The organism is Mycobacterium sp. 852002-30065_SCH5024008 (genome assembly GCF_001665645.1).
Taxonomy (GTDB): domain Bacteria; phylum Actinomycetota; class Actinomycetes; order Mycobacteriales; family Mycobacteriaceae; genus Mycobacterium; species Mycobacterium paraffinicum.
The window spans coordinates 1-57671 of the sequence record NZ_LZSZ01000111.1 but is presented as its reverse complement, the minus strand read 5'-3'; the positions used below and the strand labels follow the sequence as shown (position 1 = coordinate 57671).

Below are 57671 nucleotides of genomic sequence, written 5' to 3'. Positions count from 1 at the left end.
CTGCCCGCACCCGGCGCGCCACCAGGGCGGCGACCGCCGCCACCGTGCCCAGCACCCGCAACGGGACCGGGCCCAGCGCAAAGGAAACGTCCGCCCAGAACCGCACCCAGAACGGGTGTTTGACCGCGCTGTCGCGCGCGGCGTCCAACAGTGACCAGTCCATGCGCTGCTGCCAGTGCCAGTCCTGTGAGTAACCCACCCACATAAGCGCGTACACCGCCACAGCGGTCACGGCGATGCAGGCGGCCGGAATGATCCGCAATCGGGTCATGACCCCCACGGATACCAGCTGCGCCGCGCATAGCGGCAGGCGGCCTGACCACGTGGCCGCCGGCGCCGGTCCATACTGGCGTCATGGCCGTATTTGTCCGTAGGTTGTTCGGCATCGGCAAGTTGCCCGACGGCGTATACGCGCAGGTAGAGGCGGAAGGCCTTATCCACCTTGCCGACTACGTCCCGGTGACCCGGCGATTCCGCGGGGCCATCCCCGGCGTGCGATTGCCGCACAGCGTCGCCAGCTACACGGGTTCGCTGGTGTTCAGCTCCGAGCGGGTGCTCGCCACGTTGTCCATGTTGCCCAGGCTGGCCGGCCCGACCGTCGATGTCCGCTGGGACGCGGACAACAGAGGTTCTGCGCAGGTCGAAATATCGTCGACCGGTTTGCAGGTCGACGTCGACGTCAATCGGGTCGACCCGAAGTTCAGCGGCGAACTGTCGCTGCACTACAAGGTCGCCATTCCGGCCGACGTGCTCAGCGCCCTGCCGCGGCGATCGCTGACCTTCGACATGCCGCCCGACTACGTCTTTCGCGCGGTCGGCGTTACCTATAGTCCGTGACGGTCATCCGCGGCCAGGGCGGCTGCCGCAGCACCGCGAGGCTGCCGATCACCGCCGCCAGCAGGCCGGTCATCACTCCGATCAGCGCGATTCGATTCCCGTCCACGGCGGGCGTCCAGGACGCCTCGCCGTTGCGGACGACGAAGACGCCGCGGGGTTTGACGACGGGGATCACGGTGGTGCCGTCCGGTGTCTGATAGGGCTCGCCGTACACGCGGCCGGCGGCGCGGTCGGTGGGCAGCTGGTCGAGTGCGTCCAAGGGCTTCACGACACACTCCTTTCTCGGGTGTTCGCCGGGTCCGTGCTGCGGACTGGGTTCACGCTAACGCGGATTTCCTACGATGACTCCCGTGAGCGAGGAGGGCTTCAGCCCGCAGGAGCGACGGGCCGTCTATCGGGTGATCTCCGAACGGCGGGACATGCGCCGGTTCTCACCGGGCGTGGTGGCCGAGGACGTGCTGGCCCGCCTGCTGCAGGCGGCCCACGCGGCGCCCAGCGTCGGCCTGATGCAGCCGTGGCGTTTCATCCGGATCACCGATGACGGGCTGCGGCGGCGCATCCACGCGCTCGTCGACGAAGAGCGCCCGCTCACCGCCGCGGCCCTGGGCGAGCGGGGCGAGGAGTTTTTGGCGCTGAAAGTCGAAGGCATCCTGGAATGCGCCGAGCTTCTGGTGGTGGCGCTGGGCGACGACCGGGAGCGGCACGTGTTCGGCCGGCGGACGCTACCGCAGATGGACCTCGCGTCGGTGTCGTGCGCGATCCAGAATCTGTGGCTGGCGGCGCGCTCCGAAGGCCTTGGCATGGGCTGGGTTTCGCTGTTCGACCCGCACCGGTTGGCGGCCCTGCTCGAGATGCCCGCCGGGGCGGAGCCGGTGGCCATTCTGTGCCTGGGACCGGTGCCCGAATTCCCCGATCGGCCCGCGTTGGAACTGGACGGCTGGGCCGTCGCCCGCCCACTCTCGGAGTTCGTCTGCGAGAACCGCTGGAGTCGGCGCGCCCAGGGTCCCCCCGAGTAGCTGCGGTATCGTCGCCGGTCGCGGGCAAATTGGAGAGGTGACGCAATTGGCGCCGGGCGAAGCAGCCGACCGACAGGACAACGTGCTAATCGTGCACTGGCACGACCTGGGGCGCTATCTGGGCGTCTACGGCCACCCGGACGTCTCCAGCCCCCGGCTGGACCGCCTTGCCGCCGAGGGCATCCTGTTCACCAGGGCGCACGCCACCGCGCCGCTGTGCTCGCCGTCGCGCGGGTCGCTGTTCACCGGCCGCTACCCGCAGACCAACGGCCTCATCGGGCTGGCGCACCACGGCTGGGAATACCGCACCGGCGTGCGCACCCTGCCCCAGATATTGACCGACGCGGGTTGGTACTCGGCGCTTTTCGGCATGCAGCACGAGACGTCCTACCCGCAGCGGCTGGGCTTCGACGAGTTCGACGTGTCGAACTCGTACTGCGAGTACGTGGTGGGCAAGGCGGGCGAGTGGCTGCGCGAAGGCACCGAAGATCTCGCGGGCCAGCCGTTCCTGTTGACCGCCGGCTTCTTCGAGACGCACCGGCCGTATCCGCGGGACCGCTACGAGCCGGCGGACACCGCGGAGGTCGACCCGCCCGACTACCTACCCGACACCCCCGAGGTGCGCGGCGACCTCGCCAGCTTCTACGGGGCGATCGCGACGGCCGACGCCGCGGTCGGCCGGCTGCTGGACACGCTGGCCGAAACCGGGTTGGACGCCACCACCTGGGTGGTGTTCTTCACCGATCACGGCCCGGCGTTCCCCCGCGCGAAATCCACGCTGTACGACGCGGGAACCGGCATCGGCATGATCATCCGGCCCCCCACCGGCCGGGCCCTGACCCCGCGCGTGTACGACGAACTCTTCAGCGGCGTGGACCTGCTGCCGACGCTGCTGGGCCTGCTGGGCCTCGACGTTCCCGACGATGTCGACGGCGTGTCGCACGCGCGCGCCCTGGTCGCCCCGGACCCGCACACCGTGCCGGTCCGAGACCACGTGTACACGACGAAGACCTATCACGACTCCTTCGATCCCATCCGCGCGATTCGCACCAAGGAATACAGCTACATCGAGAACTACGTGCCCCGGCCGCTGCTCGACCTGCCGTTGGATATCGAGGAGAGCCCGTCCGGCATGGCGGTGGCACCGTTCGTCACCGGCCCGCGCCCGGAGCGCGAACTCTACGATCTGCGCACCGATCCCACCGAGACCACCAACCTGCTGGCTGGTGACGTCGCGGGTGCGGACAAGATCGCGGCGGATTTAGCTGTCCAGCTTCATGATTGGCGCCAGCGCACCGGTGACGTCATCCCGTCGGAGTTCGCCGGCACCCGCATCTCGGCGCGTTATACCGAGACGTATCTGCAGATTCATCGGATGAAGCCGACCTCCCGCTCGGCGATAGCTGCCGAACGGGGCATCGAGAAGGAAGCGAGCGGTTAGCCGGCGGAGCGCCGCGAGCCGCCGACCTCGGCGACGATGAACACCCGCCGGAACGGGAAGATCGTGGTGCCGTCGGGCCGGGGCGGGTAGGCGTCGTTGAGCAGCGGGATGAGTTCCTCGCGGAACCGCTCCCAGTCTTCGGCGCTCAGCCGCTCGCGCACCGGAACCAGCGCCGTCCCGGTGATCCATTCCAGCACCGGATTGTCACCGGACAACTGGTGCAGGTAGGTGGTCTCCCAGACGTCGACCTTGCATCCGGCGTCCAGCAGCAGGTTGGCGTACTGAATCGGCGGTTGCACCACGGCACCGACACGAAACGGTATGTCACGCATCGCTTTTGCGTAGGGCTCACGCCGGGCCAATGTCCGCACCGTGGCGTGTGACGGCGTCTCGAAGTTGCCGGGAATCTGGACGGCGATCCACGAGCCGGCGGGCAGCTCGTCCACCCAGCGGACCAGCAGGTCGGCGTGCTCGGGCACCCAATGCAGGGCGGCGTTGCTGACCACGACGTCGGTATCGGGCTTGGGCTTCCAGTCCCGCAAGTCGCCGACGACGGCCTCGATGCCGCGTTCCTTTGCGGCGGCGACCATCTCCGGCGAGGTATCCATCGCCTCGATCACCGCTTCCGGCCAGCGCCGCGACAGGTACTTGGTCAGGTGGCCGGGCCCGCAACCGAGATCGACGACCCGCCGGGCCCGCTCGGCCCCCACCCGTGACAGCAGGTCGTAGAAGGGCCGGCTGCGATGATCCGCAAAGGCCAGGTAGACATCTGGATCCCACATGTCGGTCCTCCTGATCAACGCGCCGTCACTAGTCGGCAGATAGACCAACCGTATTACCGCATGGCGCCCCGGCGCCGCCCAAGTGGCCCCGGGAGCGGCGCCGGCCGGTTAGCATCGGCGTTCGTGGCGCCCGACACTTCGATTGATCCGCCCATTCCCGTTCCGGACATTCCCGGTGCATTCAAGGGCGCTGACGTACCGCTCGACGTCGGCGGATTGCCCCCGAATTCCGCGTTGTCCCCCCGCCAGCGCATGGTAGTCGAGGGCTCCGCCATCGGCGACCTCGCCCTGCGCACCTGGGTGTCGTCGCTGCTTACCGCGACGGTGGCCCCGGCCGTACTCGCCGCTTCCCTGCGGCACACCGATACCGGCGCCGAGCGCGCGAACCTGAACTTCTATGCCGAGCTGGGCGCGCAGCGCGACCCGATGAAGTCGTTTCCCGCGCCGACCGAACCGCCGCGGGTCACGTCACGACCGGCCAGCCCGCTGACCGAGTGGGTCGCCGGCGGCACGGTGGAAAACATCGCGTTCGAAAGCAGCTTCACGGCCATCAACCCCGCGATGCGCGAGCAGTGGGGCGCGTGGAAGTCCAACAACACCGTGCGCGCGCAGCACTGGCGCCACGACGACGGGCCGCGTCCCACGCTGTGTGTCATCCACGGCTTCATGGGGTCGTCGTATCTGGCCAACGGGCGGTTCTTCGCGCTGCCGTGGTACTACCGGTCCGGTTACGACGTCCTGATGTATACCCTGCCGTTTCACGGCAAGCGCGCCGAAAGGCTTTCGCCGTTCAGCGGTTTCGGCTATTTCGCCGGCGGTCTCAGCGGTTTCGCGGAGTCGATGGCTCAGGCCGTGCACGACTTCCGGTCCATCGTCGATTACCTGCGCGGCACCGGCGTCGACCGTATCGCGCTGACCGGGATATCGCTGGGTGGTTACACCTCGGCGCTGGTGGCCTCGGTCGACGACCGGCTCGAGGCCGTCATCCCGAACTGTCCCGTCGTCACCCCGGCGACTCTGTTCGACGAATGGTTTCCGGCCAACAAACTCGTGCGGCTGGGGCTGCGGTTGTCGCACATCAGCCGCGCGGAGTTATGGGACGGCCTGTCCTACCACTGCCCGCTGACCTATCGGCCGCTGCTGGACAAGGACAGGCGGATGATCATCACCGGGCTCGGCGATCGGATGGCGCCGCCGGATCATGCCGTCAAGCTGTGGGAACATTGGGATCATTGTGCGCTGCACTGGTTTCCGGGCAGCCACGTGCTACACGTCAGCCAGCTGGACTATCTGCGCCGGATGACCGCGTTCCTGCAGACCGTTATGTTCTAACGGGTTCGGTCGACGGTGCCTCGTCCGGCAGCGTCGGCCAGTCCAGCTCCGCCAGCAGGGCCGCTGGGGCATCGGTGTGCCCGTCCAGCCGCCGCGTGGACAACAGATCCAGCGCCTCGAGCGCCAGCCGGTGATTGCCGCGCTGCGGGATCAGCCCGGACACCGGCACGGTCCGCTCCGGTGGCGTGGCGGTCAGGAAGGCACACGCGGCCGCAACGGTGTTGTGGATCCCGTCGCCGGCGATCTCCATCGCCATGCACGTCTCCCGCGCCGGATAAGCCCGGATCGACTCCAGGGTCTCGGCCAACTCACCGTTGACCTTAACCTGGTATGCCGCAAGGTAATCCGATGCGCCGCGCTGTACCGCGGACCACGTCTCGCGGGGGTTGGAGGTGAGCAACCGCGGGACGTCGTCGGGCGCGACGCTGCTGACTTCCCAGCCGAGCTCCCGCAGGTGGTCAGCCAGCCGGCGCGCCGCCACCTGTGCGGTCTCATCCAACGGGATGCGCGCGGAGCGGGCGCGCAGCGCGGCCAGGTTGTCGGTGGCCGATATCGTGAGCCCGATCCACGTCTCGCGCCTGGACGCATCGGATGCGTTGTCGCGACTGGTGATCCGGACCTTGTCCGCGCGGATGCCGTAACGGTCCAGGTAGCGGGCGATCAAGGGCAGCGGCAGTGCATCGGCCGCGTCGCCACCCGGCGCCCCGACCCGCAGCAGCGCGGTTGTCGCGGTGGCAGAAGCGGATTCGGGTGCGGTCACCTCGCCGCGTCCCATGATCGCCAGCCGGCGGCGCAGCAGCGTGGTGAAATACAAACCGCGCCAGCAGCCGAACAGCACGAGCACGACGACCGCGGCGATGCCGAGCAGCCAGTAATCGCGCGGCGACCGCCAGGGGTAGGCCATCACCGCCGGGACGACGGCCAGCAACGCCAGCGTGATTCGGCCGGGTCCGGGGATGGGTGTCCAGCGCTGCAGGCTCACGGGGTGGGGTCCTTTCGTCGGCGGGTGGCGGTGGCGGCGACCGCGCCCGCGACTGCGACAAGCACAGCCAGCGCGGCGGTTCCGGCCAGCGCCACGGTCCGCGGGGTGGTGTCCTTGGGCGCGGGTGCCGGCGGGACGGCGACCGGCTTGACCGGCGCCGCTGGAGCCTGATTGCCTACGGGCAGTTGCCAGGTCAAGGCCGCCACCGGGTCCACGCTGCCGGTACCGACGACGTTGGACGGCGCCCGGGCGCCATTGTGCGCAGTCGCGGTGATGCGATGCACGATCTGTGTGGCGTTGAGGTCGGGGTACTTGCTGCGGACCAGCGCCGCGACGCCGGCCACATAGCCGGCCGCATAGCTGGTGCCGCTCATGGCCACCTCTTGCTGATGCTCATCGGGCAGCCCGTTGGCCAGGCCGCCGCCGTCGGCGTTGCCGACCGACACGATCCGTTCGCCCGGCGCCGCGATGCCCACCCACGGCCCGGCCATGGTGAACTTCGACGGCTGCCCGTCCGGTGTCAGGGAGGCCACCGACAGCACGTACGGCTGCCACACGGACGGGATGGAGATCGAGGTGACACCGGCCCAGTTGCGCGGATCGTCCGGGTGGCTCAGGTCGGTGAGCGGGTTGGACTCGCAGGACGTGCCGCCGGCGACCGATCCGGTCGGACCGGTGTTGCCGGCGGCGGCCACGATCACCGCGTCCTTCTCCACCGCGGCGTAGCGAATCGCAGCGCCGAGGGCGGCCTGGTCGACGGGCCGGTCGGCGGGCAGGCAAGTGAGCGTGGAGATGTCGATCACCCGGGCGCCGAGGTCGGCCGCGTGCACGATCGCGCGGCTCAGGGTGGCGACGTCCGACGACGCCCGCGCCATCAGGGGGTCGCCGCCGGGGGTGCGGGGTGAGTACTTGGCCGACGTCGTCCTGATCGACACCACGCGCGCCGCGGGCGCCACACCGGCAAAACCGTCGTCGCCGGGCTGGCCGGCGATGAGGCCGGCCACGAGGGTGCCGTGGCCGTCGCAGTCGGTCAGGCCGTCGGTCGTCTCGACGAAGTCACCACCCGGATCGACGTTGGGCAGCCGCGGACCCGGCCGCACCCCCGTGTCGAGCACGGCCACCACCTGGCCGTCACCACGCGAGAATTGCCATGCCCCAGACAGATTCAGCGTCGCCTGGCTGGGCGTGACGGCCGCGGGATCGCTGCCGGGGATGACCCCGGAGACGCTGCACGGGCCGCGCTGCTCCATTGGCTGCACGGGGCCGGGGGCCCCGCTCGGCGGCGGGACGCCCGGATCGACCTTCGGCTGATCGATGGCCAACGCCGACGGACACGTCCACAGCACGACCGCCGAAGCCGCCGCGAGACAGGCCGATCCGGACCGAATCATCGATTGAGTATCCAGGTGAAGATGCCGACCAGGTAGGCCATGACGGGGATGAGTGACGCGTCGAGCCCGGCCGCGACGAAGCCCACCAGCCGGCGCACCGGAAGCGAATAGCTCTCCGGCTCGGCGATGCGCGGGTTGAGGGCCACCACTATCCACACCACGGCCAGCACGACGAGCACCAGCGCCGCACCAAGGGCGGCGCCGAAGCGCCCGGTCGCGGTGTAGAGCACCAGCAGGACGCCCCCGGCCAGGTAGGGCTGCGCGAGCAGCCACGCCTTGCACGCGGCCGAATCCCATACCCGGGCGCGCAGGACGGATGTTGCCGCCGTGGCGCCCAAGACGTACCAGCCCACGCCGCTCAGCGCCTCGGGGCGCAGTGCGATCGCCACCGAGCCCAGGACACTGAGCAGCACTGCGGCAGCGATGAATCCGTTCTGATGGGCATCGCTGATCCGCACCCGCCGCGGCAGATCCTCGAGCACCCGCAACGAGGGGGCCGAGGGGGTGGGGTCGCCGGGCGCCGGGATGACCGGCAGCGGGAAGCGCGCCCACAGCGCCGAGAGCTGAGCCGCCTCGACGGTGACCAGCAGCGCCGCGACGATCAGCCCGCAGCCGATGGCGAGCGGCCGCAGGTGCCAGAGCACCCCGGCGCCGGCGGCCAGCAGCACCCCCGCTCCCACCACCGCGGTCGCGGTGAAGAATCCGACGATGCGCTCCCGCTCCGCGCTGGGCACCATCAGGGCGATCAGCGACCATGCGGTCACGCCGGCCGCGGCGAGCATGATGTGCGCAGCTCCGAACCGTCCGGGCACCGCCAATGCCAGCGCGGCACCGATCGGCACCAGCGCGGCGATCGCGCACGCCGTCCCGGTGCGCGGCGAGCGCGCCGCGACCAGCAAGCCGACGATCGCGGTCACCGCCGCGACCGCGCTGACCGCGACCAGCCCGGCCAGCGCGCCGGTGGCGACGCGATAGGTGACCGAGAGTCCGGTGGCCAGGAACGCGACGGCGATCACCGCAGCCAGCGCGCCACGCTGGATATGCGTTGCGCCCCAAGGCTTGCGCCGTGAGTTCGAGAAGATCATGGCGGCGTCGGCGATGTCCTCGACGATGCCGGGAGCCGCCTGCCCGACGGGCACGGGCTGCAGCGCCAGCAGATCACCGTCCACGACCCCGACGGTGTCCAGGCTGGCGTCCAGGCTGAACGGCGCGCCGCCGATCGGGGCGAGACTCAGTTGGGTCGCCGCGCCGAGGTCGGCCGTCCCTCGGGCGGTGTCGTCGGAGTCGCCGTTCGCTGTCGCGGGAACCACCAAACGCTGGACGGCGGGCAGGATTTCCCGCAGCGGCAGCTCGGCGGGCAACGCCATTTCCGTCAGCCTGCTGTCCGCGAGGATTGCCACGCGGACGATCGGCATCACGGCGCCGGACGTCACCGGACCCTCGAAACACGCTGGGGCCATACCTGAAACATCGTTGCTCTCTTCTCTAGTGGAATTTCGTCAATTGGGGGTTATGCGTGTTGTGCAGTGAAATCTCTGGCCAACCGGTGGCCGGAGAACCATTCGGAGTCCGGCAGTAACGCGGTCAGCTGTTCAAGCGCGAGGGCGATCGCGAAGGGTGTGCCGGGGGCGAAGGTCGACACCCACTCGCCGTCGAATGCGCGGGACGGGCTGACCAGGACCCGCCCCGCGGCCGCGTCGACGATGCTCATCCCCACCTCGGTGGTGGCGTGCCGCCCGTCGCGATGGCAGCCGGCGACGATTTCGACGTAGCTGCGCGGCCCGTTGAACACCGACTCCACCACCTGCCGCGCCGGCTGCGGGATACCAAGGTAGTCAACGACTTCGGCCAGGGAGGCACCCGAACGCAGCCGCTCGTCGGCCCGCGCACCGACCCGCGTCGGCATGCTGAACTCGTCGAATCGGGCCGGCGGTTGCTGCGCGAGCCCGACGCCGAGGACCGGAACCAACGCACGCGGGTCGTCGATGTCCATGGCGGTGAACGTGATCAGCTGCGCGCTGCGCAGCGCCACGATCGTCCTGGCGGTCGTTGCAGAGCGCTGCGCCACGATGCCGCGCAGCAGCTCCCCGGTGCCGGTGTCCTTTGCGGGGCCCACGTAGCGCAGGTCGAGCCATCGCTCCGGGAAGCACACCACTCTGATCCAGTCGGCCACCGCCGGGTGGACGACTCCACCCTCCGATACCAGACCCAACTGGGTCAGCTCGGCCTTCTGACGCTCGAGAAACGCGTGGCGTTGCGCGGCATCGCTATAGGGCGAGGTGATCGCGAGTACCCACGGGAAGCTACCCGCCCCAATGGTTTCCGCTATGAACCACGCGTGATCGACCGTAAGTTCGACGGCGTTCGGCTCAGTGTTCATGAAACAAGGATTAACCGCCCCATTTGGCGGCTTCGGCCTGGTCCCGGGCGAGCATGGACATGGTGTTGGATTCGTGGGTGCTGGCCATCGCCTGGTAGGCCCGCACCAGGCTCTCCATGGCCTGGTTCCACTGGGCCTGCCACGCCTGGTAGGTCATACCGGTGTCGCCCTGCCAGGCGTTCGACAGCGTTGCCTGCTCGCTGGCGATGTCCGAACCGAGCCCCTGCAGCGTGCCGGCGTAGCCGGACATGTCGGCGGCGTGGCTCAACATCGCCGGGTAGTTGTACATGATCTGGGACATGACAAGTCCTTTCGCGGTTGGTGGCGTCTGAAGCGGCTGGATCAGAAGGCGGTGTAGCCGGAAGCGGCGGCGGCGTCGGCGGCCACGTAGGTGCCCGCTGCGTCGCCGAGGTTGGCCTGTGCGATGTCCAGCAGGGTGTTGACCCGGGCGGCGGCTTCGACGAAGCGGGCGTGCGCGGCCTGGAACGCGGCCGAAGACTCGCCCTGGTGGAACGCCTGCGCCGACATCGCTTCCTGCTCGGCCTGGCTGATGGTGCTGCGCATCAGGGCCGCCTTGGCGCTGAATGCCGATTGCGCGGCCACCAACTGCGGAATATGAGCGTCCAACATACTCATGTTGATTCCTTTCTGTTCGGTCTCAAGGGGTTTCGCTGACTGACGAGCATGGTGCTGACTGCGTTAGCCCCCTTCCCTCGGCTCGGTCGGATGCCCCGGGTCTCGGTCCGCCTCGTGGTCCCAGGTGCCGGGCATCATCGGTATTCTTGGGCCGCCGCCGAATTCGCCGTCGGTGAGCTTGGTCAATCCGGCCGGGCGGAAGGTGTTCTCCTTGCGCGCGGTTCCCGCGAAGCCCAGCGTTCCGGCCCCCGCGCCCGATGCCACCGCCGCGGCCAGGCGCTCCTCGTCGCCGTAGTCCGGTGGTATGCCGATGTCGGACTCCATATCCAGGTATTCGTCGCCGTGGTCGCGCATTGCGGCGCGCCGGCGCCGCCGCGCACGCGCTTCGGCCCGGCTGGCCGCCGCCGCGCCGGCCGCGGGGATGGTCGCCGCCGGCGCCTTGGCACCTCCGCGACCGCCCACCTTCGGGCCGATGGCGGGGTCCGGGTCGCCGCCGTAGGCGACCAGGTAAGCGAGGGTGCTCGGTGCCGGCGCCGCGGCGGGTGCGGGAGCCGCACCGGAGCCCGCGGCAACCGAACTGGCCGGGGCACCAGCGGGACTCGCGACCGTCGGGGCCAGCGCAACCGCCGGTAGCGACGACGCCGGCCTGGTCGACGTCACGAGCGGTGTCGCGGCGGCGCCGGCCGCCACCGGCGCGATTTCGGCGGGCGCGGAAAGCAAGGAACTCAGGCCGATTCCGAGCAGCAGCGGGATGAGGAAGGGTGCGGTCAGGATCGCACCCCAGGTCGGCCAGCCGACGGCGTTGAAGAACACCTGGTAGGCAACGAAGAAAAGCAGTGGACCGTTGGCGGCCAGAAACGCCGGCAGGTTCGAGAAGAAGTTTTGCAGCATCTGCTGGATGTTCTGGAAGAAGTCCTGCAGGAACTTGGACAACTGCTGGATGAGGTTCTGCCACCAATCCCCGGGCGTGTTCTGCGAGGCGTCGGCCGCGAGACTGTTGGCCTCACCGCCCGGACGCACGATCGACGGCGCCGGGGCGCTGCGCGGCGCGGCGGCGAGCGCCGCCCCCGAGGTGGCCTGATAAGCGCCCATCACGGTGGCGGCCTGGACCCACATCCGCGCATAGTCGGCCTCGTTGAGCGCGATTGGAATCGTATTGACACCAAAGAAGTTCGTCGCCACCAACACCCCGTGCACGGCGTGGTTGGCGGCCAGCTCCCCCAGCGTCGGCATCGCCGTCAGGGCGGCCGTATACGCCGCCGCCGCGATCTCGTGTTGCATGGCCACGCCCGCGCTGTCGGCACTGGCCTGCTGCAGCCACGCCAGATACGGCGCGTGCGCGGCCGCGTACTGCTCGGCGCTGGGCCCCTCCCACGCCCCCGCCTGGGTCTCCCCCAGTACCCCGGTGAGTTCGGCCGCCGCCGTTGCGTATTCGGTGCTCAGCGCGGTCCACGCGCCCGCGGCCGCCAGCAGCGGCCCCGGTCCAGGACCGGCGCTCAGCAGCGTCGAATGCACCTCGGGCGGCGAGGCCATCCAAACGGGGGCAACGGGCGACGTCATTTCTCAGGCGCCCGCGAACCCGTACGTCGCGGCGGCCGAGGTGTCTCCGGCGAGATAGCTGGCGCCGGCTTCGCCGACGCCCACGCCGGCGCGGCCGAGCTCTTCCACGCCCTGGGCGGCGACCGCGGCGTGCTCCTGGCCCTGCGCACTGAACCCGACGGCCGTCTGCAGCGACACCGGATCCACCGCCGGCGGTACCACCGCGGTGATGGCCGGAGCGGCCGCCGCATGGGCGGCCGCCAGCCGCGCCGTCAGCGCCTCCACCGCGGCGCTGGTCGCGGCCAGGCCCTCGGGAACCACTCGCAACGTCATGACTCTCCCCTTACTGTTGCGTTTCACCAAACATCGCGGCCTCACCCACCAACGGATTGACCAACTGCACGTACGTCGGACTATCGCTGTCGCCCAACAAGATCGCCCGCCCGGCCGGCAACCGGCCGAATCGCTGACCCCGGATCTTGCCGCTGTCCTGCGGATTGCCCGCCAGCATCAGCGTGGTCGCCTGCAGGTCGTTGAAGCGGCGCAGCAGCGGGTTGGTCATCAGGGCGTGCCCGGATCCGGTGGCCCGCGCCGTGACGATCACCCGCAGGCCCAAATCGGCCGCCTGCGAAAGGATCCCGATCAGCGGGGACCACGGCCGCTGCCCGATGTAGGGGCCGCTCATCGCCGGCGAGTCCGGTATCTGGTCGACGTCGTCGATGATCAGGTAGTGGGTGTGCCCCGCGTAGGTCCAGCGGGCCAGCTCACCGGGCGACAACCCCGCCGGAGGGCGCCGCGACTCGATGATGTTGGCCAACCCCAGCATCGCCGGGATGATCCGGTCGATGTTGGCGGTGTACTCGTTGTCGGCGAACAACGGCTCGTCGACCAGGTGCAGCCGCCGGTCCAGCACGGTGAACGCGACCTGGTCGGCCGTGGAGTTCTCGCGGATGGTGCGAATGATGTTGCGCAGCAACGTGGTCTTGCCCGACTTGCTGTCGCCGAACACCATCAGCAGCGGCTCGTCGGCGAAGTTGACGACGACGGGTGCGAGATCGTCCTCGCGCTGGCCGATGACCACCTGCTCCGGGCCGCGGTAGAGCGCACCGACCGCCTCGGGGGCGAGGTTGGTCGGCAACAGACGCACCGGCGGCGCGGCCACGCCCGGGTGACGGGCGTTGAGCGCGGCAATCTGGTCCAGCTCCGGCGCGGCGAACAGGAAGTGCTCGGCGGCCATCGTCAAGCCGCGGCCCGGCTGGTCGTGCGGCACGGATTCCGCGGGGCGCCGCAGCGCGCCGACGAGCCGGACGTTGCTGTCCCGCGGATCGTGCAGCTTGAGCTCGAGGCGCAGTCCGAGGCCGTCACGCATCGCCAGCGGCACCTCGAGCCAGCTCGGGGTGGTGATCACGACGTGGATACCGTAGGCGAGCCCGATGTTGACCAACTCGCTTACCTTGGCCAGCAAGGGATTACGGGTGTTGAACTGGTCGGTGTTGTCCCGGCCGAACGCGTACAGGTTGTCGATGACCAGGAACACCTCGCCGTACCCGTCGTCGGGGGCGGCGCCGTGCCGGTCGCGGAACACCTCGCGCCGCTGCCGCGACAGCAGCAACTGCTCCAGCTCCCCGAAGGTGCGCCGGATGCGTTCGGGTTCCAGTGCGGAGGCCACGCTGCCGACGTGCGCCAGGTCTTCCAGCGCCCGCAGCTTGCCGCCGCCGTAGTCCAGGCAGTAGAACGTGACGTCGCGTGGCGAGTGCAGGCTGGCCGCCGACAGGATGAACGTCTGCAGCGCAGTCGATTTCCCGGACTTCGGGCCGCCGTGGATCACCATGTTTGCCGCCGACGAGGTGGCGTCGAACATCAGCGGGTCGCGGCGCATCTCGAAGGGTTTGTCGATCTCACCGAGCGGCCACTGCCACTGGCGCTGTGGCACCCCGGCGCGCGCCAGCACGGCGGTCAGCGGGATCGGCTCATCCAGCGGCGGCAGCCACAGCTGTGGTGCACGCGGGCCGTAGCGCGCCAACTGGTCGCCGATGGTGGCGATCAGCTTGCGCGGCGGTCCGGTGAATTCCTCGTCGTCGGCCGCCGAGATCACCGTGTCCTGATCCGGCTCGACTCGCCCGGCCGTGAACAGCTTGGGCTCCGGGGTTGCGTGCACCACAAAGGCTTTGGCCTTCTGCGGCGGATCGTAGATGCCGTCGACGTAGGTGCTGCGGAACTTGATCGGGGTCGCGCCCGGGGCGGGCACCAGGAAGCCCACGCCCTTGTGCTCCTTGCCCGATTCGATGTGGTACGCGTCCTCCACGCCGATGATCTGGCGGGAAACACTGGGGCTGGCCACCTTCAACCCGATGCGGTAGGAGGTGTTCTTGTCGATGTCCTTGATCTTGCCCACGTCCAGCGTCTGCGACGCGAACAGGATGTGGATGCGGAACGAGCGGCCCTTGCGCGCCACGTAATCGAACAACTCCGCGTATTCCGGGTGATCGGCCAGCATCAGGGTGAACTCGTCGGCGACCACGAACAGCGTCGGGATCGGCGGAAGATCTTCGGCGCCCGGCGCACCCGAATTTTGCGCGTCCTCGTACTCCACCACCGAGTTGAACGCGCTGCCCTGCACGCGGCGTCCGGCCTCACGCAGCAGCGTTTCGCGGCGGGCGACCTCCCCGCGCAAGGTGTCGGCGAACCGGTCGGCCAGCGACTTCTTCTCGGCCATGTTGGAGATCACCGCGACGACCTGCGGGAAATGGCGGAAACTGTCGGCACCGGCTTCGCCCTTGAAGTCGGCGTAGATCACGATCAGCCGGTCCGCCGAGTGAGTTGTCAACAGCGACAACAGGATCGACATCAGGGTCTGGGACTTTCCGGAGCCCGTCATACCGATCATCAGGCCGTGCGGGCCCATCCCGCCCTCGGCTTCGTCCTTCAGGTCGAAGAACAGCGGCTCGCCCGTCGCGGTGACGCCGATGGGTACGCGCAACTCGTCTTCGCGTTGGCGCGGCGCCCAAAGTGTGGGCACGTCCAGCCGCGAGGCGTCCGGGATGCCCAGCAGCGTGGTGAAGGTCGCACCGCGGGTGGCCGCCGAGCGCAACCCGGTGTGGGTCGGGTTGGAGTCCCAGCGCGACAGTTGGCGCGCCAGATGGGCGGCCTCGTCGGCGCCGAGCAGGTCGGCGTCGTCGATATAGGGCTGCCAGCCGCCGGTCTGCCAGCGCTCGATGGCGCCCGCCGGGCTGCCCCCGCCGACACGCAGGATCGGCTTCTCCGGATCCGAATACTGCTCGCGGTGCGGCGGTGTCGCGGAGCGGTGCACGACGGTGACGCCCGCCCGGCCCAGCGCCAACGTCGAGGTGTTCAGGTCGAAGTCGGGGTCGTCCACCACGATGACCAGATGCCGCAGCGCGTCGGCGGGCTCCCCGGTGAACGCCGGGCGGTCGACGAACGCGGGGCCCAGCAGCAGGACGAGCTCGTCGGGGTTGGTCGTCAGGAAACGGGCCGGGCCGACGCCGTCGAGCTCTCCCGGAACATCGGTGTGCGGAAGCCATTTCAGCCAGGACCAGTCCGGGCTCTCCAGGTCGCGGGTGACCAGCGCCACCCCCAGCACCGTCGGGTCGTGCCACGTCACGGCCTGGGCGATCCAGGCGCGCATCGCCGCCCGCGCGTCTTCCGCCTCACCCAGCACCGTGATCCGCGAGACCTTCGTCAGGTCGATTCCGGTCGGCACGTCCCGCACGATGCGGTGGGTGTCGAGCAGGCTGCGTAATGCGCTGTGCGACACCGGCTCCAGGTCGATTTCGTCCGCGGTGTCGTTCACCCGCAGCGCGGTGCTCAGCGGTACGTGGTGGCGGCCGGCCCGCAGCACCAGGAAGTCCGGGTCGTGCGGGTCACGCTCCCACTGCCGGCGCGATCCGGGCACGCTCGCCAGGGCGGTCGGTTCGGGGTGCGACCACTCGGCCGCCGCCCGCTGCTGGGCGGCCTGGGTGCGGATGTTGTCGCGGACCACCGACAGGTAGCGCAGGTAGTCGGCGCGTTCGGCGTCGACCTCCTCGGTGCGCGTCTTGTTGTCGTTGCCGCGGTACATCGCGGTGGCCGCGAGCAGCAGCACGAACGGGAAGAACAGCGTCTGCGGGGAGATCAGCCGCATCCCGGTGGCGAACAGGGCGACGACCATGCCCACGATCAGGATCACCAGCACATAGGGCATCGCCCGGCGCAGGAACGACGGCGGGATCACCCGCGGCAGCTCGGGGGGCGCCTCGATGTTGATGGTGCCCTTGCGGGTAACCGGGGGCGCCAGCCGGCGGCGGGCTTCGAAGATGAGTCGGCTCATCGGGGCGCTCCCTCTGCTGATGCCACGCGGCCGGGCTTGTTGTCGGGTGCCAGCCCGTCGTGCGCCAGCAGCGCGTCGGCGCGCGACAGCGCCGGGCCGCTGGCGAACAGTGCCAGCACCGACCATGGGACGGGCACCGCCGGCTCCGTCAGGCCAAGGGCCTCAACCGTTTTGCCACGCCCGGCGGCCGAGTTCTCCGCCTCGTTGTCGATGCCGTAGCGAACCCCGGTGTCGGACACCCAGAACAGCGACCCGGTGCCGGGCGCGCCTGCGCCGCCGGTGACGGTCTGGGCGAAGTAGCCGGTGCCCGGCGCCAGGGCGACGCGGGTGGCGGTTGCCGGGGAGGCGCCGACCAGGTCGACGGTGCGGATCGATTCGGGCACCGGCAGCGCGGAGCCGGACAACAGGCTCAGCGAGCTGGTGGCGGCGCCGGCAGGCTTACTCCAGTAGGCGCAGGTGACGGGGTCCTTGGCCGCGTCGACCAGGGTGACCTGCTGGTCGGGGTAGCGCGAGGTGTCCAGCATCCGGGACACCGGCAGCTTGGCGACCGCGTCGGCACCCAGCCGCGGCGGTTGGTCCAGGCCGTAGGAGTTGGTGTTGCGCAGGATCGCCGCGAGCACCGGGGAGATGGGCTGCAGGCCGTCCGGCAACACCGCGTAGTAGCGCGCCGCGCCCGACGAATTCTGGTCCAGCGCATAGGAAACCACGACCGCCCCGATCGGCGCCGGCACGCTGAAGCCGGCCGGCGAACCGGCGTTCGGGATGCCCGGCGCCGCAAGTGGCGGCGCTTCGGGGATCGCGTTGAACAGCCCCAGCGCGATGGGCCGCGGCGCGGGCACGTCGGAGTTGTTCAGGCCCAAGCCAAGTGCGTTGGTGACCGCGTGGTCGGCCAGGTTGATCTGGCTGCGCCTGCCGTCCCAGAGCAGCCAGGTGCTGTTGCCGCTATCGACCAGGATCGCCTGTTTGGCATCGATTTTGGCCGCCCGCGCGCCGCCGCTGTCGGGGCGGCCCGCGATCACCGTGACACCCGTGCTGTGCACGGCGCGCGACGTGCCGCCGATGCCGTCGCACACGGTCCAGTTGGCGTCGCGAGTGGTGTTTTGCACCATGCGTTCTGGCGCGCCGGGAATGCCGATCAGGTTGCCACGCGGAAAGCGGTCCAGCTCAGTGCTTTTCACCGTCGCGGGATTCACCGGCTTCCCGACGATCAGGCGGGCCGACGTCAGGTTGAGCACCGGGTGCAGCTGGTCGCCCACCCGTACGTATAGGGCGGCGGTCGATCGATCGGCGAGCACCGCGTTGGTCCCCGCGGTCCCATTGGGCCGAATGAGCGAGAACACGAAGCAGCCCGCCAAGCCGGTGGCGAGCAGGACCACGCCCATCAGCACCGCGCGCGACTGGGTGCGCAGCGGGTCGACGAGCATCCTGGTGTCGTGCAAGGCGATGCCGGAAGCGATGCGCCGCATCACGAAGCGCCAGCCGGTGACCTGGTGGCGGGTGACGAAACCGCGGCGGTACTCGACCTGGTCGGGATTGTCGTTGACCGGGGTCCGCGAGGCGAATGAACGCCGGTCGTCGGCTTCAGGATTCGTCATGCCGGCACCGACAGCCCGAGGCCACGCAACAACGGCTCCACCGAGTTCTCGACGTCTTGGTCGGTTATCGTCATCAGCTCCTCGTCACTGAATTCCCCGGTCCCGGCGTGATCCGAATGGTCGAGCCGGAATTCTCGTTCTTCCTCGGAGCGTTCGACGATGTTGCGGACGAATCGACCGTTACCGGCGATGTCCAAGTTGCGCCGCGAGATTCCGTTGGCGTCCGGCGTCGACTCGGTGGCCAGCCTGGTGAACAACGCCTCCATGTGGTCGAGCGCGGCCTGTTCGAAGACGCTGTCGCGCTGTTCGGCCATCTTGGTCGCGATCTCGACGAGCTCCGACGGTGCGTAGGAAGGGAAGTCGATGTTGCGGGTGAACCGGGAACGCAAGCCCTCGTTGGTGTCCAGGAACTTGTCGAGGTCGGCCCGGTATCCGGCGATGATGACCACCAGCCGGTCGCGATCGTTCTCCATCCGCGCCAGCAGGGTATCGATGGCGACCAGCCCGAAGTCGTTCTTGGCGCCCGTGGCCACCAGGGCGTAGGCCTCGTCGAGGAAGAGCACCCCGTCCAGCGCGCTGTCGATGATCGCGTTGGTCTTGGCCTCGGTCTCACCGATGTGCTGACCGATCAGGTCGGCACGGTGTACCTCTCGGATGTTCTCCCGCTTCAAAAGCCCAAGGCCGCAGTAGATCTTGGCGACCACACGGGCGATGGTGGTCTTACCGGTGCCGGGCGGCCCGGCGAAGACGAGGTGGTGGGCGCGCTGCGCGACGGCCAGCCCACGCTGCTTGCGCACGAGCTCCATGGCGACCGAGCTCTTCAGCCGGGACACCTGGTTCTTGACCTCGTCCAGACCGATGAATTCGGCGAGCTGGAGTTCGGCCTCGTGCAGCAGCACGGACTTGCGCTCGTGGGCCGCCGGGTCGACGAAGTCCTCCGCGCTTGGCTCGGTGTCCGGATCCCAGGGGTCGGTGCGCGCCTCGATCCGGGCCGCGGTGGTGGTCACGATCCCAAAGCTGGTGTCGGACAGGGCCTGTTCGATCTGGTCGTTTTCCGGATGGGCCGCGTAGAGGTCCTGCAGCACTTCACTCGCCGAATCCTCGTCGACGTGCGCGCGCAGCACGAGCGCCTTGGCGAGCGCCCCGTCGACCGCCGCGACCACGACGGGACCGTCGGGCTCCTCGAGGTACGACAGCGCCGGGGCGAACATGCCCAGCCGCGCCAGCGCGGTGCCCAGCGCGATCTTGGCCGCGTGGGAGAAGGCCTCGTCGAGCTCGGCGTCGTTGACGACCGGCGTCAACAACTTGACGACGTCCGACCACCGCTCGGCGCGGTAGTTGATGACGACGTCGACCCATCGGGCTTCGCGCCAATTGGGGCGGCGCGCGGTCAGGCCGGTGACGATCTGGTCGGCCTCGGCGAACCGGCCGGCCGTGGCCAGGGCCGCCGCGTAGGCAAGGTGGAAGTCGTCGGGGGTGGCGGCACGGAACTGCAGATACAGCCCGGTGTCGTAGCGGAACCCGAGCGCCCCGGGCGTCAGGTCCACCTTGCGCTGCAACGTGCCCGCCGTGGTCGCGGTCTGCGACACCGCCTCCAGAACCCGGAGGGACACGTCACCGGCGGCCGCCAGCCCGGTCCAGGCGTCGCACTGGTCGTGGGCGATGCGGGTCAGCGCGGTGAAGCCGGACCGCGCGGCGGTGAGGTCGGCCGGGCGCTGGCGTTGGTACACGGAGATGCCGAGCGCGCGGCAGCAGGTGGCGAAGCGGCTGACGACGTCGCCGTCAACCCTGACGTCCGCTCGGGAATTGACGGGTTGAGCGGCGAGCACGCCGATGTCACCGAGTTCCACGGCCACGTCTTTCCATTTGTGTAGCCTCCCCTAACTTGACCCGCCTGAAGTTAGCATTGCATAAGCTAAGTGTCGAGGCGCGCGTGCCCGTCCGACTCACCACACCACTCCCAGTTCAATACCGCTAATGAGGATGCTAACCAGCGAAATCAGCCGCATTTTCGGTCTATCTGCAGCCGCAGCAGGTTGGCAGGCCGTTGTCAGCGCCTTCTAAGCGGCCGAGCTTATCGAAAATCATTTTCATTATCAATCCGAAGGTCCCCCGCCGCGCCGGTCGCCGGACAAGCCAATAGTCGTACGCCGTAGGTGAAAAGTTCCGGTCCCGAGCAAGCCGATCCGGGCTCCGCTAGTCCGGCTCCCAGGAGCCCGGCAACATGGGCAGCGTCGGGCCGCCGCCGAACTCGTCGCCGGCCAGCGTCGCCAGGCCCGCCGCGTCGGCGCCGCCCTTGCGCGCCGTTCCGGCGAAACCCAGCGGCCCGGCGCCGCGATCCGATGCGACCGACCACCCCGCGTCGTCGAGCGGATCGCCCGCTGAGTCGGTATCCGGATCCAGGTCCACGAACTCGTAGCCGCGGTAGCGATCTTTCATCGGCGCCCGCCGGCGCCGGCGGGCCCGCTGCGCTTCCCGTGCCGACGACGCCGCCGCCGCCGCGGCGGCGGCCGAATCGGGCTCCGGTGCCTTGCGTCGCGCGCGGGCGCTCGTGCCCGTGCCGGAGCCCACGGTCGGACCGCCGACGATGTACGGAAAGGCGGCGCCACCGACACCGGCGGACGGCGGCGGTGGGGCTGCGGTTGCCGGCGCCGAGGCCGACGCGGGTGACGGGGCCGACGTCGGGGCCGAAGACGGCGCTGGCGCCGTAGCCGGGGCAGCGCTCGCGACGACCGGAGCGCCGCTGACGACGGGCGCATTGGGTGCCGGGGCCAACGCCACCGGTGCCGGCGCGGCGACGGGAGCTGGGGCCGGCTGGATTCCGGCCATCAGACTTAAGCCCGCTACGCCCCCCGCAAATCCGGCCGGCATGATGAACGGAACGGCAGCAAGTTGCGGGAACGCCTGAAGGGCCTCGCCCACGTGGGTGAACTCGTCAGCGATGAGTCCGGCAGGCCCGAAAATGTCTTGTAGCAAATCCTCTATTGCGTCGGCCGGGTCCGTGGGAAACTCCGCTAAATCTCTGGCTATAGTCTGGAAAATCTCGGTGAATCGGTTGATCCACCAGCTCAGCTGGTACGGGTTACCGCCGTCGTTGTCGACGATTCCGTCGTCGTCACTGTCTTGGCCGCTGTCGGTGGCCTGCACGATTTGTGGCGCGGGGTCGGTCTGCGGTGTCGATGCCACCGCAGCGGTCGAGACCGCCTGGTACGTGGACATCGTGGTGGCCGCCTGGACCCACATCCGCGCGTAGTCCGCCTCGTTGACCGCGATCGGAATCGTGTTGACGCCGAAGAAGTTCGTCGCCACCAAGGCGCCGTGAATCGTGTGGTTGGCGGCCAGCTCGGGCAGCGTCGGCATGGCAGCCAGCGCCGCCGTGTAGGCCGTGGCCGCGGTCTCATGCCTGGCGGCGGCCGCCGCGCTGTCGGTGCTGGCCCGCATCAGCCAGGCCAGGTAGGGCGCGTGGGCGGCCGCGTACTGCTCGGCGGTGGGCCCCTCCCACGCCCCGGCCTGCGTCGCGGCCAGGGTCGCGGACAGCTCGTCCGCCGCCGACGCGTAGGTCGTGCTCAGCGAACTCCACGCCGCCGAGGCGGCCAGCAGGCCCGCCGGGCCGGGACCGCTGCTCAGCTGAGCAGAATGGACCTCCGGGGGGAAAGCCATCCAGACCGGCGCGGTCATCCTCGGCTACCAGCCGAGCTATCGATCAATGCACGTAGCGCCATGCCGGGACTCCTCGCCGGGCTGAGAGCGACGTCGTCCGGGCTGTTGGGCGACGCACGGATGAGCCCGGTAGTAGTCGGGGGGCGGCGCGCAAAAGTTCCGGCGCGCGCTCAACTCATGGAAAAGTCATGGAAAGCCCGGCGACTCCGGACTCCCGGCGTTCAGCCTTTGACGGCGCTCACCAGGGTGTTTCGCGCCACCATCGACCCGGCTTCGGCGTCAGCCTCGGGCACCTGCCGGCCGTTTTCCCGAAGGTAGTCGGCCAGCGGGGTGCCGACCGCGTTCCAGCCCCGCTCGCCGAACCATTCGGTGGCGGGCGCGATCCGCTCGTTGTACAGCAGCTGATAGAAGGGCCGCTCCGCGCCGGCGGCCATCGCGGCCCGCTCCTCCTCGCGTTTCGCCTCGAAGTCGTCCTGGTCGAGCGGGGCGCCGTCCTCGACGGCAACGTGGCTGCCCGGGGCGGCCAGGCCGTCGATGCCGGTGAACAGCTGCTCCTGCGCGGCGGCGGGCAGGTAGATGAGCAGGCCTTCGGCTATCCAGGCCGACGGCTTGGTGGCGTCAAAGCCGCTGTCGCGCAGCGCCTGCGGCCAGTCGTCCCGCAGGTCCACCGCGATCTCCCGGCGCTGGGTCTTCGGTTCGGCGCCGTGTTCGGCGAGCACCTGACGCTTGAAATCGAGGACCTGCGGCTGGTCCAGTTCGAAGATGGTGGTCCCGGACGGCCAGTCCAGGCGGTAGGCGCGGGAGTCCAGCCCCGCCGCCAGGATGACCACCTGGCGAACACCCGCGTCCGCGGCCCGGCGGAAGTAGGCGTCGAAGTATTTGGTGCGGGCACCCTGGAAGTTGACGAAGTGCTCGCCCCAGTCCGGGGTCTTCAGTTGGTGGTCGGGCAGCTTGCCGTCCAGGACGTCGGCCGCCCACCCGCCCACAGCCCGGCAGAACACCTCCGCGTATGGGTCCACGACCAGGGGGTCTGGTTTCTGCGCCTCCAGCGCTCGGGCGGTCGCCACGAATAACGCCGTCGAACCGACACTTGTTGTGATGTCCCAGGTATCGCCTTCGCTACGCACAAAGTCGACATTACCGGCGGCCGGCGACGGGCGACGTGCCGCTTCAGCGGATTTGGTTGCTGAGCTTGGTGACCAGCGCGGTGTTGAGATAGCTGGTGGCCGCGGGGCCGCCGGCGTTCAGCGCGGCGATGGTGGCGGGGTCGTCCACGATGACGAGGGTGCCGCCGAAACTGCCGTACTTTGCGGGCAGGCCGGCATAGCCACCGCCGCCGGCAGCGGGGTCGGTGCGCAGCAAGAGCATGACGTCGCTGCGTTGAGCGGCATAGTCGACGTCGTTGATGTCGAACGGGACTTGCGGGGGGCCACCCGGGCTGCGCTTGTAGTGCGTGTTGTAGGTGAAGCCGATGCCTTCCAGGTAGCCGCTCGGCGGCGACGGGGTCGCGGCGGCGGTCGTGCCGGTGCCGGTGCCGGTGCCGGTGCCGGTGCCGGTGTAATTGACCACGACGATGGATTTGCCGGAAAAGGCTCCATGCTCGGAACGGATCGTGTTCTGCTCGGATTGCGCCTTGTCGATTAGGTCTTTGGCGGCCTCGGTGCGACCGAGGGCGGTGGCGATCCAATTCAGTTGCGTCTGCCAGGTCCAGTCTCGGGGGTTGTCGGCGGGTTGGGTGAGGGTGGGTGCGATGGCCGCCAAGGAGTTATAGGTGGGCTGGTCGATATCGCCGGTGTCGATGATGAGGTCGGGTTTCGCGGCGGTGATGGCGCCGGTGTCGGCCGCGGCGAACACCGGTGGGGATGAATGGATTAACGGCTGTAACCAGCTCGGCACTGTCGCGTTGGCGGCGTTCATCAGGACGGGTTGGGCGCCCAGCGAGAGGACCGCGTCGGGATCGCCGGGGCCCAGTGCGGCGATAGCCACCGGCCGGTGCTGCAGTTTGATGGTGCCGAACTTCGTGTTGAGGGTTTGTGGTTGGTAAGGACCCGGGCTCCCGCTGGTGCGGCCGAACAGGTGAATTCCCAACACAATTGCCGCGACCAGCACCGCAACGAGGGCTGTCGCGGTCACGATGAGGCGAGCGCGTTTGCGGCGCTCAGCTTTCCATACGGAACCGGGTGCCCCGGCCTGGGGTGGCGAGGGGGGAGCGCTTGCGAAGTGCTGGCGCGCAGCATGGTTCGGGTCCCACACCGGGCCGAAGGCCGCCGGGGTGGGCGGCAAGGTCGGTGGATAGGTAACGGTGGGATTGCTCGGGTTGCTTGCCGGTAGCCCGCTGGGGCCGGTGGGCGGCGCCGGCGCGGGACCGTTGGTCAGCGCGGCGGCGGTGGCGGCGGCCAGCGCGCCCGCGGTCTGGAAGCGCTGGTCGGGATCTTTGGCCAGGGCGCGGGCGATCACGTTGTCGATCGCGGGCGCCAGGGTGGGATTGATGTCGGTGGGGCGCGGGACGGGCCGCATCAGGTGTCCGGCCAACATCGCCGACAAGGAGTTGTCCTCGTAGGGCGTGCGGCTGGTCAGCAGCCGAAATAGAGCGCAACCCAACGAGTAGATGTCACTGCGGTGGTCGGCCGGGCGGCCCTCGATGGTCTCCGGGGCGGCGTAGGCAGCGGTGCCGACCATGGAGCCCGTCGCGGTCAAGCTTGTGGCGTCATCGAGGGCGCGGGCAATGCCGAAGTCGGCCAACAACACCCGTTCGTGGTCGGTGCCTGGCGCGAAGACCAAGAAGTTGCCCGGCTTGATGTCCCGGTGCAACACCCGCCGCGAGTGGGCGTAGTCGAGCGCGGCGGCGACGTCGGTGATGATGCGCACGATGCGGGCCGGAGTGAGATTCGCGCGGTCCAAATCGTTGGCGGCGGTGCCTTCGACGTACTCCATGGCGATCCACAGCTGGCCGTCATCGGTTTCGCCGCGGTTGTACACCCGCACGATGTTGGGGTGGTTCAGCGTGGCGGCCAGGTCAGCTTCGCGGGTGAACCGGACTCTGAATTGGCGGTCCACCGACAGCTCGGCGGACAGGATCTTCAGCGCGTCATTGCGGGGCAGCGTGGGGTGACGGGCCAGATACACCGTACCCATGCCGCCGGAGCCCAGCACGCCTTCGATGCGGTATCCGGCGATGATGGTTCCGACAGCAAGAGGCATTAGGGGCTCATTTCCCGGTCAGCATGCGATATTGGGCGGCCATCATCTGATGCAGCGCGTTCTCTTGCTCGCTTTGCATCTCGTAGGCGTAGCGATCCGCGCGGGCCACGCACCAGTAGCCCAACGTTTCGTTGAAGCACTTCGCCTTGGGCATGCCGCTGATTCCGCCCACCTGATGGGGCCCGGTCATATCGGCGACGATGCGCGACGCCGCCCCGGCGTCGGGGGTTTGATAGACCCTGGTTTCCAGGACGTACGCGACCTGCTGCACATTGGCGGATTTGAACAAGGCCTGCAGGTGAACCGGGTCGCCGGTCTCCAGGAGCAGCGCTCCGTGCGCGTCATAGATGCCGTCGTTGATCGACTCGTTTTCTTGTCGGGGCGCCACGGTGCGTGACATCAGGCCGTCGGGATCCAACGGCAGGTGGGCTATCTGATCCGGCGGGGTGGGCCTGAAGCTGTCGATAGAGGGCTGCTGCAAATCCAGTGCGGTGGCGATCAATTGAGCCGCGGCATCAGCCCTGTCGGCCGACGTCGCCGTTTGTGCCAGCACATACTGGCCGTGGGCGGTCAGGGCGGTCACCGAAAACCGTGGACCGCCGGGTTCTGGGTATTGCGCGGTCCACTGGTAGGTCAGCGCGGCCGTCGCCGGATGACGTGGGATCGAAAACGGTTGCGTGGGAATCGGTTTAGCCTCGAAGGGCATGGTCAAGGCGGCGCCTTTGGCGACCATGTCGGCGACCGCGGCCGTCGCATCGGCCGGGCTGCCCAGTTCCAGCACGATGTTGAGCAGCCCTTTGTAGGCGCCTTTTTCGGTGTGGCGGGAGCCGGAAAATCCAGCCATCAGGTTGTGGCCGTTGAGCCCCTCGCCCATCGGGCTGCCCAGCAGGGCGCTGACCGCGTCGGTATCTTTGACCACGCCGGAATCGATTTGCGCATAGTCGATCAGGTCGGCATCAACCTCCCAGGGGCCCACCACGGCGCCGGCCAGGCGGCGCCCCTCGGCCCACCCGCCGCGCAGCGCGTCGCCGGCGACGCCCAGCGGTGGGCGCGGGGTGGTGGGAAAGTTCCCGGCATCAAGCAGGGCGAGGTCGACGCCGTCGGAACTGTCCGCCCCGGGGGCTTTGACAGCGGTCCCCGGGATGGTCGTACTGCAAGCCAACGTCACCGCCGCGACCGCGGCGGCGAGGGCCCACAGGCGGACGCGGCGCGTCATGGCGCTGTCAACATCAGATATTCGGCGGCGATGATCTGGTGGGCCTCGACCTCTTGAGCGGCAGTGGCTTTGAACGCGTAGCGGTCGGCGGTGGCGATGCACAAAAAGCGCACGGCGCCCAGCTCCGTGCTGTCGAGGCCGCGGTCAAAGCAACGCGCCGATGGCAGCCCATTGATGCCGGGGGCGGAGTGGTAGCCCAGGAAGGGCACGTCCATCCGGGCGAGCCCGTCGGCCGCCCGCTGGGCGCCGGTGGGATCGACTGCCTCGTAGACGGTGGTGCGGGCGGCGGCGACGTGGCCGATGCCCGCGTCGCTGTACATCGCTTGCGTCGCCACGGGATCAGAGCGGAAATGCAGCGCGCCGTGCGGTGCATAGACCGCGGCCTGGTTGACGCCGGGGTCGGTGGCCGGCACGGTGCGGGCCAGCAGTCCAGTTGGGTCGGCGGGCAGGGCGGCCAGCTGGTCTACCGGTGTGGCTTGGAAGTGGTCGGCCAGCGGGCCTTGCAGGTCCAGGGTCTTGGCAACCATGTCCGCGACCGCGCCGGCGCTCTCTTTGGAGCCGGCGAACTGGAAGAACACGTACGTGCCGTGAGCGGTGAACGCTTCGGCTTCAAACCCTCCGGACAGGGGCGCCACGTTGGCAACTGTGTTGGGGTAGCGCGGGATTGACAGCCGGGTGGCCGGGATGTTGCCCGGCCGGACGGTGGCCATGTCCGCAGCGGCCATGGCCGCGGCGGCGTCGGTGGCGTCCTGCGGGCTGGGGAAGCGGAACACCCCGTTGTCCAGGATCTTGGGTTTGTCAGTGGGCGGTTGGCCGCGTGGAGGCGGTGGCGTGACGCGCCCGCTGACGAAGCCGGCCACGAAGCGATGCGCGGCAGCGATCGCGGCGATCGAATCACCACGCACCAGGGCCGAGAGCCGCCCCGGCTCGGGAAGCGCGGTGGTGGGCGCGATTTCGGCGCTCAGTGGACTGATCAGCGTCCCGTCCACCTGCCAGGGGCCCGCCACCATGTCTGCCATCCGCTGGGCTTCGACGCGGCGACCGGCTGCGTCGTCGGCGACGGTGCCCAGCGGTGGCCGCGGTCGACGGGGGTAGTTACCGGGGTCGAGCAGCGCCACGTTGGCCGCCGCGGGCGCCGGGCCGCCGGACTTGACGGCGCTGCCGGTGACCACCGTCGAGCAGCCGGTGCCCAGGGCGATCACCGCGGCCGCCGTGGCGATCAGCAACCGGGCAGACGATGCCACGCGTGGCCGCGCACCAATTCGGTTATCCACCTCGCGGATTCGGTGCCATTCGGCTCCGGCAGCGTCCAACTGGGCCGTCCCGTCCGGATAGTCGATCGCGGCGTCGGCGGGATCCACTTGCCGGGCACCCGGCGGGCTCACCAACGCGGCCACCAGCTCACGGGCCGATCCGTCGGGAGCGGTCGCGCGGCGCGTGCCCATCCCCCATCCCCTATCCCCTCATTTCGGCGCCCGCTGCCGGCCACCTGTGGCGATCCCGACCAGACCAGCAGAATGGTAGTTGCTGCCACCAGCGCATCAGATCCGTTCACTGATTTTGCTCACCATTGCCCTGGCGACATCACTCGCGTTCTTAGCCGGAGCGGGCGCCGTGTCACGGAAGTAGGTGGCGGAGACGTCCACGATGCGACGTTGGGCGCCAAACGTATCCAGCTCATCGCCCCCTCCTTTCTCACTGTCGCGGAAATGTTCAGCGGGTGGTGACGCGCTCGGCCATCCTGGTGGCGATGGTGATCGCTTGATCGGTGCGGTTCTCACCGCAGCTGCGCACGTCGATCACGATGTTGTTGCGCGCGGTCAGGGCGCGTTGGCACTGCCACCCTCCGCCGCCTTCCTGGGTGTTGGTGATGCTGAGCATGCCGTCATGGTTGGCGGCGGTGCCCGCTGTCCAAATGCTGCTTGGGTGGCCCCGTTCCGTGAGGTGCAAGGTGGCGCCGTTGCATTTGGGCCAGGCCTGGGCTTGTTTGGCCGCGAAGTCGTTGGCCGCCTTGGCCGTGGCGAAGTAGATCGCGGCGCTGTGATTGCGGTGCCGAGCGCCGTCGCGGTCCTGCAGGGACTGCGTTCGCACCCCGATCCAGCCGCTATTGTCGAGCTCTGAATCCAGCGCGGGGGTGTGGACCTCGCTGCACTCGGGGCGGTCGGTGCTCACCCCGCTGTAGGCGTAGTCGTCCTTGCCGTTGTCGCCCGGTGGAGGCCCGATGTCGGTTGTGCCCTCGATGGTGTTGATGGTCGCCACATCCAACATCAGCCCGGGCAGCGCCGACAACGGCACCGCTGGCGCCTGCGGCGCTGGACCCGGGTCGACCGGCGCCGCGGATGGGGCCGGCGCGGGCATCACCGTCGAACTGTCATCGGGGCTGCTGGCGACGTTGATCATCAGGCCGGCACCCACCACGGCGACCACGACCGCGGCCCCGATGGCGATCCGGGCCCAGGTGGGCTGGCGCCGACGGCGCTCCGGGGCGAGCGAGGGTCGGTAGCCGGGGCGCGGCCCCCAGGTGGGCACCCCGGGCGGCGCGGGGGGCGCGCCGGGCGGGCCCGCGTACGCGAACGGCCGGCGGGGCAAGACGGTAGTGACCTCCTCTCGGGGCCCGGGTGCGACTGGCGCCGTCCGGGCAGGTCCGTAGGCGCCGCGCGATACCGGCGGGGCGCTTCCCGGCGCAGGGTGCGTGGTATTGGCCGTAGGCGGGTGCGGGTGGTGGGGCATCGAGTGTCCTTCGGGATGAGGAACTGCTGGGGTAGCGGGATCGGAACGGCGTGGCCGGGCCGTGAGGACCGGCCCGCCGTGGTGATGGGGACCGCCCGACGCGGCAAGGTCGCGCTGCATGCTTCAAATTGAAACATAGCGCTCGGCGCTGCGCAACGTTTCTAACCGTTGCACCGCTGCGTTTTTATTGCTAGCGTCTGCGTCATACCCGGACGAGCTGGCAGGAGGACCCCGACATGAGCGCTGTTTCGCTGCGACACCAAGCTGGACCGAAAAGCGGCGCCCCCGATCAGGACACCCCCGGACGCCGACCCCGCTTCGTTCCCGTGGTGCGCTGGGTAATCCTCGCCGCGGTCGCCTTGACTCTGTTGCTGAGCGGATGCACCGCCACCAGCACCGGGCACTCCGCGGCCGCCCCGGACCTGGGCCGCTGGCAACCGCCCGCGATCCTGCCCCAGCACCTCGCCGATCTGCTGCTGAAGGAAGACGACGTCAATACGATCGCCCACACCACCGGCATGGCCGTACGTAAGCCGGTGACGCGGATGTGGCACGACGAGGAGCTGGTCACCAACCCCGGCTGCGTGGACACCTACTCACCCGCCGAAGCCACCGCCTACCAAGGCACCAACTGGACGGCGCTGCAAGGGCAGATACTCGATGACGCCACACCTGCTGCACGCGAGCATGCGCTGATGCAGGTCCTGGTCGGCTTCCGTGACGCCGATTCGGCCCAGCAGTTCTTCAGCAAGTCCAAGGCACGCTGGTCCGGCTGCGCCAACCGCTCCATCACCATCACCCCGCCCGGTCACACCCCCACCACCTGGGACCTCGGCGAGCTGCAGGCCACCGACACCTCCTTGGCCATCCTTCAAACCCAGCCCAGTGGCCGCGGCCCGATCTGCCAACGCGCCATCGGCCTGGTCAACAACGTCGTCATCGACACCCTGTGGTGCGGGTTCGACACCACCAGCCAAGCAAGCGACATCGTCTCCAAAACCACCGCCACGATCTCACAGGCCTGATCGACCCGTCGCAACTTCCATATCTCAAACCGTCACGAACAACCCTCTGCCCCAACATATTACGGAGTAACAATGCCTCAGCCACACCCCCACTACCGACAGCCCTACGGGTACCCCCAGGCCTATCCCCCGGTGGCGCGGCCAGTCCACGCACCCGCGCACCGGGTGGCGCAGGCCGGCTACCCACCCCCGCCCCCTACGGGCAACCAACCGCTCTTCCAGGTACGGATCAGAAAACACACCGGCGCGATCATCCTGATGTTCAACCAGACCTACACCGTCACAGGAACTTTCGCCCAATGCGAAGCTGCACTGCACGACGCTCTATTGCACAATCTGCTCGCCGGTTGGTGGAGCATGGCTTCCATCTTGGGCTGGAACTGGTTTGCCTTACTCGAAAACCACAATGCGCGAAAGAATCTGCGACGCCAGGCCGCCCAGGCCTACGCCGCCGCACACCCGGCTCCCTGGACGCAGTCGGCGGCGTCGCCCCGCGCGACACACGGATGATCCGCGCTGCAGCGCGTCAACCGATCGACAGCTGCGCGATGAGGTTTTCAATGGCCCGGGCGGCCTCGGGGGCGATGGCGCGCTCCGCTTCGGCATCTTCGAGGACGGACGCCGGCAGTCCCGCGCCGTTGGCCGCTTCCTCGAGGCTCAGTTCCGCCCGGTGACGGGCGCCGTAGAGCCGCTGGCCCAGGGTGGCCGCCGGCGAGCGTGCCGCGCGCATCATCAAGTCGTTATAGCTGCGCCGCACACTGCTCAACGCCAGGATGACTGACGGACTGCCTTTGGCGTTGCGCGCAGCGCTCGATGCCAGCCTCTCGAGCTTGCGCAGATCGGCCAGGATATTGGTGGCCCTGGGAGTGAAATCGGGATCGGCCGGCTCGGGCAATCCAGAGACGGCGGTGGTGAGGGTGTGCATGGCCAGTTCCACCGTCTCGGCCATCAGCGGCGCCTGAATCGAGTCGGCCAATACCTCGGTGGCCTCGTCGCGGCGAGCCCCCGTGGGCACCCCGGGTTGGCCGGCGCCACCGGTGGGCGCCGGAACCGCCCCGCGCCGGATGCGCGTGATGTGGCCCGTCGGCCATTCCAGCACCTTCTCCAGCCTCTCCAGCGTCGAGCGACGCGGCCAGCTGCGGCCCTTCTCGAAGTTGATGAGGGCGCCCGCGTTGATGATTCCGTCGCGGTCGAGGCTGCGCTGGGAGATCCCCAGCTGCTGGCGGCGTTCAGCGACCGCGCTGCCGGCGCGTATGACGCCGGGGTCGCTTTGGCCGTCCCACCACTGTTCGTCCCCGGCTTCGAACGGACGCACCACCTGGGTCGACTCCTCGAGCGTCACTTCCGACGGGCGCTGCGGGATCAGGGTCACGGCCGCCCCGTCAGGCGCCCCCAGACAGATGGTGGTGACGCCGGTGATCGATACCGAGTTGCGGCGAATCCCGTCGACGAACATCCCGTTGCCACTGGTGTCGAAGGCGTGCCAGCCGTCGCGGTGCGGTTCGAGCCGGACGTGCCACCGCGAGACCCTCTCGTCGTCCACCTGAACCGCGGCCCCGGCGTCTCTACCGATGACGGCGACGCCGGCCGCGGGGTGCAGCGTGTGCGTCGCATGCCCGATTCGTACGGTCAGCGCGGTCGTCGGTTGGCCGGACGTCAATTGTCGCTCCTCGCTCCGGTGGGCTCACTGCTGCTGCGGTACGACCCAATGCATTGCTGATGATGCTACATCTGCTTTGCGTGCAGTCCCTTGGAAGAAATGCCGCGGTCCATCTAGGTGGTGCGGCTTCTCGCAGCGCCACGGCTGTGCGACGGCGCAATTTTGCCCAGCTCAAGAGGCATTCCGGTCGAGCCCCCACGCCCTCGGACGACCAACCCATTGCGCCGCCGGCTCGTCTCACGCCGCCCACAGCCGTGGGGCGTCGCTCCCAGGCGCACCGTTTATAACCGTTGCGCTCCGCTACCGCTTCGGTTACAGTTCAAGCAGAAGTCGGCCTACGCCGCATAAGCCATAGGAGAGAGGTATCCGATGCAGCCACAGCCGCCCCCGGCGCCACGGCAATACCCCCAGCGCCAAGGCATGTCACCGGTCCCGCCCGGCTTCTACGATCCGCCCACCGAGCCTCTGCCCCGCCCGCACCCGTTCCCGACAGGGACCCAGCACGGGCCATTTCCCTACCCGCATCACCAACGACCCGCTGGTGGGGGCTTCTGGGCGCCGGCGGCCCCCGCTCCACGCGGCAGACGTCGGCCGCTTTACCTGGGCGCAGCGATCATGGTGGGCGCCGTGGCCGCGCTCATCGCGGGATTCTGGGCGCCGGGCTTCTTCGTCACCAACCAGCTCGACGTCACCGCCGTGCAGGCCGGCGTCGCGCACGTGTTGTCCGACCCCGCGGGTTACGGGGCCAAGAACGTCAGCGACGTAATCTGCAACGACGGACAAAACCCCACCGTTACCAAGGGTGGCACCTTCACCTGCCAGGCAACCATCGACCACCTCAACCACCAGTTCCTGGTCACCTTCACCGACGACACGGGCAGCTATGAAGTCAGTGCCCCGAAGGGAACGAAGGTCTGAGACGCGCCTCGAAGGCCGAACGTCGGGTACCACCCAACCGGTTCGCAGCCAGTAGGGCGTTCGGCGCTACCGCGTGTCGCCGCCGGCGTCGGCTTCCCAGGTGCCCGGGATCATGGGAACCCTTGGGCCGCCGCCGAACTCGTCACCGGCAAGCGTGGCCAAACCCGCCGCATCGCCGGCCGCCTCCCGGTGCGCCGTCCCGACAAACCCGAGCCTTCCGGCCCCGCGGTCCGAGGCGAACGAGGGCATCTCGTCCCCCGGCGTTCCCCAATCCGGATCGACGTCGACGTTCATGTCCGCGAACTCGTCCCCGTGGTCGCGCCGGACCGCCCGCCTACGCCGGCGCGCCCTGGTCTGTCCCCGCGCCGCCCCGGCCGCGGCGGCGGCGGCGCTATCGGGTTCCGGCGCTTTCCTTTTGGCGCTCGAGCTGGCCCCGGCACCCATCCCCGCGCCGGACCCGATGCCCGGCGGAGCGACAACATAAGGCGGCGCGAAACCCGCGGCATGCGGGGGTGGCGGGGTGGGCGGCGCGGGGCTGGTAACGGTGGTCGCCGTCGGAGCGGGCGCGGTCGCCGGCGCCGAGGCGGGAGCCGCGGCCGGCGCGACGGTGGGCGCCGCCGTCGCGACGGCCGGCATCGGGCTCGGTGGTGTGGCGGGCGCCGGCACGGGCGCCGGCACGACCGCGGGCTGCGGCGGCATCCCGGCCAGGCCGGCCAACCCCGCGAAGCCGCCCACGGCGCCGAACGGGGCGGCCGCCAGGAGCACCGCGGGGGCCAGCAATTCCGGCTGGCTGGTGAAGATCTCGAGGATGTGCGTCGGCCAGTCGAACAGCATGAGTTGAACGATGTACTGGAACGCCAGCGCAGGGTTGTGCACCAGGTAATAGCCGAACTGCTGGAAATCCTCGAGCAGTTCCAGGGCTCGAACCACCCAGAAGATCGGTTCTCCCGCATTGGTGTACGCGTCGTAGGGCAACCCGTTGACGGTGCCCTCGGCCGGATCCCAGTTGATGCCGAGGTTCCTCAGGATGTTCGCGATGAACTCGTCGAGCGGGTTGTCGATCGTGGGGTCGTGGACATCGCCACCCGAGTCGTGGTTCGGGGCAACGGATTTCACTATCAGCGGCGCGGGATCGGTCTGCGGCGTCGACGCCACCGCCGCGGTGGAGACCGCTTGGTAGGTGGTCATGGTGCCGGCCGCCTGCACCCACATCCGCGCGTAATCCGCCTCGTTGAGCGCGATCGGAACCGTGTTGATGCCAAAGAAGTTCGTCGCCACCAACGCCCCGTGCACGGCATGGTTGGCGGCGAGTTCGGGCAGCGTCGGCATGGCCGCCAGCGCCGCGGTGTAGGCGACGGCGGCGGTTTCGTGTTGAGCGGCCGCCGTAGCGCTCTGCGCGCTGGCCTGCGTCAGCCACGCGAGGTATGGCGCATGGGCGGCCACATACGACTCCGCGCTCGGCCCCTCCCACGAGCCCGCCTGCGCAGCGGCCAAGACGCCGCTGAGTTGCGCTGCGGCCGAGGCGTATTCGGTGCTCAGTTCGGACCACGCCCCCGCCGCCGCGAGCAGCGACGCCGGACCGGGGCCGCTACTGAGCAACGCGGAGTGCACCTCCGGTGGCGAGGCCATCCAGATCGGCGCCGTCATGGGTCTCCTCGGGCTGGAAGGGTTGCCAGGCAGAGGAGAGCTTAATGAAAATGATTTCCGTTATCAACTCAGCGGAATGTGCCGCCTGCTAGACCAACGGGCGCCCGGTCCTGATCCGGCGGTCCACGTCGGCCAGCAGGATGTTGAAGGGGAATCGCCGTACGAAGCGCGGCAAGCACCGGTTCACCACGGCCAACGTCGCGATGAGCCGGTCGAAGCGGCGTTGCCTGGTGGCGTCCCAGGGCAGCCGCATCTCGTCGCGGAACCGCTGCGGCAGAAAGCCCGTGGTGATCAACAACGGAAGCCTGTCGGCGAGGCGCTGCAGTGGTCCGGGCAGGGCAAGTCCCGGAACACGGGACGCGGCGATCGGATACAGATACTCACGGACGGCGTCGTCGATGCGGACCTTGGCCAGCGACTCCTGCCAGTACCGGTCGAACGCCGCCCGGTCCGGCGGCCACATCTCGGGCGGCACCTGCAGGGTGGTGGCCAGCGCCATGCCTTCGCGGTAGTGCCGGTCGGCCTCCTCCCCGTCCAGCTCGCCGATGAACATGCGGTAGATGTCGACGCCGCCCTTGTACAGGCAGGCCCCCACCCACAGCTGCAGGTCGGGGTCGAAGGCGTTGTACTGCACCGGGCTTTCGGGGGTGGAGTAGACCTGCGCGTGAGCCCGGTTCACCGCGCGGCGGAAGGCCTCCTTCTGGGCCTCGCTGCCGTTGGTCGCCACCGCCAGGTAGGTGAACGTGGTGCGGGCACGCTTTATCGGATGCAGGTCGACGCGGCCACTTTCGACGCGGCTCTCCATGACGCCGTAGCCGACGCCGGGACGCGCCAACTGCATGATCACGTTCGCCGGGCCGGCCAAGAGCGCGACGCCCATCAACCCCTCGTCGATCCCGAGCGGCCGCCGGCGGCGACGCCGCCGTGCGGGCAATGGCCGCGGCTCGTCGGAGACGCCGCGCTCGACATGTCGAGCCGGTTGGTGAACAACCTCGTGTATTGCCATGGTCAGAACCTCCCGCGGCGGAGCACGTTAATGTGCGAACGCCTGTTTCCTGATATTGTCGCGGCGTTGCGTTGGTGTCAAGATGGTTCGCATGAACACCTCGAGCGCGCGGCCGTATCGCGGCGTCGAGGCCACGCAGCGGCTGGCGACGCGCCGCAACCGGCTCCTGTCCGCGGGTCTGGAGCTACTCGGCGCGGAGCAACAGAGCATCTCCGCGGTCACCGTCCGCGGCGTCTGCCGCCAGGCCGGCCTGGCGGCGCGGTACTTCTACGAAAGTTTCGCCGACAAGGACGAATTCGTCGCCTCCGTGTTCGACTGGGTGATCGCCCAACTGGCCGCGACCACACAGGCCGCGGTGGCGGCGGTGCCTCCGCCCGAGCAGACCCGCGCGGGCATGACCAACATCGTGCGCACCATCGCCGACGACGCCCGCATCGGTCGCCTGCTGTTCAGCACACAGCTGGCCGATCCCGTGATCGTGCGCAAGCGCGCCGAATCCAGCGCAATGTTCGCGATGCTGTCCGGCCAGCACGCTGGAGACGCGCTGCGCGTTCCCGCAAACGACCGCATCAAGGCCGCGGCGCACTTCGTGGTCGGTGGCGTCGGGCAAACCATCAGCGCCTGGCTCGCCGGCGACGTCCGACTCGAGCCGGACGAGCTCGTCGATCACCTGGCGGCACTGCTCGACGAGCTCGCCGAGCCCAACCTGTACCGACTCACGGAGCCGGCGGCGGAGCCGCGGGCGGAATCATGACGCGTGGTCTCACACCGGGCAGGCGGTGTGCCACCCAGTCGTGGCGGTGAGTGAGAAGTCGCTCACCGCCTTCGAAACGTATTGCCGTAGCTCGGCGTCCGAGTTGGGGCGGCCCGGCTCGTAGGCAAGGAACGAGACGAAGACCCGTCCGTGCACCCTGCCCGACAGCAACGCCAACACTCCGTTGGTGCGGTGCATGGTCGCGGCGGTCACGCCCGGGTACAGCGACTTCATGGCGAAGTAGTCGGCGTCCGTTCCGTCCGGCCGGTTGGCGGCCGGGTCGACCGCACCGAGGTTGGACGACACGACAGCAGTTCCACCGCCGGTGGCCACGCTGATCAGTCGCCGGAAGACACGTTTCGGGATCAGGGGAACCAGCGGCAGCAATGCCCACCGTTCGTCGGGTACATCCTGATGGCGCGCTAGCGCTTGCTTGATCCCCGCGCGGATCTCACGCAGGTCCGTCGTTGCGGGCGCGGGGTCGACCGTGATGTCGACGTTGCTGACCGCGTTGGCGCGGGTATCGCCCGGGGCGCGCTCGTTGACCGGCATCCCGACGGCGACCGTGCCGTCGGCGGCGACGCGCCCCACGCGAAGGGCGACGTGAGCCGCCAGGCCGACGAGCAGCGCGCTGCCGGTGCCCCCGAGGGCGTTCGCGCGGGCGTCCCATTCGCCGGCGTCGACGAAGACGGTTGTCGCCGGAAGAGCCACGGGTTCATCGGGTCCGGTGAATGGCCGCTTCTCGGGTGGCGGGGCGGTATCGCCCCGGCCGCGCCGGGCCATTCGTGCCGCCGCCACGACGGCGCGGCCCATACCCGGTGCGTCGCGGACGGTTTGACGTGCGTCTTCACGCAGCGCCGCCCGGCGGCGCCGCGACACCGCGGCCGGCCAGCCGATCGGGTCGTCACGACCTGAAGCCGCGTCCGCCAACGCCTCGCACAGCCCGAGGCCGTCGGTGAGGCAATGGGTGACCACCAAGCTCACCGCCGCGCCGCCATCGGTGAGCGGCAGCGCGGCTAGGTGCCATCCGGGGCCGTGCTCGGCATCGGGCCGTGCGTTCGCTTGTTCGCCACACCAGGCGTCGATCTCATCGCGTGGCCGGGGCGTCGCGACGATCTCCAGTTGCGACTCAGCGGTGGACGCCACCCAGCGATGCCGGCCGAACGGCAAGGGGGACCGCTCGATGCGGCGGCACAACCGCCCCCGCCCAAGATGGGCATGAAACTCTTGCAGACCGTCGATGTCGACGGCGCGATCGTAGACCCAAATACATTGCACCACACTGGTGGTGGCTGTGGCCCGCTCGCCGAGGAAGAGGGTCTGGTCGGCCAGATCCAGCACGTTGCTCATTCCTAGGCCGCCTCGTCGTCGTCTTCCTCTGGCACAGGAGGGTCCGCCGCATCCGGGTTACCCCGGCCTGCAACAACATCGGGCTCGCGCGAGGCGCTGGCGGCGACGCGTGCGAATACGTCGATCAATGTCGCGATGTAGCGGTCCACCGATTCGCGCGCCACCGCGTTGTCCGGAAACGAGATCGTCACTGTGGTACTTGCCGCCTGCCGGTTGATCCACATATTGATGCCGCCGGCGGACAGGTTGTCGCCATAAGTACCGAAATTCGTCTCCGTCCAGAGCCCTGCGAGCGGTATCTTCCGAAAATCCAGGAATGACAACATCATCGGCAGCCGCGTTGGAGGCTTGATCTCCAGTCCGTCTGCTGTCGCCGCCAACTCCAAGACCCGCTCGATTGGCACATCGGCGAGTTCCTTGGCCGCGTCGAACGACTTCTGCGCCGCCCGGGCCGCCTCGGGGAACGTGGTCCCGGCGGTAGGCACCGCGACCGGAACCAGGCTGGCAAACCAACCCACCGTCATCGTGTCGATGCCCGCCGTCCGGGTGTCCCTGGCCGTGAACCCATGGTAAGTCGCACTGCCCGTCAATTCGTGCTCGGCCAATGCGGTGCAGGCCAGCACTCCCCCGATGAACCGCGCCCCGGCCGCACCGCACATGGCGTCAAAAGACTCCGTGCCGGCGGCGTCCAGCAGCTGCACGGTCAACAAGTCGCCTTTGCTGTTGGCCCACGTATCACCCAGGGGCAGAGGGAAACTCGGCCAGTCGCCATCGGTGTCGTGGGCGAATGCGATCCATTCCTTGATCGCGGGAGACGCCATGGTCAAGCTCGCCGTCTTCGCACGCTGTCGCGCGGTGTAGTCCCGGTAACTGCCGACCTCGGGCAGGGCCGCGGACTGGTGCCCCTGCGCCAGCTCCTGATACGCCAGGTGGATGTCGACGAAGATCACCCCGGCCGACAGGCCATCGATGTGGAGATGGTCGACGCTCGCGTAGAACGTGAAATAGTCTGCGTGCTGGATGATCCCGAATGTGAAGCAGCCCCATTCGAGTGTTCCCGGGGTCGTCGTCAGGACGTGTGTACGCACTTGGTCGGCGGCCATTCGTCCGAATTCCACCGGAGCGAGCTCGACGGCATCGGGGTTGTCGATCACGCGACGCACGATGACGCCGTTCTCGAATTCGAACCAACTGTGGTAGGTATCGTGGCGGCGGACATGCGTGTTGATCGCCGCCGTCATCGCCGGAATGTCACACGCGCCGGGAATGTCCCACGCCACGATCATCAGCCGGGGCAGCTCCCTACTCAGGGTCCTACCATGGTGGGCGGCCCAAAGATGCTGGGCCTGCTGGTAACTCGGCGGACAGTCGCTTCGTTGCGCGGTTCGAGCCGCTTCACGTCCAGAGGGTGCGGCCATCCACACGGTCACCGGACCATGTGGCGGTTGCCATTCGTTGATGTTGCCGAGCGAGACCATTTTCTTAAGTCCTCGTTCTTCCGATGCCGAAGTACCTTGCACGGCCAGGGAGGCAGAAAGAGTTCTCGCGCATGGCTTTTCGCGCAGCACGAAATTCCCGTGGGCTGAAGTCTTGCGACGGGCTTCCCGATATCGGAACCCCCACTTGCGGCGTCCCTATGCACCCCCTGTGTCGCCGCTGTGGACGGTAGCGCACGAATGGGATGCAGGCAACAATTGCATGACCGTGTGATCGATCGCACTTTCGCGCGTCCTCACTCACGATGCCGTAGCCGTGTTTGCCGGAGCGGTCGTCCGCGCGACGCACAAAATATTAGGAGACGGACGCGCATTTGAGCCGTTTGCCGAACGGGCATCCGCGCCGTCGAAACTCGGGATGAGCTTTACGACCGGTTGGTGCCATTTCCGGTCGACGAACTGGCGGACGGCTGCCGACGCGGGCGTGTCACACCGGGCAGGCGGTGCGCCAGCCCATGGCGGCGGTGAGCGAGAAGTCGCTCAGCGCGGCCGAGACGTGTTGCTTTAAATCGGCTTTCGAATTCGGGCGACCTAGCTCGTAGGCAAGGAACGAGATGAAGACCCGGCCGTGCGCCCTGCCCGACAACAACGCCAGCGCCCCGTTGGTGCGGTACATGGTCGCGGTGGTCACGCCCGGGTACACAGTCCTCATGGCGAAGAGATCGGCGTCGGTGCCGTCCGAGCGGTTGACGGCCGGGTCCACCGATCCGAGGTTGGACGACACGACGGTGATCGCGCTGCCGGTGACCACGCCAATCAGTCGCCGCATGACGCGTTTGGGAATCAGGGGGACCAGCGGAAGCAACGCCCAGCGTCCGTCGGGCTCATTCTGGTGGCGGGACAGCGCCTCCTTGATCCTCGCCCGGATTTCACGCAGGTCCCCGGTCGCGGGCACCGGGTCGACCGTGATATCCACGTTGACGACCGCGTTGGCGCGGGTGTCGCCGGGAGCGCGCTCGTTGACCGGCATCCCCACGTTGACCGTCCCGTCCGCGGCGACCCGTCCCACTCGCTGGGCGAGGTGGGCCGCCAATCCCGCAAGCAGCGCGTTGCTCGTTCCGCCGAGGGTGGTTGCGCGCGCGTCCCACTCGGCGGCGTCGATGAAGACGGTTGCCATGGGCAGCGTGATGCGTTCGTCCGGTCCGGCGGGCGGAACGGGGCGCTTGGTGGCCGGCGACGGGGCGGCTGCACGGCCGGCCCGGACCATGCGTGCGCCCGCGACGAGGGCCCGGCCCACATTCGGTGTGTCCCGCGCGGTTTGGCGCGCGTCCTCGCGCAACGCCCGCCACCGCCGCCGTGACGCCGCCGCGGGCCAGGCTATGGCGTCGTCGCGGCGGCATGCTGCGTCGGCCAACGCCTCGCACAGCCCGACGCCATCGGTGAGGCAATGGGTGACCACCAGGCTCACCGCCGCGCCACCATCGGTCAACGGCAGCACGGCAAGGTCCGGTAATCTTCTTTACCTTCGCCGGGCCGAAGCACAGGTCCGACGCTTCAGACTGGCGCGCCGAGCCAAATCGCTGCCACCTCAGGGAAACAACGGCAGCTGCCACAGCCGCATCCCGGGGTCCAGCAGCCACAACCGCATCATCGTGAGCCGTATCAGCCGTTGCGCACTGAAGATCAGGAACACTGCCAGCGGCACCTCGACCAGCAGCGCGGTGATCACCGACAGCCAGACATCCTTGGGGCCGGCCGTCATCAGGTCGAACCAGGCGTCGCAAATCAGCAACACGCCGGTGGTGAACGCGGCCGGCACCAGCAGCTGGCGGCGCAGATACCCGAGCACCGCTGTCGCCAGCATGAATCCGACCAGGAGAATGTCGAAGCCCACCCACGTCACGGGCCAGTTGTGAGCAACATAGTTCTCCGGCAACGTGACCGAGAGGTACCCCAGCCAGGGAACCATTGCCATCGAGCCACCGACCATCAGACTCAACCGGATGCGCCGCACCCTGGCCAGCAGCGCCGGGTCGATCAATTCGCCCACGGGCTGCTCGAGCCGGGAAATGAGCTGCCGTCGCTCACCGGGGGTCAGCGCCGCGATCTGAGCGTCGGACAGAATGCCGTCGGTCACGGCAGTCCGGCAACCACCGGAGGTCGGCGGTCCGCCGCGGTCTTGGGCACGGCCTGAGCATCGGTGGCATCAAATTCTTTGACCCAGCATGCGAATTCGAGGGTGATGCCATCGGGGTCCTGGAAGTAGAACGACCGCACGTACACCCCCGGATGCACCGTCGCCGACACTTGCGTCGGGCTCTCGTCATGGTTGAGCACCGGGCCGACGCGCACCCCTTTGTCCTTGAGCCGCTGGCGGTAGGCGTCGAACTTTTCGGCCGGCACGTGGAATGCGAGATGGTTCATGGTGCTGACCGCGCTGGTGATGTCGCCGATACCGGGGATGGCGCCCGGCGACGAGATGCCCGGCACCCGGTCGGGGGCATCGGCGAACCAGAAGAATGCGACGCAGTCGCCGTTCCCGGCGTCGAAGAAGAAGTGCTGGCCCGCACCCCCGGGCAGGTCGAGCGACTTGATCAACGGCATGCCGAGGATGTTGGTGTAGAAGTCCACGGTCCGAGCCATATCCGAGCAGACCAGCGCGACGTGGTTGATCCCGCCGAGTTCGAATTCCGTGTTGGTGTTGTGCGGCTTGATCATCGCGCGGCTCCCCTCGGTCCCCGGCTTGAAGTCCTGGCCAAGTTGTAATTCTGAATCTAACATCGGCCTGAAGTTTCAACGAGACCTCCAATGCCAACAGGGCCGGTAAATGACTCCTAACACCGCCGCCGCCGGGGTTATCCGCGAGTTTGTCGGCCTGCCGTCGCCGACTGCCGGCCGCGCCGGCGCGGGTGGGCATCCTTGCCAGGGGCTGTACCACCGCGGGGTGGGACGCAAGCCCAAGGTGGCAATGATCGCCACGCACTACCAGATCGACTTTTCCGAGCACTACCTCGCCGACTACATGGCCACCCGCGGTGTCGGCTTTCTGGGCTGGAACACCAGGTTTCGCGGCTTCGAAAGCAGCTTTCTGCTCGACCACGCGCTGGTCGACATCGGCGTCGGGGTGCGCTGGCTGCGCGAGGTGCAGGGAGTGGAAACCGTTGTGCTGCTCGGCAACTCAGGCGGCGGCTCGTTGATGGCCGCATATCAGTCGCAGGCCGTGGAGCCGAACGTGACCCCGCTGGACGGGATGCGTCCGGCCGCGGGCCTGACCGAGTTGCCGGCCGCCGATGGCTACGTGGCCACCGCCGCCCATCCCGGGCGACCCGACGTGTTGACGGCCTGGATGGATGGTGCCGTCGTCGACGAGAACGACCCCGTCGCCACCGATGCCGACCTCGACCTGTTCAACGAGCGAAACGGGCCGCCGTATTCACCGGAGTTCCTCACCCGCTATCGCCGGGCGCAAACCGCGCGCAACCACGCCATCACCGACTGGGCGGAGCAGGAATTCAAACGCGTTCGCGCAGCGGGGTTTTCCGACCGCCCGTTCAGCGTCATGCGCACCTGGGCCGATCCCCGCATGGTCGACGCCAGCATCGAGCCGACCAGGCGTCAACCAAACATGTGTTATGCCGGCGTTCCGGCCAAGGCGAACCGGTCGGCGCATGGCATCGCCGCGGCCTGCACCCTGCGCAACTGGCTGGGCATGTGGAGCCTGCGGGTGGCGCAGACCAGGGCCGAAACGCATCTGGCCCGGATCAGCTGCCCCGCCCTGGTGATCAACGCCGAGGCTGATACCGGCGTCTTTCCGTCCGACGCCCAACGGATTTTCGTCGCGCTCGCCGGCCCCGACAAGACGCAGTCGTCGATCGACACCGACCACTACTTCACCACCCCGGGCGCTCGCGGGGAGCAGGCCGACATCATCGCGAAGTGGATCGCCAAGCGGTTTCACTGAAGAGCTCGCCGCGGACACCAAGGTGCGCTGGCACGCCCGGTGACCCCTGTGGTCAACCAACCGACCGGTTGTTAGTTTGGAGGGTGCCTGGCCAAGGCGGGAACCCCTAAAGCATGGGAAGGCGACCAATGCCGATCGCTATCACTGCTGAGCATCAAGACCTGGCCGATTCGGTGCGGTCGTTGGTGGCGCGCATCGCGCCGTCCGAGACGTTGCACGCGGCAATGGAGACACCGATCGACAATCCCCCGCCCTACTGGCGGGCCGCGGCCGAACAAGGCCTGCAGGGTCTGCATCTGGCCGAATCCGTGGGCGGGCAGGGTTTCGGCATCCTCGAGTTGGCCGTCGTGCTGGCCGAGTTCGGCTACGGCGCGGTGCCCGGCCCCTTCGTGCCGTCGGCGATCGCCAGCGCACTGATTTCCGCCAACGACCCGCACGCGAAGGTGCTCGCCGAGCTGGCGTCCGGCGCCGCCATCGCCGCCTACGCGATGGACTGTTGCGGGTTGACCGCCACCCGCCAGGGCCCGAATGACGACGTGCTCGTGCTCCGCGGCGAGGTCCGCGCGGTTCCGGCGGCGGCGCAGGCCTCCGTGCTGGTGCTCCCGGTCGCAATCGACAGCGGCGAGGAATGGGTGGTGCTGCGCGCGGAGGAGCTCGAGATCGAGCCCGTGAAAAGCCTTGACCCGCTACGGCCGGTCGCCCATGTTCGGGCCAACGCCGTCGAGGTCGGGGCCGACGCCGCGTTGTGCAACCTGAGCATGGCGACAGCGCACGCGCTGATGACGACGCTGCTGTCCGCGGAGGCGATCGGGGTGGCGCGCTGGGCGACCGACACCGCGTCCCAGTACGCCAAGATCCGTGAGCAGTTCGGCAGGCCGATCGGCCAGTTCCAGGCCATCAAGCACAAGTGCGCGGAGATGATCGCCGACACCGAGCGGGCAACCGCGGCGGTGTGGGACGCCGCCCGCGCTATCGACGAGGCGCGCGAAAATGATTGGGATATCACGGGTTCCAAGGTCGAGTTCGCCGCCGCCGTCGCGGCGACGCTCGCGCCGGCTGCCGCTCAACGGTGCGCTCAGGACTGCATCCAGGTGCACGGCGGGATCGGCTTCACCTGGGAGCACGACACGAACGTGTACTACCGCCGGGCGCTGATGCTGGCCGCATCGTTCGGCCGCAATTCGGAGTACCCGCAGAAAGTGGTGCACACCGCGACCAGCACCGGGGTGCGGGCGGTCGACATCGACCTCGACCCCGACACCGAGAAGCTGCGGGACGAGATCCGGGCCGAGGTCGCCGCGCTCAAGGCGATGGATCGCGCCGAGCGCACGGTCGCGATCGCCGAGGGCGGCTGGACGCTGCCGCACCTGCCGAAACCGTGGGGTCGCGCCGCCAGCCCGGTCGAGCAGATCATCATCGCCCAGGAGTTCACCGCCGGCCGGGTCAAGCGCCCACAGATGGGCATCGCGACGTGGATCATTCCGTCGATCGTCACCTTTGGGACCGAAGAGCAGAAACAGCGGTTTCTGCCGCCGACCTTCCGCGGGGACATGATCTGGTGTCAGCTGTTCTCCGAGCCGGGCGCCGGATCGGACCTGGCCGGGCTGAGCACCAAGGCCACCCGAACGGACGGCGGCTGGCGCATCACCGGCCAGAAGATCTGGACCACGGCGGCGCAGCTCTCCCAGTGGGGCGCGCTGTTGGCGAGAACCGACCCGAGCGCTCCAAAGCACAACGGGATCACCTACTTCCTGCTGGACATGCACAGCGAAGGCGTCGAGGTGAAGCCGTTGCGCGAGCTGACCGGGAACGCGATGTTCAACACCGTCTACATCGACGACGTGTTCGTGCCGGACGAATGCGTGCTGGGCGACGTGAACCGGGGTTGGGAGGTCAGCCGCAACACCCTTACCGCCGAACGGGTTTCCATCGGCAGCAGCGAGGCGAACTTCCTGGCCACTCTGGGCCAGTTCGTCGAGTTCGTTCGCGACGGGCAGTTCGACCCGGTCGCACAACACCGAGCGGGTCAGTTGATCGCCGAGGGCCACGCCGCCAAGGTGCTGAACCTGCGCTCCACCCTGTTGACTCTGGCCGGCGGGGATGCCATGCCGTCCGCGGCCATCTCCAAGCTGCTCTCGATGCGCACCGGTCAGGGGTACGCGGAGTTCGCGGTGTCCTCGTTCGGCACCGACGCCGCCATCGGCGACACCAGCGAGCTACCCGGCAAATGGGGCGAATACCTGTTGGCGAGCCGGGCCACGACCATCTACGGCGGCACCTCCGAGGTGCAGCTGAACATCATCGCCGAGCGGCTACTCGGTCTCCCCCGCGATCCCTAACTGCCACTTCCGATTTGGCCCGGAGAGAGGGCCATGCCGACCTGAGGGGTGGTCAGGCCGGCATGGTTCCCCCCCATCCCGTGGGCCGGTCAGCCTAGGAGTGATCGGCACGTCGAGGCTGATCGACTACCACGGGGAGGTGGTTCACCACCACCAGTTCCACCAGTGCCCAGGGGCCCAGAATCCGCGGTTGCCCGAACCCCAACCGGGGTGGCCTCCGCCGCCCCATCCGTGGCCGCCCCATCCATGACCGCCATGACCCCCGCCTGGACGGTCGGGAATGATGCCGGGTCCGCCGGGCGTACCGTGCGGACCGGTGGTGGTGAAGCTGGTGTCGGGACCTGATACCGGGGCCGCCTGTGCGGCGGGGCTTGCGCCGAACAGCAGCGCTCCCGCCACCGCCGAGGCACCCGCCGCGCCCACGGCGGCGCCGCGTAACGATCGTGCAGAAATCGTCATCGCAACCCTCCTTCCAGGTCCTGATGCCGACAAACAAAACGTTAGCCAGAACTTTCCCTGCAAACAACGTTGCTACACAAAAATGGCGCTGTGAATTATGTAACAAATGACTTAAGGGCATTTATGAGAGCTGATTTCGCCGGAATTAATGATCTCCATAAATCAGGATATGGGCAACTACTGAGTTACGCAGGCTTCGCATTTGTGCTGCTTAGAAGCGATCTACTGACATACTGGTTTGCACGCTTCCGCATCAGCGGATCCGCTGAATTACGGCGACAAGACCATGCCGTGCCCTGTCTTTTGATCGAATTTCCCGACGTCCACCGGCGCGTCGGAGAGCATCTTCGAAAATTTGCTGCGAGAAACCGCTGCTGCGGCGCTGACCGCGGACGTGGCCGGCCCGCGGCCCGGCGACGCGACTTACGCCGTCGTCGGTGGAACAATCAGTATTGTCAGACTCAATGCTGATTTACTGATTGGCCACTCACCGGAGGACGACCGCCGCAGTGAACTTCAACCCCAGCCACATCGGACCCGGCGCCGGAACGTTCCGGGGCCCCGGGCCGTCGGCCACACCGGCAGGAGACGCCGCGCCGACCGAGCGCCTCACCGGGCTCGGGCAGCAGGGCGCCCACCGGATCATCAGCCAGCCGGCGGTCAACCAGGCGAGCCGGGGTCAGCGGACACGCCGCACCGTCGACCTCCCCGCGGCCACCCACCGCGCCCTCGACATCTGGCAGCGCGAGGCCGCCGATCGCCTGGGCGTCGCCCGGGTGACCGGACAAGAGGTCCTCACCGCGCTCATCGACCAACTTCTGGTCGACCCCAAACTCGCGGCGCAGATCACCCGCGCCATCAAAGACCGGCGCTGACCCCGACGGGGACAGCGGCTAGTCGACCTCCATCTCACGCAACTCGCGCTTGAGGATCTTGCCCGTAGGGTTACGCGGCAACTCGTCCAGGAAGACCACCTCACGCGGCACCTTGTAGCGGGCCAGGTGGTCGCGAACGTAGTGCTTGATGGTGTCCTCGTCGACGTCGGAGCCATCCTTCTTCACGACGAAGGCGCGCAGCCGGTGGCCCCATTCCTTGTCCTCGACGCCGATGGCCGTCGCCTCCACCACCTCGGGGTGCCCGCTGATCAGGTCCTCGACCTCGGCCGGGAAAACGTTCTCTCCGCCGGAGACGATCATCTCGTCGTCCCGGCCGCTGACGTAAAGCAAGCCGTGCTCGTCGAAATAGCCGACGTCACCGGATGACATGAGGCCGTCGATGATCTGCTTGTGGCCGCCGCCGGTGTAGCCCTCGAACGGGAACGCGTTACCGACGAAGATCCGGCCGACCTCGCCCTGTGGCTTCTCCTTGCCGTTGTCGTCGAGGATCTTGACCTTCACGCCCTTGACCACCGGGCCGACGGTCGCCGCGTTGCGCTCCAGGTCCTGCGGTCCGGCGATGGTGGCGAACGCGATCTCGGTCGAGCCGTACATGTTGTAGATGACCGGGCCGAGATCCTTGAGCGCGCGGCCGGCCAGCTCGGCGCCCAGCTGCGACCCCGAGATGAACACGATCTTCAGGCTGGACAGGTCGGGCTTGGAGTCCATCTTCTCGACCGCGTCGAGGATCCGCGACAGCATCACCGGCACCACCACCATGGCGGTCACCTTGTACTTCTCGACGTCTTCGAGCACGTGCGGCGGCTTGAACTTGCGGCGCAGCACCAGGGTGGAGCCCAGGAACATCGCGATGGTGCCGTGCAGAAAGCCCAGCGCGTGGAACATCGGGGCGGGCAGCGAGGTCACCTCGTTGGCCTTGAACGGGACGTGGGACAGGATGCCCCCGATGGGTGCCAGCGTCGGTGGGGTGCTGCGGTTCGCCCCCTTCGGCGTGCCGGTGGTGCCGCTGGTCAGGATGATGATCGACGAGTGCTTGCTCGCCTTCGGGGCGGGTGATTTGCTGCTGCGCTCGATCAGGTCGGCCAGCGTCTCGTCCTTGCTGCCCGACGGCCCGTCCGCGTCGGGGTTGGTGCCCAGCGCGCGCAGGAAGCCCAGTTCCGGCTCGGCCTTGCTGACGGCCTTGGTGTACTCGTCGTCGTAGATGATCAGCTTGGCGCCCTCGCGTTCCGCCACCTCCTTGATCTGCGGGCCGGAGAACTCGCTGTTGAGCAGGATGATGCGGGCGCCGACCCGGGCGGCGCCGAAGTACGCGATGAGAAACCAGCGGGTGTTGCGCGCCAGGATCGCCACCCCGTCGCCGCCCTTGACGCCCATCTCGAGTAGCCCGTTGGCCACCGCGTGGGCGGCGTCGTCCAGCTCCTTGAAGGTGAACTCACCCTCTTCGTCGATGCACGCGGCGCGGTCGGGATGGCGTCGGGCGTTGAGTGACGGCAGCATGCCGAACTCGCCCCACTTGTAGATGTCGTTGGCCATGGCGGCGTAGTTCTGCGGCGGCTCCAGCCGGAAGGCGCCCGCTTCGAAGATCTTGCGCACGTAGTGCAATTCAGCCGAGCCGCGTTCCAGGTACTGCTGAACCTTGGCAACAGCCTGCCCAGGCAGGCCAATCAGATTAGGCATGGATCCACCCTATGTGACGTCCGTCGCATTCCGAGAGGTAAGTACCCACCGACTTACGATGATGAACATGGGTCCGGTTTCGCTGGAGGTGGATGGGCGCCAGGTCTCCATCACCCATCCGGACAAGGTGGTGTTCGAAGCCCACGGCGGCACGGGGCCGCACACCAAACTCGACCTGGTCCATTACTACCTTTCCGTGGCCGAGGGGGCGCTGCGCGGCGCGGCCGGCCGACCGATGATCCTCAAGCGCTTCGTCAAGGGCATTTCCGAGGAAGCGGTGTTCCAGAAGCGCGCGCCGAAGAACCGGCCCGACTGGGTCGACGTCGCCGAACTGCACTACGCGCGCGGCACATCGGCCGCGGAGGCCGTCATCCATGACGCCGCCGGACTGGCGTGGGCGATCAACCTGGGCTGTGTCGACCTCAACCCACACCCGGTGCTGGCCGGCGACCTCGACCATCCCGACGAGCTGCGGGTCGACCTGGATCCGATGCCCGGGGTTTCCTGGCGGCGGATCGTCGACGTCGCGCTGGTGGCCCGCGAGGTGCTGGAGGACTACGGCCTGACCGCGTGGCCGAAGACCTCCGGGAGCCGCGGTTTTCACATCTACGCGCGGATCGCCCCGCGCTGGGAGTTCCGGCAGGTGCGGCTGGCCGCCCAGACCGTGGCCCGCGAGGTCGAGCGGCGCGTGCCCGACGCGGCGACCAGCCGGTGGTGGAAGGAAGAACGCGAGGGAGTGTTCGTCGACTTCAACCAGAACGCCAAGGACCGCACGGTCGCGTCGGCGTACTCGGTTCGGGCGACGCCGGACGCCCGGGTTTCGACGCCGCTGCTGTGGGACGAAGTCACCGAACGCCTTCCCGAGGAGTTCACCATCGACACCGTGCCCGGCCGGTTCGCCGCGATGGGTGACCCGTGGGAGGGGATGGACGACGCGGTCGGTGAGCTCGACCGGCTGCTGGTGCTGGCCGAGGAGATGGGGCCCCCCGAGCGCGCGCCGAAGGGATCCGGCACGGCCGACGGCCGGCGCCGGTCGGTGATGCCGCTCATCGAGATCGCCCGCACCAAGACCAAGGACGAGGCGCTGGCCGCGCTGGACACCTGGCGCGGCCGCCACCCGGACGCATCTCACCTGCTGCAACCGGTCGACGTCCTGGTCGACGGTATGCGCGGGCCGAGTTCGATCTGGTACCGCATCCGGATCAACCTGCAGCATGTGCCGGTCGACCAGCGACCTCCGCAGGAGGAGCTGATCGCCGACTACAGCCCCTGGGACGGTTACGGGGGCAAGCAGAAGCCGTCGAGCTGAGAGGCGGGCGGCTACACGCCGGCCCGCGCTTGCGCGTTGTAGGCGTTGCCCTTGCGCAGGTAGCAGTACCAGGTGACCACCAGCAAGGCCAGGAAGAAGCCCACGTAGAACCGCAGTGCGGGTTCGATGCTGCCGAAGTGCGATTTCGACCAGGCGTACGCCAGCGGCACGACGAACCCGCCAAAGGCGCCGATCGACGAGATGACGCCCAGGGCGCCGGCGGCCTGGCGGCGCATGTGCGCCATGGTGTCGGGGTCGCCGCCGGCGAGCTGCCCCTTGATCACGAAGATCCTCGAGATCATCCGGTAGGTCGAGCCGTTGCCGATGCCGGTGGCGACGAACAAGAACATGAAGCTGGCGAAGAACAGCGGCAGGTTCTTGGCGTTGACCGACCACAGCGCCGCCGCGGCGCCCGCGGCGAGCATGACGAAGCTGACCGCGGTGATCCGCGCGCCACCGATCCGGTCGGCCAGCCTGCCGCCCAGGGGCCGGATGACCGAGCCGATCGCCGCACCGAGGAATGCCCAGGTCAAAGCGATGTCACCGCGGCCGAACACCGTCTTGAGCAGGGTCGGAAAGGCCGCCGAGTAGCCGATGAACGATCCGAACGTGCCGATGTAGAGCAGCGACATGACCCAGGTGTCGGGATGCCGCAGCGACTGCCATACCGGCCGCACGTCGGCCTTCGCCTCGGACAGGTTGTTCATGAATCCGAACGCGCACACCGCGGCCACCACGGCCAGCGGCACGTAGAACAGGCCGGCGCGCGCCAGCGCCACCCCGCCGCCGGCGACGACGATGGGCGGGATGATCTTCTGCACCACCGCGACGCCGACGTTGCCGCCGGCCGCGTTGAGGCCCAGCGCCCAGCCCTTGTCCTTCTCTGGGTAGAAGAACGAGATGTTGGCCATCGACGAGGCGAAGTTGCCGCCACCGAAGCCGGCGGTCGCGGCGACCGCCACCAGGACGGTGAACGAGAGGCCGGGATGGCTGACCGCCCAGGCCAGCAGCACGCACGGGATCAGCAACAACGCCGCCGAGATGGTCGTCCAGTTGCGGCCGCCGAAGAGGGGGACCGCGAAGGTGTAGGGCAGGCGCAGGAAGGCGCCGACCCCGCTCGGGACAGCGACCAGGCACAGCGCCTGGCTGGCGGTCAGCGCCCAGCCGGACGCGGACGGATGCCCGTGGGGACCGGCGGTCATCTGGACCACCACGATGCTCCACAACATCCACACGCTGAAGCCGACGTGCTCGGCGAAGATCGAGAAGATCAGGTTGCGGCGGGCGATCGGCTTGCCGGTGGTCTCCCAGAACGCGGGGTCTTCGGGCCGCCAGTCGTCGATCCAGTGCCCACCCCGGTGAGAAGGGCGCCCAGGCGCGGGCGCAAGGACCGGAGCGATCGGCTCTGAAGAGGTCGTCGTAGTCACACCCCGACGCTAGGAAAGGACTGTTACCGGGCCGCGTGGCCACAGTTACGCCGGAGATACGTGGATCTCGCAGTGGCCTTCGAGCCACTGTCAGAACTTTTCGCACCCAGAATGCGGGAGAATCGCCCCATGCCGGCGACTGACCAGCCCCTGGGGCTGCGGGAACGCAAGAAGATCAAGACCCGCCACGCCCTCCGCCGCGAGGCGTTCCGGCTGTTCGACGCCAACGGCTACGGCGCCACCACCGTCGAACAGATCGCCGACGCCGCCGAGGTTTCCCCCAGCACCTTCTTCCGCTATTTCCCGTCCAAGGAGTCGCTGCTGCTGGCCGACGACCTCGATCCGCTGATACTGGCCGCGTTCGACGCCCAGCCGCCCGAGCTGTCGCCGAGTCAAGCCATCCGCCGCGCCTACGCCACGACGATGGCCGGCCTGTCACCCGAGCAATTGGAGTTCGAGAACACCCGGCAGCGGCTGATCTTCTCGATACCCGAGCTCAAGGCCGCCCTCTACGACGAGTACTACCGCACCGTAAACGTCATGGCGGAGGCCATCGGTCGCCGGATCGGCCGTGGCGCAACCGATTTCGAAGTCCGCGTGTACGTCGGCGCGATGGTCGGGGCCATGATGGCGGCGTTCGACAGCGCGCCGAAAACGGCCGACACCATCTATCGGGCGCTGGACTTCCTGGACGCCGGCATGCCGCTGGACTGAGCGCGCAACCGCGCGGCGATGCCCTGGCGGGCAGGGAACGCGATAATCTCACGCGATGCGACAGGGTTGGAATCGACGGGGATTCTTGCAGCTCGCAGGGGCTGCGACGGTCGCTGCGGTCGCCGGGGCTCCGGCGGCGTGCTCGTCGGGCAAACCGTCGTCGGACACCTCCGGCGGCAAATCCGTGACCATCAACCACCTGTTCGGTCAGACCGTCATCAAGGAACCACCCAAGCGCGTGGTCAGTGCCGGCTACACCGAGCAGGACGACCTGCTCGCGGTCGGCGTGGTGCCGATCGCGGTGACCTACTGGTTCGGTGATCAGCCGTTCGCGGTGTGGCCGTGGGCCCAGCCCAGGCTCGGCGGGGCGCAGCCGGTGGTGCTGAACCTCGACAACGGGATCCCGGTCGACCAGATCGCGGGCCTCAAACCGGATTTGATCGTGGCCACCAACGCGGGCGTGGACGCCGATACGTATCAGAAGCTCTCCGCGATCGCCCCTACCGTGCCGCAGTCGGACGGCGACGCCTTCTTCGAGCCGTGGAAGGAGCAGGCCACCGCCATCGGACAGGCGGTGTTCCAGGCCGACCAGATGAAGTCGCTGATCGACTCCGTCGACCAGAAATTCAGCGCCGTCGCCAAGGAGCACCCGGCCTGGACGGGCAAGAAGGCGTTGCTGATGCAGGGCACGCTCTGGCAGGGAACCATCGTCGCGACCATGGCCGGCTGGCGCACCGACTTCCTGAACCAGATGGGGTTGGTGATCGCCGACAGCATCAAGCCTTTCGGCACCGATCACCGCGCCGTCATCCCCCGCGATCACATCAGGGCGGTGCTCGATTCCGCCGATGTGGTCATCTGGACAACCGAGAACCCCGACGACCAAAAGGCATTGCTCGCCGACCCCGATGTAGCGGCCTCCCTGGCCACCGCGCAGAACCGGCACATCTTCACCACCAAGGAGCAGGCCGGCGCGATCGCCTTTTCCTCGCCACTGAGCTACCCGTTGGTCGCCGATCAACTCCCCCCGCAAATCGGCAAAATCCTCGGTTAGACCCCGGCCGCACCAGCGGGGTTTGAGCGTTTGCTAAGGCAGCTCTGGCAGTGTTCGAAAATCCGTCGCTCGCCCCTCGCCCAGTCGGTGATGGGGAGGTTACCGTCGAGTAATGAGCGTGACGGACCTTACCGACAACGTGTCCAAGGACCTGCCGACGGAACTGGTCGGCAACACGGTTCTGGATTTCGGCGACAACGCGCTTCTGCTGCAATGCGGCAGCACCGCCGAGGTATTGGCGTGGGCGGCACAGCTGCGCGCCGCGGCGTTGCCGGGCGTGGTCGACATCGTCCCGGCCGCCCGCACGGTTCTGGTGAAGCTGGACGGCCCCCGCTGCCAAGGGGTGATCCGTCAGCGACTGCGCAAGATGCGGGTCACCGCCGAGGAGCTCGCCGCGCCGGAACGCCGTGCCGATGTGGTCATCGACGTCGTATACGACGGCCCGGACCTGGCGGAGGTCGCCGGCCATACCGGGCTGACCATCGCGCAGGTGATCGACGCGCACACCGGTTCGCTGTGGCGGGTCGGATTCAGCGGGTTCGCCCCGGGTTTCGCGTACCTGGTCGACGGCGACGCGCGCCTTCGGGTGCCGCGCCGTACCGAGCCACGCACCTCGGTGCCCGCCGGCTCGGTCGGCCTGGCCGGTGAATTCAGCGCGATATACCCGCGCCAGTCGCCCGGCGGCTGGCAACTGATCGGCCGCACCGACGCGGTCCTGTGGGACCTCGAACGGCCCGAGCCGGCGTTGCTGACGCAGGGCATGTGGGTTCAGTTCCGGGCCGTCTGAGGTAAGGAGATCACCGTGAGCACCCTGGAGATTCTTCGCACCGGACCGCTCGCCGTCGTCCAGGACCTGGGCCGGCCGGGACTCGCCCATCTCGGCGTGAGCCGGTCCGGGGCCGCCGACCGTCGCGCACACCAGTTGGCCAACCGCCTGGTGGCCAACCCCGATGACCGCGCCACGGTCGAAGTGACGCTCGGCGGTTTCGCCGCCAGGGTCCGGGGCGGCGACATCGACATCGCTGTGACGGGGGCCGACACCAACCCGACCGTCAACGGAATTGAGTTCGGCACCAACAGCATTCAGCACGTTCGCGCCGGCCAAACGATCGCCCTGGGCACGCCGACCGCCGGGCTGCGCACGTACCTCGCGGTGCGGGGCGGCATCGCCGTGGCACCCGTGCTCGGCTCGCGCAGCTACGACGTGATGTCGGCCATCGGCCCGTCGCCGCTGCGAGCGGGAGATCAGCTCCCGGTCGGTGAGCACACACTTGACTACCCCGAACTCGATCAGGCCCCGGTGGCGGCGATCACCGCCAACGTGGTCGAGTTGGCGGTGGTGCCCGGGCCGCGCGACGATTGGTTCGTCGACCCCGATGCCCTGGTGCACAACGATTGGGTGGCATCCGATCGCAGCGATCGCGTGGGAATGCGATTGGTCGGCCGCCCTCTGCAGCACTGCTACCCGGACCGCCAGCTGCCCAGCGAGGGCACGACTCGCGGCGCGATTCAGGTGCCGCCCAACGGTTTACCGGTGATCCTCGGGCCCGACCACCCGGTGACCGGCGGCTACCCGGTGGTGGGTGTGGTGGTCGACGAGGACATCGACAAAATCGCCCAGGTGCGCCCCGGACAGTCGGTGCGCCTGCACTGGTCACGCCCGAGGATTCTGGTGGGTGCCCAACCACAGTCCGGCGTCGCGATCTTGCCGTTTTCCTAGCCGGAATGTATTCCAGCTCACATAAAATCGCCCGGCCGGGCCGAATCACTTGAAATAGGCGGCTATTTCGGCGTTCGCCGCCTACAGGGATTTACCAGATAACTGGTAATCAACTTACAGGCGATTCGGGCCGAATTGAGTTGACCCGACTCCGTCTCGAATGTGAGCATCGAAATGCACGGCGGGGCATCCCTCTTCATTCGGGGCGCCCACTTTTCTTCCCGTTGTGCGGCAGACTGGGTCCTGACGAGAGGGAGTCCTATGCACGCCTCCTTGCGTAGTGGCATGCTCCCGCCATCCCAAGGCGCACAATCGGATTCACCGACAGCCGACCGGAAATGACCACCGCCCCATGCCGTTCCCCGAAAACATCGCAGTCGACGAAAGGTGACAACCGGATGGCCCGCAATCACCACATCGCGGACTGGAATCCAGAAGACACGGCGGCCTGGGAGGCCGGCAACAAGAAGATCGCGCGCCGCAATCTGTTGTGCACCATCGCGGGCGACCACGTCGCCTTCTCGATCTGGACGCTGTGGCCCGTCATGGCGCTGTTCATGCCTTCGCACATCTACGGCTTCTCCGCCGGCGACAAGCTGCTGCTGGGCGCCGTCGCCACTCTGGTCGGCGGGCTGGCCCGGATTCCCTACACCCTGGGCATCGCAACCTTCGGTGGTCGCAACTGGACCGCCTTCTCGGCGTTCGTGCTGCTGATCCCGACGGCCGGCACCATCGGGTTGCTCGCCAACCCCGGATTGCCGCTGTGGCCCTTCGTGGTGTGCGCCGCGCTGACCGGGCTGGGCGGTGGCAACTACGCGGCTTCGCTGGCCAACGTGAACGCCTTTTACCCGCAGCGGCTCAAGGGCTCGGCGCTGGCCGTCAACGCCGGCGTCGGCAACCTCGGGGTGGCGGTGATCCAGCTGGTCGGGTTGCTGGTGCTCGCCACGGCCGGACACGAGGCGCCGTACTGGGTGTGCGCGGTGTACCTGGTGGTGCTGGCGATCGTGGGCATCGCGGCCGTGCTGTTCATGGACAACGTCGGCCACGGCACGCAGCTGAACACGATGCGCTCGATCCTGGTCGAGCGCGACACCTACGTGATCTCCCTGCTCTACATCTGCACGTTCGGCTCCTGGATCGGGTTCTCGTTCGCCTTCGGTCAGGTGATGCAGGTCAACTTCCTGGCCAGCGGCGAAAGCGCCAAGCACGCGGCGCTGCACGCCGCGCAGGTGGCCTTCATCGGACCGCTGCTGGGCTCGCTGGCGCGTATCTACGGTGGCCGGCTGGCCGACCGCAAGGGCGGCAGCCGCGTGACCCTCGGCGTGCTCGCCGGGATGACCCTGGGCGCCGGATTGCTGGTCGTCATAAGCACTTTCGACGATCACCATGCCGGGGCGCACTCGACCAGCATGATCGGCTACGTCATCGGCTTCATGGTGCTGTTCATTCTGTCCGGGATGGGCAACGGTTCGGTGTTCAAGCTGATCCCCTCGGTCTATGAGGCGCGCAGCCGCGCCCTGAAGACGGGCGAGGACGAACGGCGCCACTGGGCGCGCGCCAAGTCCGGATCGCTGATCGGCGTCTGTTCCGCGGTCGGCGCACTCGGCGGCGTGGGCATCAACCTCGCGCTGCGCCAGTCCTACCTGGTCACCGGGACGGAGACGTCGGCATACGTGGCGTTCCTCGCCTCCTACGTCGTGGCAGCGATCATCACGTGGATGGTGTACGTGCGGCGGCCGGCGCTGCCCGCCGAGGCGGCGAACGGTGAGACGGCAGGCGCGCTGGCCCGCGTGTGAGGGTGGCCTCACTGTGGGCAATGCGTAAGCAATTGCCAGGTAACGCAACCGAAATCTGACAGGCATACACAGGTGATATGGCCCGGCCCGACTCCCCGCCGCTGACGGGTTACCGCATCGCGGTGACCTCCGCCCGGCGCTCCGAGGAGCTGTGCGCGCTGCTCAGCCGACAGGGCGCCGAGGTGTGCAGCGCACCCGCGATCAACATGATCGCGCTGCCCGACGACGACGAACTGCACCGTAACACCGAGGCGTTGATCGCCGAGCCACCCGACATCCTGGTCGCGCATACCGGCATCGGGTTCCGCGGCTGGCTGGCCGCGGCCGAGGGATGGGGGCTGGTCAACCCGCTCATCACCGCCCTGTCGTCGGCCCGGATCGTCTCGCGCGGGCCCAAGGCGACCGGCGCGCTGCGCGCCGCCGGTCTGCACGAGGAGTGGTCGCCGGACTCCGAGTCCTCGCAGGAGGTGCTGGAATACCTGCTCAACTCGGGAGTGGCCGGACTGCGGGTGGCGGTCCAGCTGCATGGCGCCGCCGACGCGTGGGATCCCTTCCCGGAATTCCTCGGCGGGTTGCGCCTGGGGGGCGCCGAGGTGGTGCCCGTCCGGGTATACCGGTGGAAGCCAACGCCGTTGGGCGGCACGTTCGATCAGCTGGTGACCGGGATCGCGGGACGGCAGTTCGACGCGGTCACCTTTACCTCGGCGCCCGCGGCCGCGGCGGTGCTGGAGCGCAGCCGCGAGCTGGACGTCGAAGACCAGGTGCTGGGCGCCCTGCGCAGCGACGTGCACGCGATGTGCGTCGGCCCGGTGACCTCCAAGCCGTTGATCCGCAAAGGCGTGCCGACGTCATCCCCGGAACGAATGCGGTTGGGCGCCTTGGCCCGTCACGTCGCCGAAGAGCTACCGCTGCTGGGTTCGTGCACGGTGACCGCCGCCGGCCACACGGTCGATATCCGCGGCACCTGCGTGCTGGTGGACGGCTCGATCAAGGTGCTGTCGCCGTCCGGCATGGGGATACTGCGTGCGCTGGCGAAACGCCCCGGCGACGTCGTCGCCCGCGGAGACCTGCTACGCGCGCTGCCCGGCAACAGCAATGACCCGCACGCCGTCGACACGGCCGTGCTGCGGTTGCGAACAGCTTTGGGCGACAAGAACATCATCGCGACGGTGGTCAAGCGTGGGTACCGGCTCGCGACCGAGCAGCGGGCGGGCTCCCCATGGCGCTGATCATGGTCGCGCACGGCACTCGAAGGCCGGAGGGTGTGGCGATGGTCGAAGAGCTTGCCGCGCAAGCCAGTTCGTTGACGGGCCGGCCGGTGGCCCTCGCCCGCGACAGCACCTCGCTGGGGGTGGGGCCCAGCACGTCGACGAACGCGACCTCCACCTGCCGGCCCGTCAACGTGCTGGCTTGCGCGGCAAGCTCTTCGACCATCGCCACACCCTCCGGCCTTCGAGT

48 protein-coding genes and 2 pseudogenes (1 of these 50 running past the window's edge) are annotated in these 57671 nt (G+C 68.4%); 18 read left to right on the top strand and 32 right to left on the bottom strand.

Annotated elements, in window-relative coordinates; translation table 11 throughout:
• A protein-coding gene (locus tag A5781_RS15565; protein ID WP_067207766.1) for a phosphatase PAP2 family protein crosses the window boundary here: on the bottom strand, positions 1-271 show its start. Its footprint begins 407 nt before the window's first position; 271 of the gene's 678 nt are visible here — the first part of the coding sequence; it begins with the start codon at positions 269-271; its stop codon lies beyond the left edge, outside the window.
• A gap of 83 nt (positions 272-354) precedes the next feature.
• Between A5781_RS15565 and A5781_RS15560 the strand changes: the two genes are divergently transcribed.
• A complete protein-coding gene (locus A5781_RS15560; protein WP_067207762.1) occupies positions 355-837 on the top strand; it encodes a hypothetical protein in 483 nt (160 codons plus the stop codon).
• Here A5781_RS15560 and A5781_RS15555 read toward each other — a convergent pair.
• On the bottom strand, positions 821-1105 hold the full coding sequence (locus tag A5781_RS15555) for a hypothetical protein (RefSeq protein WP_067207758.1): 285 nt from the start codon (positions 1103-1105) through the stop codon (positions 821-823). The genes A5781_RS15560 and A5781_RS15555 overlap by 17 nt on opposite strands.
• Before the next feature lie 73 nt (positions 1106-1178).
• On the opposite strand from A5781_RS15555, the gene bluB reads away from it, so the two are divergent.
• Together bluB and A5781_RS15545 are read left to right on the top strand one after the other, a co-directional pair.
• A complete protein-coding gene (gene bluB / locus A5781_RS15550) occupies positions 1179-1853 on the top strand; it encodes a 5,6-dimethylbenzimidazole synthase (protein WP_067207755.1) in 675 nt (224 codons plus the stop codon).
• 37 nt (positions 1854-1890) lie between these two features.
• Positions 1891-3294: a sulfatase gene (locus tag A5781_RS15545; RefSeq protein WP_067207751.1), complete on the top strand. Its 1404-nt coding sequence runs from the start codon at positions 1891-1893 to the stop codon at positions 3292-3294.
• Here the strand turns inward: A5781_RS15545 and A5781_RS15540 are convergent.
• Entirely contained in the window at positions 3291-4076 is a 786-nt protein-coding gene (locus A5781_RS15540; protein WP_067207747.1) for a trans-aconitate 2-methyltransferase, read from the bottom strand. The two genes, A5781_RS15545 and A5781_RS15540, sit on opposite strands and share 4 nt — an antisense overlap.
• Before the next feature lie 123 nt (positions 4077-4199).
• Here A5781_RS15540 and A5781_RS15535 point away from each other — a divergent pair, with 123 nt between their 5' ends.
• Positions 4200-5408, top strand: coding sequence for an alpha/beta hydrolase (locus A5781_RS15535; protein ID WP_067207744.1), 1209 nt, complete (start codon positions 4200-4202; stop codon positions 5406-5408).
• Here the strand turns inward: A5781_RS15535 and eccE are convergent.
• From eccE to A5781_RS25075, 17 genes are all read right to left on the bottom strand, one after another.
• Complete coding sequence (eccE, locus tag A5781_RS15530; RefSeq protein WP_067207740.1) at positions 5398-6390, bottom strand: type VII secretion protein EccE; 993 nt, start codon at positions 6388-6390, stop codon at positions 5398-5400. The two genes, A5781_RS15535 and eccE, sit on opposite strands and share 11 nt — an antisense overlap.
• Positions 6387-7781, bottom strand: a complete 1395-nt coding sequence (gene mycP, locus A5781_RS15525) for a type VII secretion-associated serine protease mycosin (protein ID WP_067207736.1) — start codon at positions 7779-7781, stop codon at positions 6387-6389. The genes eccE and mycP overlap by 4 nt, the downstream gene beginning before the upstream one ends.
• Positions 7778-9241, bottom strand: a complete 1464-nt coding sequence (eccD, locus tag A5781_RS15520) for a type VII secretion integral membrane protein EccD (RefSeq protein WP_156624682.1) — start codon at positions 9239-9241, stop codon at positions 7778-7780. The genes mycP and eccD overlap by 4 nt, the downstream gene beginning before the upstream one ends.
• A 50-nt stretch (positions 9242-9291) precedes the next feature.
• The gene (locus A5781_RS15515; protein ID WP_067207729.1) at positions 9292-10161 is read right to left on the bottom strand and encodes an ESX secretion-associated protein EspG; all 870 of its coding nucleotides are present in this window, start codon (positions 10159-10161) and stop codon (positions 9292-9294) included.
• Positions 10162-10171: 10 nt separating this feature from the next.
• Positions 10172-10462: a WXG100 family type VII secretion target gene (locus tag A5781_RS15510; protein ID WP_066947446.1), complete on the bottom strand. Its 291-nt coding sequence runs from the start codon at positions 10460-10462 to the stop codon at positions 10172-10174.
• Between the two features lie 41 nt (positions 10463-10503).
• Complete coding sequence (gene esxG / locus A5781_RS15505) at positions 10504-10797, bottom strand: type VII secretion system protein EsxG (protein WP_066947442.1); 294 nt, start codon at positions 10795-10797, stop codon at positions 10504-10506.
• A gap of 63 nt (positions 10798-10860) precedes the next feature.
• A complete protein-coding gene (locus A5781_RS15500) occupies positions 10861-12357 on the bottom strand; it encodes a PPE family protein (protein ID WP_067207725.1) in 1497 nt (498 codons plus the stop codon).
• Positions 12358-12360: 3 nt separating this feature from the next.
• Positions 12361-12669: a PE family protein gene (locus A5781_RS15495; RefSeq protein ID WP_067207722.1), complete on the bottom strand. Its 309-nt coding sequence runs from the start codon at positions 12667-12669 to the stop codon at positions 12361-12363.
• Between the two features lie 10 nt (positions 12670-12679).
• The gene (gene eccCa, locus A5781_RS15490) at positions 12680-16663 is read right to left on the bottom strand and encodes a type VII secretion protein EccCa (protein WP_067207718.1); all 3984 of its coding nucleotides are present in this window, start codon (positions 16661-16663) and stop codon (positions 12680-12682) included.
• Positions 16660-18258 (bottom strand): type VII secretion protein EccB, encoded by a 1599-nt coding sequence (gene eccB / locus A5781_RS15485; RefSeq protein ID WP_067207714.1) that lies wholly within the window; start codon positions 18256-18258, stop codon positions 16660-16662. The genes eccCa and eccB overlap by 4 nt, the downstream gene beginning before the upstream one ends.
• The gene (gene eccA / locus A5781_RS15480; RefSeq protein WP_067207796.1) at positions 18255-20108 is read right to left on the bottom strand and encodes a type VII secretion AAA-ATPase EccA; all 1854 of its coding nucleotides are present in this window, start codon (positions 20106-20108) and stop codon (positions 18255-18257) included. Before eccA ends, eccB begins: the two co-directional genes overlap by 4 nt.
• A 346-nt stretch (positions 20109-20454) precedes the next feature.
• Positions 20455-21936 carry a PPE family protein gene (locus A5781_RS15475; RefSeq protein WP_067207711.1) on the bottom strand — a complete coding sequence of 494 codons (1482 nt, stop codon included), beginning with the start codon at positions 21934-21936 and terminating at the stop codon, positions 20455-20457.
• Between the two features lie 203 nt (positions 21937-22139).
• Positions 22140-23045 carry a class I SAM-dependent methyltransferase gene (locus tag A5781_RS15470; RefSeq protein ID WP_067207708.1) on the bottom strand — a complete coding sequence of 302 codons (906 nt, stop codon included), beginning with the start codon at positions 23043-23045 and terminating at the stop codon, positions 22140-22142.
• A 43-nt stretch (positions 23046-23088) separates the two neighbouring features.
• Complete coding sequence (locus A5781_RS15465; protein WP_067207703.1) at positions 23089-25119, bottom strand: serine/threonine-protein kinase; 2031 nt, start codon at positions 25117-25119, stop codon at positions 23089-23091.
• 7 nt (positions 25120-25126) lie between these two features.
• Positions 25127-26335: a hypothetical protein gene (locus A5781_RS15460; RefSeq protein ID WP_067207700.1), complete on the bottom strand. Its 1209-nt coding sequence runs from the start codon at positions 26333-26335 to the stop codon at positions 25127-25129.
• A complete protein-coding gene (locus A5781_RS15455) occupies positions 26332-27780 on the bottom strand; it encodes a hypothetical protein (protein ID WP_231990723.1) in 1449 nt (482 codons plus the stop codon). Before A5781_RS15455 ends, A5781_RS15460 begins: the two co-directional genes overlap by 4 nt.
• A gap of 268 nt (positions 27781-28048) precedes the next feature.
• Positions 28049-28924 carry a sensor domain-containing protein gene (locus tag A5781_RS25075; RefSeq protein WP_156624677.1) on the bottom strand — a complete coding sequence of 292 codons (876 nt, stop codon included), beginning with the start codon at positions 28922-28924 and terminating at the stop codon, positions 28049-28051.
• A gap of 377 nt (positions 28925-29301) precedes the next feature.
• Between A5781_RS25075 and A5781_RS15445 the strand changes: the two genes are divergently transcribed.
• Complete coding sequence (locus tag A5781_RS15445) at positions 29302-30090, top strand: sensor domain-containing protein (RefSeq protein WP_082939365.1); 789 nt, start codon at positions 29302-29304, stop codon at positions 30088-30090.
• A 72-nt stretch (positions 30091-30162) separates the two neighbouring features.
• Complete coding sequence (locus A5781_RS15440; RefSeq protein WP_197503854.1) at positions 30163-30600, top strand: hypothetical protein; 438 nt, start codon at positions 30163-30165, stop codon at positions 30598-30600.
• Between the two features lie 16 nt (positions 30601-30616).
• Here A5781_RS15440 and A5781_RS15435 read toward each other — a convergent pair whose 3' ends face one another.
• A complete protein-coding gene (locus tag A5781_RS15435) occupies positions 30617-31750 on the bottom strand; it encodes an FHA domain-containing protein (protein WP_082939364.1) in 1134 nt (377 codons plus the stop codon).
• Positions 31751-32377: 627 nt separating this feature from the next.
• On the opposite strand from A5781_RS15435, the gene A5781_RS15430 reads away from it, so the two are divergent.
• The gene (locus A5781_RS15430) at positions 32378-32668 is read left to right on the top strand and encodes a DUF4333 domain-containing protein (RefSeq protein ID WP_231990722.1); all 291 of its coding nucleotides are present in this window, start codon (positions 32378-32380) and stop codon (positions 32666-32668) included.
• A 66-nt stretch (positions 32669-32734) separates the two neighbouring features.
• Here A5781_RS15430 and A5781_RS15425 read toward each other — a convergent pair whose 3' ends face one another.
• The gene (locus A5781_RS15425) at positions 32735-34315 is read right to left on the bottom strand and encodes a PPE family protein (RefSeq protein WP_067207687.1); all 1581 of its coding nucleotides are present in this window, start codon (positions 34313-34315) and stop codon (positions 32735-32737) included.
• A gap of 88 nt (positions 34316-34403) precedes the next feature.
• Positions 34404-35321 carry an oxygenase MpaB family protein gene (locus A5781_RS15420; protein WP_067207685.1) on the bottom strand — a complete coding sequence of 306 codons (918 nt, stop codon included), beginning with the start codon at positions 35319-35321 and terminating at the stop codon, positions 34404-34406.
• A gap of 82 nt (positions 35322-35403) precedes the next feature.
• On the opposite strand from A5781_RS15420, the gene A5781_RS15415 reads away from it, so the two are divergent.
• Positions 35404-36075: a TetR/AcrR family transcriptional regulator gene (locus A5781_RS15415; protein WP_067207683.1), complete on the top strand. Its 672-nt coding sequence runs from the start codon at positions 35404-35406 to the stop codon at positions 36073-36075.
• A 9-nt stretch (positions 36076-36084) separates the two neighbouring features.
• Here A5781_RS15415 and A5781_RS15410 read toward each other — a convergent pair whose 3' ends face one another.
• The 5 genes and pseudogenes from A5781_RS15410 to A5781_RS15390 form a co-directional block, all read right to left on the bottom strand.
• Complete coding sequence (locus A5781_RS15410; RefSeq protein ID WP_067207681.1) at positions 36085-37425, bottom strand: hypothetical protein; 1341 nt, start codon at positions 37423-37425, stop codon at positions 36085-36087.
• Positions 37426-37427: 2 nt separating this feature from the next.
• Complete coding sequence (locus tag A5781_RS15405) at positions 37428-38903, bottom strand: condensation domain-containing protein (protein ID WP_067207677.1); 1476 nt, start codon at positions 38901-38903, stop codon at positions 37428-37430.
• Between the two features lie 445 nt (positions 38904-39348).
• Positions 39349-40365, bottom strand: a pseudogene (locus A5781_RS15400) (hypothetical protein); the annotation flags it as partial.
• A gap of 84 nt (positions 40366-40449) precedes the next feature.
• Positions 40450-40998, bottom strand: a complete 549-nt coding sequence (locus A5781_RS15395; RefSeq protein WP_067207673.1) for a hypothetical protein — start codon at positions 40996-40998, stop codon at positions 40450-40452.
• Positions 40995-41579: a VOC family protein gene (locus tag A5781_RS15390; protein WP_067207670.1), complete on the bottom strand. Its 585-nt coding sequence runs from the start codon at positions 41577-41579 to the stop codon at positions 40995-40997. Before A5781_RS15390 ends, A5781_RS15395 begins: the two co-directional genes overlap by 4 nt.
• Positions 41580-41688: 109 nt before the next feature.
• Between A5781_RS15390 and A5781_RS15385 the strand changes: the two genes are divergently transcribed.
• Positions 41689-42822: an alpha/beta hydrolase gene (locus A5781_RS15385; protein WP_067207667.1), complete on the top strand. Its 1134-nt coding sequence runs from the start codon at positions 41689-41691 to the stop codon at positions 42820-42822.
• Between the two features lie 128 nt (positions 42823-42950).
• A complete protein-coding gene (locus tag A5781_RS15380; RefSeq protein WP_067207663.1) occupies positions 42951-45161 on the top strand; it encodes an acyl-CoA dehydrogenase in 2211 nt (736 codons plus the stop codon).
• Between the two features lie 144 nt (positions 45162-45305).
• Here the strand turns inward: A5781_RS15380 and A5781_RS25070 are convergent, their stop codons facing one another.
• Positions 45306-45620: a hypothetical protein gene (locus A5781_RS25070; protein WP_156624676.1), complete on the bottom strand. Its 315-nt coding sequence runs from the start codon at positions 45618-45620 to the stop codon at positions 45306-45308.
• A 509-nt stretch (positions 45621-46129) separates the two neighbouring features.
• On the opposite strand from A5781_RS25070, the gene A5781_RS15375 reads away from it, so the two are divergent.
• Positions 46130-46495 (top strand): ATPase, encoded by a 366-nt coding sequence (locus A5781_RS15375; RefSeq protein ID WP_067207659.1) that lies wholly within the window; start codon positions 46130-46132, stop codon positions 46493-46495.
• 18 nt (positions 46496-46513) lie between these two features.
• On the opposite strand, the gene fadD2 is transcribed toward A5781_RS15375, so the two are convergent.
• A complete protein-coding gene (fadD2, locus tag A5781_RS15370) occupies positions 46514-48193 on the bottom strand; it encodes a long-chain-fatty-acid--CoA ligase FadD2 (RefSeq protein ID WP_067207655.1) in 1680 nt (559 codons plus the stop codon).
• Positions 48194-48251: 58 nt separating this feature from the next.
• Here fadD2 and A5781_RS15365 point away from each other — a divergent pair, with 58 nt between their 5' ends.
• Complete coding sequence (locus A5781_RS15365; protein ID WP_067207652.1) at positions 48252-49502, top strand: DNA polymerase domain-containing protein; 1251 nt, start codon at positions 48252-48254, stop codon at positions 49500-49502.
• Positions 49503-49513: 11 nt separating this feature from the next.
• Here A5781_RS15365 and A5781_RS15360 read toward each other — a convergent pair whose 3' ends face one another.
• Entirely contained in the window at positions 49514-50902 is a 1389-nt protein-coding gene (locus tag A5781_RS15360; protein ID WP_156622620.1) for an MFS transporter, read from the bottom strand.
• 156 nt (positions 50903-51058) lie between these two features.
• Between A5781_RS15360 and A5781_RS15355 the strand changes: the two genes are divergently transcribed.
• From A5781_RS15355 to A5781_RS15330, 6 genes are all read left to right on the top strand, one after another.
• Entirely contained in the window at positions 51059-51643 is a 585-nt protein-coding gene (locus tag A5781_RS15355) for a TetR family transcriptional regulator (RefSeq protein ID WP_067207645.1), read from the top strand.
• 55 nt (positions 51644-51698) lie between these two features.
• A complete protein-coding gene (locus A5781_RS15350) occupies positions 51699-52697 on the top strand; it encodes an ABC transporter substrate-binding protein (protein ID WP_067207643.1) in 999 nt (332 codons plus the stop codon).
• A gap of 112 nt (positions 52698-52809) precedes the next feature.
• The gene (locus A5781_RS15345) at positions 52810-53484 is read left to right on the top strand and encodes an allophanate hydrolase subunit 1 (protein ID WP_067207641.1); all 675 of its coding nucleotides are present in this window, start codon (positions 52810-52812) and stop codon (positions 53482-53484) included.
• Between the two features lie 15 nt (positions 53485-53499).
• Positions 53500-54417 carry a 5-oxoprolinase/urea amidolyase family protein gene (locus A5781_RS15340; RefSeq protein ID WP_067207639.1) on the top strand — a complete coding sequence of 306 codons (918 nt, stop codon included), beginning with the start codon at positions 53500-53502 and terminating at the stop codon, positions 54415-54417.
• Between the two features lie 398 nt (positions 54418-54815).
• Positions 54816-56213: an MFS transporter gene (locus tag A5781_RS15335; RefSeq protein WP_067207637.1), complete on the top strand. Its 1398-nt coding sequence runs from the start codon at positions 54816-54818 to the stop codon at positions 56211-56213.
• 77 nt (positions 56214-56290) lie between these two features.
• Positions 56291-57442: a uroporphyrinogen-III synthase gene (locus A5781_RS15330; RefSeq protein WP_067207635.1), complete on the top strand. Its 1152-nt coding sequence runs from the start codon at positions 56291-56293 to the stop codon at positions 57440-57442.
• A 103-nt stretch (positions 57443-57545) separates the two neighbouring features.
• Here the strand turns inward: A5781_RS15330 and A5781_RS26245 are convergent.
• A pseudogene (locus tag A5781_RS26245) lies at positions 57546-57671 on the bottom strand (sirohydrochlorin chelatase); the annotation flags it as partial.

What these genes read in the sequence shown, in the direction of transcription:
- A5781_RS15560 (WP_067207762.1), top strand. Translation starts at nt 355, where the DNA reads ATGGCCGTATTTGTCCGTAGGTTGTTCGGCATCGGCAAGTTGCCCGAC.
- bluB (WP_067207755.1), top strand. Translation starts at nt 1,179, where the DNA reads ATGACTCCCGTGAGCGAGGAGGGCTTCAGCCCGCAGGAGCGACGGGCC.
- A5781_RS15540 (WP_067207747.1), bottom strand. Translation starts at nt 4,076, where the DNA reads ATGTGGGATCCAGATGTCTACCTGGCCTTTGCGGATCATCGCAGCCGG.
- mycP (WP_067207736.1), bottom strand. Translation starts at nt 7,781, where the DNA reads ATGATTCGGTCCGGATCGGCCTGTCTCGCGGCGGCTTCGGCGGTCGTG.
- eccD (WP_156624682.1), bottom strand. Translation starts at nt 9,241, where the DNA reads ATGGCCCCAGCGTGTTTCGAGGGTCCGGTGACGTCCGGCGCCGTGATG.
- A5781_RS15515 (WP_067207729.1), bottom strand. Translation starts at nt 10,161, where the DNA reads ATGAACACTGAGCCGAACGCCGTCGAACTTACGGTCGATCACGCGTGG.
- A5781_RS15510 (WP_066947446.1), bottom strand. Translation starts at nt 10,462, where the DNA reads ATGTCCCAGATCATGTACAACTACCCGGCGATGTTGAGCCACGCCGCC.
- esxG (WP_066947442.1), bottom strand. Translation starts at nt 10,797, where the DNA reads ATGAGTATGTTGGACGCTCATATTCCGCAGTTGGTGGCCGCGCAATCG.
- A5781_RS15500 (WP_067207725.1), bottom strand. Translation starts at nt 12,357, where the DNA reads ATGACGTCGCCCGTTGCCCCCGTTTGGATGGCCTCGCCGCCCGAGGTG.
- A5781_RS15495 (WP_067207722.1), bottom strand. Translation starts at nt 12,669, where the DNA reads ATGACGTTGCGAGTGGTTCCCGAGGGCCTGGCCGCGACCAGCGCCGCG.
- eccCa (WP_067207718.1), bottom strand. Translation starts at nt 16,663, where the DNA reads ATGAGCCGACTCATCTTCGAAGCCCGCCGCCGGCTGGCGCCCCCGGTT.
- eccB (WP_067207714.1), bottom strand. Translation starts at nt 18,258, where the DNA reads ATGACGAATCCTGAAGCCGACGACCGGCGTTCATTCGCCTCGCGGACC.
- A5781_RS15475 (WP_067207711.1), bottom strand. Translation starts at nt 21,936, where the DNA reads ATGACCGCGCCGGTCTGGATGGCTTTCCCCCCGGAGGTCCATTCTGCT.
- A5781_RS15465 (WP_067207703.1), bottom strand. Translation starts at nt 25,119, where the DNA reads ATGCCTCTTGCTGTCGGAACCATCATCGCCGGATACCGCATCGAAGGC.
- A5781_RS15460 (WP_067207700.1), bottom strand. Translation starts at nt 26,335, where the DNA reads ATGACGCGCCGCGTCCGCCTGTGGGCCCTCGCCGCCGCGGTCGCGGCG.
- A5781_RS15455 (WP_231990723.1), bottom strand. Translation starts at nt 27,780, where the DNA reads ATGGGCACGCGCCGCGCGACCGCTCCCGACGGATCGGCCCGTGAGCTG.
- A5781_RS15445 (WP_082939365.1), top strand. Translation starts at nt 29,302, where the DNA reads ATGAGCGCTGTTTCGCTGCGACACCAAGCTGGACCGAAAAGCGGCGCC.
- A5781_RS15440 (WP_197503854.1), top strand. Translation starts at nt 30,163, where the DNA reads ATGCCTCAGCCACACCCCCACTACCGACAGCCCTACGGGTACCCCCAG.
- A5781_RS15425 (WP_067207687.1), bottom strand. Translation starts at nt 34,315, where the DNA reads ATGACGGCGCCGATCTGGATGGCCTCGCCACCGGAGGTGCACTCCGCG.
- A5781_RS15420 (WP_067207685.1), bottom strand. Translation starts at nt 35,321, where the DNA reads ATGGCAATACACGAGGTTGTTCACCAACCGGCTCGACATGTCGAGCGC.
- A5781_RS15415 (WP_067207683.1), top strand. Translation starts at nt 35,404, where the DNA reads ATGGTTCGCATGAACACCTCGAGCGCGCGGCCGTATCGCGGCGTCGAG.
- A5781_RS15410 (WP_067207681.1), bottom strand. Translation starts at nt 37,425, where the DNA reads ATGAGCAACGTGCTGGATCTGGCCGACCAGACCCTCTTCCTCGGCGAG.
- A5781_RS15405 (WP_067207677.1), bottom strand. Translation starts at nt 38,903, where the DNA reads ATGGTCTCGCTCGGCAACATCAACGAATGGCAACCGCCACATGGTCCG.
- A5781_RS15390 (WP_067207670.1), bottom strand. Translation starts at nt 41,579, where the DNA reads ATGATCAAGCCGCACAACACCAACACGGAATTCGAACTCGGCGGGATC.
- A5781_RS15385 (WP_067207667.1), top strand. Translation starts at nt 41,689, where the DNA reads ATGACTCCTAACACCGCCGCCGCCGGGGTTATCCGCGAGTTTGTCGGC.
- A5781_RS15380 (WP_067207663.1), top strand. Translation starts at nt 42,951, where the DNA reads ATGCCGATCGCTATCACTGCTGAGCATCAAGACCTGGCCGATTCGGTG.
- A5781_RS25070 (WP_156624676.1), bottom strand. Translation starts at nt 45,620, where the DNA reads ATGACGATTTCTGCACGATCGTTACGCGGCGCCGCCGTGGGCGCGGCG.
- fadD2 (WP_067207655.1), bottom strand. Translation starts at nt 48,193, where the DNA reads ATGCCTAATCTGATTGGCCTGCCTGGGCAGGCTGTTGCCAAGGTTCAG.
- A5781_RS15365 (WP_067207652.1), top strand. Translation starts at nt 48,252, where the DNA reads ATGATGAACATGGGTCCGGTTTCGCTGGAGGTGGATGGGCGCCAGGTC.
- A5781_RS15355 (WP_067207645.1), top strand. Translation starts at nt 51,059, where the DNA reads ATGCCGGCGACTGACCAGCCCCTGGGGCTGCGGGAACGCAAGAAGATC.
- A5781_RS15350 (WP_067207643.1), top strand. Translation starts at nt 51,699, where the DNA reads ATGCGACAGGGTTGGAATCGACGGGGATTCTTGCAGCTCGCAGGGGCT.
- A5781_RS15345 (WP_067207641.1), top strand. Translation starts at nt 52,810, where the DNA reads ATGAGCGTGACGGACCTTACCGACAACGTGTCCAAGGACCTGCCGACG.
- A5781_RS15335 (WP_067207637.1), top strand. Translation starts at nt 54,816, where the DNA reads ATGGCCCGCAATCACCACATCGCGGACTGGAATCCAGAAGACACGGCG.
- A5781_RS15330 (WP_067207635.1), top strand. Translation starts at nt 56,291, where the DNA reads ATGGCCCGGCCCGACTCCCCGCCGCTGACGGGTTACCGCATCGCGGTG.